The sequence below is a fragment of the Streptomyces sp. NPDC097617 genome, assembly GCF_044761485.1.
Lineage (GTDB): Bacteria > Actinomycetota > Actinomycetes > Streptomycetales > Streptomycetaceae > Streptomyces.
Genome location: NZ_JBIWCL010000009.1, coordinates 55722 through 111097, shown reverse-complemented (window position 1 = coordinate 111097; position 55376 = coordinate 55722). Strand labels below are relative to the sequence as shown.

Annotated in this window: 51 protein-coding genes and 3 pseudogenes (1 of these 54 only partly in view); 21 read left to right on the top strand and 33 right to left on the bottom strand. The window is 73.8% G+C overall.

Going from position 1 to position 55376, the window contains the following annotated elements; genetic code table 11:
* On the top strand, nt 1-1136 hold the 3' end of the coding sequence (locus ACIQZO_RS17310; protein WP_403626679.1) for a hypothetical protein. 1351 nt of this gene lie to the left of the window's left edge; 1136 of the gene's 2487 nt are visible here — the last part of the coding sequence; its start codon lies off the left edge, out of view; its stop codon occupies nt 1134-1136.
* Here ACIQZO_RS17310 and ACIQZO_RS17305 read toward each other — a convergent pair.
* The 5 genes from ACIQZO_RS17305 to ACIQZO_RS17285 all read right to left on the bottom strand — a co-directional run bounded on the left by ACIQZO_RS17305 (nt 1078) and on the right by ACIQZO_RS17285 (nt 7335).
* Complete coding sequence (locus ACIQZO_RS17305) at nt 1078-3546, bottom strand: right-handed parallel beta-helix repeat-containing protein (RefSeq protein WP_403626677.1); 2469 nt, start codon at nt 3544-3546, stop codon at nt 1078-1080. The genes ACIQZO_RS17310 and ACIQZO_RS17305 overlap by 59 nt on opposite strands.
* A gap of 137 nt (nt 3547-3683) precedes the next feature.
* Nucleotides 3684-4325, bottom strand: a complete 642-nt coding sequence (locus tag ACIQZO_RS17300; protein ID WP_403626674.1) for a hypothetical protein — start codon at nt 4323-4325, stop codon at nt 3684-3686.
* A gap of 207 nt (nt 4326-4532) precedes the next feature.
* Nucleotides 4533-5357 carry an MOSC domain-containing protein gene (locus tag ACIQZO_RS17295; RefSeq protein WP_403626671.1) on the bottom strand — a complete coding sequence of 275 codons (825 nt, stop codon included), beginning with the start codon at nt 5355-5357 and terminating at the stop codon, nt 4533-4535.
* 46 nt (nt 5358-5403) lie between these two features.
* A complete protein-coding gene (locus ACIQZO_RS17290) occupies nt 5404-5910 on the bottom strand; it encodes a DUF6643 family protein (RefSeq protein ID WP_383196976.1) in 507 nt (168 codons plus the stop codon).
* A gap of 246 nt (nt 5911-6156) precedes the next feature.
* Nucleotides 6157-7335, bottom strand: coding sequence for a glycosyltransferase (locus ACIQZO_RS17285; RefSeq protein WP_403626668.1), 1179 nt, complete (start codon nt 7333-7335; stop codon nt 6157-6159).
* A gap of 580 nt (nt 7336-7915) precedes the next feature.
* Here ACIQZO_RS17285 and ACIQZO_RS17280 point away from each other — a divergent pair.
* The 4 genes from ACIQZO_RS17280 (at nt 7916) to ACIQZO_RS17265 (ending at nt 11116) form a co-directional block, all read left to right on the top strand.
* Nucleotides 7916-8707: a glutamate racemase gene (locus tag ACIQZO_RS17280; protein WP_403626665.1), complete on the top strand. Its 792-nt coding sequence runs from the start codon at nt 7916-7918 to the stop codon at nt 8705-8707.
* Nucleotides 8708-8964: 257 nt separating this feature from the next.
* Nucleotides 8965-9261 (top strand): hypothetical protein, encoded by a 297-nt coding sequence (locus ACIQZO_RS17275; RefSeq protein WP_403626662.1) that lies wholly within the window; start codon nt 8965-8967, stop codon nt 9259-9261.
* A gap of 350 nt (nt 9262-9611) precedes the next feature.
* Complete coding sequence (locus tag ACIQZO_RS17270) at nt 9612-9881, top strand: hypothetical protein (protein WP_403627047.1); 270 nt, start codon at nt 9612-9614, stop codon at nt 9879-9881.
* A 194-nt stretch (nt 9882-10075) separates the two neighbouring features.
* A complete protein-coding gene (locus ACIQZO_RS17265; protein WP_403626659.1) occupies nt 10076-11116 on the top strand; it encodes an endonuclease/exonuclease/phosphatase family protein in 1041 nt (346 codons plus the stop codon).
* On the opposite strand, the pseudogene ACIQZO_RS17260 reads toward ACIQZO_RS17265, so the two are convergent.
* The 4 genes and pseudogenes from ACIQZO_RS17260 to ACIQZO_RS17245 form a co-directional block, all read right to left on the bottom strand.
* Nucleotides 11077-11420: pseudogene (locus ACIQZO_RS17260) on the bottom strand (Tn3 family transposase); the annotation flags it as partial. The gene ACIQZO_RS17265 and the pseudogene ACIQZO_RS17260 sit on opposite strands and share 40 nt — an antisense overlap.
* Before the next feature lie 346 nt (nt 11421-11766).
* Entirely contained in the window at nt 11767-12039 is a 273-nt protein-coding gene (locus ACIQZO_RS17255; protein WP_403626656.1) for a hypothetical protein, read from the bottom strand.
* Nucleotides 12040-12344: 305 nt separating this feature from the next.
* On the bottom strand, nt 12345-13268 hold the full coding sequence (locus tag ACIQZO_RS17250; RefSeq protein WP_403627024.1) for an ADP-ribosylglycohydrolase family protein: 924 nt from the start codon (nt 13266-13268) through the stop codon (nt 12345-12347).
* Nucleotides 13268-13858 (bottom strand): TetR/AcrR family transcriptional regulator, encoded by a 591-nt coding sequence (locus ACIQZO_RS17245; RefSeq protein WP_403626654.1) that lies wholly within the window; start codon nt 13856-13858, stop codon nt 13268-13270. Before ACIQZO_RS17245 ends, ACIQZO_RS17250 begins: the two co-directional genes overlap by 1 nt.
* 129 nt (nt 13859-13987) lie before the next feature.
* Here ACIQZO_RS17245 and ACIQZO_RS17240 point away from each other — a divergent pair, with 129 nt between their 5' ends.
* From ACIQZO_RS17240 to ACIQZO_RS17215, 6 genes are all read left to right on the top strand, one after another.
* Nucleotides 13988-15079 carry an FAD-dependent oxidoreductase gene (locus ACIQZO_RS17240; RefSeq protein WP_403626651.1) on the top strand — a complete coding sequence of 364 codons (1092 nt, stop codon included), beginning with the start codon at nt 13988-13990 and terminating at the stop codon, nt 15077-15079.
* Between the two features lie 140 nt (nt 15080-15219).
* The gene (locus ACIQZO_RS17235; RefSeq protein ID WP_403626648.1) at nt 15220-15735 is read left to right on the top strand and encodes a hypothetical protein; all 516 of its coding nucleotides are present in this window, start codon (nt 15220-15222) and stop codon (nt 15733-15735) included.
* Between the two features lie 69 nt (nt 15736-15804).
* Nucleotides 15805-17421, top strand: a complete 1617-nt coding sequence (gene lnt / locus ACIQZO_RS17230; RefSeq protein WP_403626645.1) for an apolipoprotein N-acyltransferase — start codon at nt 15805-15807, stop codon at nt 17419-17421.
* Between the two features lie 36 nt (nt 17422-17457).
* The gene (locus ACIQZO_RS17225; RefSeq protein ID WP_403626642.1) at nt 17458-17943 is read left to right on the top strand and encodes an NUDIX hydrolase; all 486 of its coding nucleotides are present in this window, start codon (nt 17458-17460) and stop codon (nt 17941-17943) included.
* Nucleotides 17944-18088: 145 nt separating this feature from the next.
* Entirely contained in the window at nt 18089-19288 is a 1200-nt protein-coding gene (locus tag ACIQZO_RS17220) for an acyltransferase family protein (RefSeq protein WP_403626639.1), read from the top strand.
* 24 nt (nt 19289-19312) lie between these two features.
* Nucleotides 19313-19696: a VOC family protein gene (locus ACIQZO_RS17215; protein ID WP_403626636.1), complete on the top strand. Its 384-nt coding sequence runs from the start codon at nt 19313-19315 to the stop codon at nt 19694-19696.
* Between the two features lie 99 nt (nt 19697-19795).
* Here ACIQZO_RS17215 and ACIQZO_RS17210 read toward each other — a convergent pair whose 3' ends face one another.
* Both ACIQZO_RS17210 and ACIQZO_RS17205 read right to left on the bottom strand, forming a co-directional pair.
* Complete coding sequence (locus tag ACIQZO_RS17210) at nt 19796-20566, bottom strand: trypsin-like serine peptidase (RefSeq protein ID WP_403626633.1); 771 nt, start codon at nt 20564-20566, stop codon at nt 19796-19798.
* A gap of 207 nt (nt 20567-20773) precedes the next feature.
* Nucleotides 20774-22285 carry a hypothetical protein gene (locus ACIQZO_RS17205; RefSeq protein ID WP_403626629.1) on the bottom strand — a complete coding sequence of 504 codons (1512 nt, stop codon included), beginning with the start codon at nt 22283-22285 and terminating at the stop codon, nt 20774-20776.
* Nucleotides 22286-22445: 160 nt separating this feature from the next.
* Between ACIQZO_RS17205 and ACIQZO_RS17200 the strand changes: the two genes are divergently transcribed.
* Nucleotides 22446-23735 carry an ATP-binding protein gene (locus ACIQZO_RS17200; RefSeq protein WP_403626626.1) on the top strand — a complete coding sequence of 430 codons (1290 nt, stop codon included), beginning with the start codon at nt 22446-22448 and terminating at the stop codon, nt 23733-23735.
* Nucleotides 23736-23898: 163 nt separating this feature from the next.
* Entirely contained in the window at nt 23899-24237 is a 339-nt protein-coding gene (locus ACIQZO_RS17195; RefSeq protein ID WP_403626623.1) for a DUF6191 domain-containing protein, read from the top strand.
* Here ACIQZO_RS17195 and ACIQZO_RS17190 read toward each other — a convergent pair.
* The 5 genes from ACIQZO_RS17190 to ACIQZO_RS17170 form a co-directional block, all read right to left on the bottom strand.
* Nucleotides 24215-24847, bottom strand: coding sequence for a hypothetical protein (locus ACIQZO_RS17190; RefSeq protein WP_403626620.1), 633 nt, complete (start codon nt 24845-24847; stop codon nt 24215-24217). The two genes, ACIQZO_RS17195 and ACIQZO_RS17190, sit on opposite strands and share 23 nt — an antisense overlap.
* Entirely contained in the window at nt 24844-26454 is a 1611-nt protein-coding gene (locus ACIQZO_RS17185) for a serine/threonine-protein kinase (protein WP_403626617.1), read from the bottom strand. The genes ACIQZO_RS17190 and ACIQZO_RS17185 overlap by 4 nt, the downstream gene beginning before the upstream one ends.
* Nucleotides 26455-26599: 145 nt before the next feature.
* Entirely contained in the window at nt 26600-27853 is a 1254-nt protein-coding gene (locus tag ACIQZO_RS17180) for a Tm-1-like ATP-binding domain-containing protein (protein ID WP_403627021.1), read from the bottom strand.
* Between the two features lie 48 nt (nt 27854-27901).
* Nucleotides 27902-28381: an NUDIX domain-containing protein gene (locus ACIQZO_RS17175; protein ID WP_403626615.1), complete on the bottom strand. Its 480-nt coding sequence runs from the start codon at nt 28379-28381 to the stop codon at nt 27902-27904.
* A 98-nt stretch (nt 28382-28479) separates the two neighbouring features.
* Nucleotides 28480-29502 carry a cation diffusion facilitator family transporter gene (locus ACIQZO_RS17170; protein WP_403626612.1) on the bottom strand — a complete coding sequence of 341 codons (1023 nt, stop codon included), beginning with the start codon at nt 29500-29502 and terminating at the stop codon, nt 28480-28482.
* Nucleotides 29503-29681: 179 nt separating this feature from the next.
* Between ACIQZO_RS17170 and ACIQZO_RS17165 the strand changes: the two genes are divergently transcribed.
* Genes ACIQZO_RS17165 through ACIQZO_RS17155 form a run of 3 tightly spaced genes read left to right on the top strand, consistent with a single transcriptional unit; the run spans nt 29682 to nt 33789 of the window.
* Nucleotides 29682-32060: an FHA domain-containing protein gene (locus tag ACIQZO_RS17165; RefSeq protein ID WP_403626609.1), complete on the top strand. Its 2379-nt coding sequence runs from the start codon at nt 29682-29684 to the stop codon at nt 32058-32060.
* Between the two features lie 5 nt (nt 32061-32065).
* On the top strand, nt 32066-32782 hold the full coding sequence (locus ACIQZO_RS17160) for a hypothetical protein (RefSeq protein WP_403626606.1): 717 nt from the start codon (nt 32066-32068) through the stop codon (nt 32780-32782).
* The gene (locus ACIQZO_RS17155; RefSeq protein ID WP_403627018.1) at nt 32779-33789 is read left to right on the top strand and encodes a serine/threonine-protein kinase; all 1011 of its coding nucleotides are present in this window, start codon (nt 32779-32781) and stop codon (nt 33787-33789) included. Before ACIQZO_RS17160 ends, ACIQZO_RS17155 begins: the two co-directional genes overlap by 4 nt.
* A 61-nt stretch (nt 33790-33850) precedes the next feature.
* On the opposite strand, the gene ACIQZO_RS17150 is transcribed toward ACIQZO_RS17155, so the two are convergent.
* Nucleotides 33851-35149 (bottom strand): streptophobe family protein, encoded by a 1299-nt coding sequence (locus ACIQZO_RS17150; protein ID WP_403626603.1) that lies wholly within the window; start codon nt 35147-35149, stop codon nt 33851-33853.
* A 93-nt stretch (nt 35150-35242) separates the two neighbouring features.
* Here ACIQZO_RS17150 and ACIQZO_RS17145 point away from each other — a divergent pair.
* Nucleotides 35243-36526: pseudogene (locus ACIQZO_RS17145) on the top strand (DUF6777 domain-containing protein); the annotation flags it as partial.
* 304 nt (nt 36527-36830) lie between these two features.
* On the opposite strand, the gene ACIQZO_RS17140 reads toward ACIQZO_RS17145, so the two are convergent.
* A complete protein-coding gene (locus ACIQZO_RS17140; RefSeq protein ID WP_403626601.1) occupies nt 36831-37070 on the bottom strand; it encodes a hypothetical protein in 240 nt (79 codons plus the stop codon).
* Between the two features lie 514 nt (nt 37071-37584).
* Between ACIQZO_RS17140 and ACIQZO_RS17135 the strand changes: the two are divergent.
* Together ACIQZO_RS17135 and ACIQZO_RS17130 are read left to right on the top strand one after the other, a co-directional pair.
* Nucleotides 37585-37698, top strand: a pseudogene (locus ACIQZO_RS17135) (DNA-binding response regulator); the annotation flags it as partial.
* Between the two features lie 140 nt (nt 37699-37838).
* The gene (locus ACIQZO_RS17130; protein ID WP_403626598.1) at nt 37839-39908 is read left to right on the top strand and encodes a SpoIIE family protein phosphatase; all 2070 of its coding nucleotides are present in this window, start codon (nt 37839-37841) and stop codon (nt 39906-39908) included.
* A 34-nt stretch (nt 39909-39942) separates the two neighbouring features.
* On the opposite strand, the gene ACIQZO_RS17125 is transcribed toward ACIQZO_RS17130, so the two are convergent.
* From ACIQZO_RS17125 to ACIQZO_RS17115, 3 genes are all read right to left on the bottom strand, one after another.
* Complete coding sequence (locus ACIQZO_RS17125) at nt 39943-41904, bottom strand: ABC transporter permease (RefSeq protein WP_403626596.1); 1962 nt, start codon at nt 41902-41904, stop codon at nt 39943-39945.
* A 152-nt stretch (nt 41905-42056) separates the two neighbouring features.
* The gene (gene modA, locus ACIQZO_RS17120) at nt 42057-42848 is read right to left on the bottom strand and encodes a molybdate ABC transporter substrate-binding protein (protein WP_403626594.1); all 792 of its coding nucleotides are present in this window, start codon (nt 42846-42848) and stop codon (nt 42057-42059) included.
* 169 nt (nt 42849-43017) lie between these two features.
* Nucleotides 43018-43413, bottom strand: a complete 396-nt coding sequence (locus ACIQZO_RS17115; protein ID WP_403626591.1) for a molybdopterin-binding protein — start codon at nt 43411-43413, stop codon at nt 43018-43020.
* A 134-nt stretch (nt 43414-43547) separates the two neighbouring features.
* Between ACIQZO_RS17115 and ACIQZO_RS17110 the strand changes: the two genes are divergently transcribed.
* Entirely contained in the window at nt 43548-43934 is a 387-nt protein-coding gene (locus tag ACIQZO_RS17110) for an RNA-binding S4 domain-containing protein (RefSeq protein WP_403626588.1), read from the top strand.
* Nucleotides 43935-43950: 16 nt separating this feature from the next.
* Here ACIQZO_RS17110 and ACIQZO_RS17105 read toward each other — a convergent pair whose 3' ends face one another.
* From ACIQZO_RS17105 to thpR, 5 genes are all read right to left on the bottom strand, one after another.
* Entirely contained in the window at nt 43951-44394 is a 444-nt protein-coding gene (locus tag ACIQZO_RS17105; protein WP_403626585.1) for a PTS-dependent dihydroxyacetone kinase phosphotransferase subunit DhaM, read from the bottom strand.
* Nucleotides 44391-45005, bottom strand: a complete 615-nt coding sequence (dhaL, locus tag ACIQZO_RS17100; RefSeq protein WP_403626582.1) for a dihydroxyacetone kinase subunit DhaL — start codon at nt 45003-45005, stop codon at nt 44391-44393. Before dhaL ends, ACIQZO_RS17105 begins: the two co-directional genes overlap by 4 nt.
* 51 nt (nt 45006-45056) lie before the next feature.
* Nucleotides 45057-46061: a dihydroxyacetone kinase subunit DhaK gene (gene dhaK, locus ACIQZO_RS17095; protein WP_403626580.1), complete on the bottom strand. Its 1005-nt coding sequence runs from the start codon at nt 46059-46061 to the stop codon at nt 45057-45059.
* A gap of 164 nt (nt 46062-46225) precedes the next feature.
* Entirely contained in the window at nt 46226-46666 is a 441-nt protein-coding gene (locus ACIQZO_RS17090) for a hypothetical protein (protein WP_403626577.1), read from the bottom strand.
* A 61-nt stretch (nt 46667-46727) separates the two neighbouring features.
* Nucleotides 46728-47312 (bottom strand): RNA 2',3'-cyclic phosphodiesterase, encoded by a 585-nt coding sequence (thpR, locus tag ACIQZO_RS17085; RefSeq protein ID WP_403626574.1) that lies wholly within the window; start codon nt 47310-47312, stop codon nt 46728-46730.
* A 101-nt stretch (nt 47313-47413) separates the two neighbouring features.
* Here thpR and ACIQZO_RS17080 point away from each other — a divergent pair, with 101 nt between their 5' ends.
* Entirely contained in the window at nt 47414-47767 is a 354-nt protein-coding gene (locus ACIQZO_RS17080; RefSeq protein ID WP_403626571.1) for a VOC family protein, read from the top strand.
* A 37-nt stretch (nt 47768-47804) separates the two neighbouring features.
* On the opposite strand, the gene ACIQZO_RS17075 is transcribed toward ACIQZO_RS17080, so the two are convergent.
* From ACIQZO_RS17075 to ACIQZO_RS17045, 7 genes are all read right to left on the bottom strand, one after another.
* A complete protein-coding gene (locus ACIQZO_RS17075) occupies nt 47805-49052 on the bottom strand; it encodes a VWA-like domain-containing protein (RefSeq protein WP_403626568.1) in 1248 nt (415 codons plus the stop codon).
* Nucleotides 49049-50380: an AAA family ATPase gene (locus ACIQZO_RS17070; protein ID WP_403626566.1), complete on the bottom strand. Its 1332-nt coding sequence runs from the start codon at nt 50378-50380 to the stop codon at nt 49049-49051. Before ACIQZO_RS17070 ends, ACIQZO_RS17075 begins: the two co-directional genes overlap by 4 nt.
* A 70-nt stretch (nt 50381-50450) precedes the next feature.
* Nucleotides 50451-51914 (bottom strand): hypothetical protein, encoded by a 1464-nt coding sequence (locus tag ACIQZO_RS17065; protein ID WP_403626562.1) that lies wholly within the window; start codon nt 51912-51914, stop codon nt 50451-50453.
* Nucleotides 51915-51966: 52 nt separating this feature from the next.
* Nucleotides 51967-53358: an MFS transporter gene (locus ACIQZO_RS17060; protein WP_403626560.1), complete on the bottom strand. Its 1392-nt coding sequence runs from the start codon at nt 53356-53358 to the stop codon at nt 51967-51969.
* Between the two features lie 101 nt (nt 53359-53459).
* Nucleotides 53460-53792 carry an ArsR/SmtB family transcription factor gene (locus tag ACIQZO_RS17055; RefSeq protein WP_403627015.1) on the bottom strand — a complete coding sequence of 111 codons (333 nt, stop codon included), beginning with the start codon at nt 53790-53792 and terminating at the stop codon, nt 53460-53462.
* A 248-nt stretch (nt 53793-54040) separates the two neighbouring features.
* The gene (locus ACIQZO_RS17050; protein WP_403626557.1) at nt 54041-54880 is read right to left on the bottom strand and encodes a CbtA family protein; all 840 of its coding nucleotides are present in this window, start codon (nt 54878-54880) and stop codon (nt 54041-54043) included.
* A 12-nt stretch (nt 54881-54892) separates the two neighbouring features.
* Complete coding sequence (locus ACIQZO_RS17045) at nt 54893-55120, bottom strand: CbtB-domain containing protein (RefSeq protein ID WP_266671178.1); 228 nt, start codon at nt 55118-55120, stop codon at nt 54893-54895.
* Nucleotides 55121-55376: the final 256 nt, after the last annotated feature.

Below are 55376 nucleotides of genomic sequence, written 5' to 3'. Positions count from 1 at the left end.
CACCGGGAATGCCGGGCGCCCCGCTGCCGGGGCCGCCCGTGCTGCTGTCCTGGCAGGCCGCCGTACTGCCCCCGCTGCTCCTCGTACTGGCGCTGCTCGCGGCCTGGTTCGCGGTGGGCGGAGCCCGGGCGCGGGGCCGGCTCGCCGCCGTCGTGGCCGCCGAATACCCGGGCGAGACACCGGACCTGGCCCGCAGCCGCCGGATCGCCGGGGCACGGACCGCGGCCGCCCTCACCGACTCCGCGCCCTGGTTCGTGGCGGCCGTCTCCGGGATCACCCTGGTGCTCGGCGCGGGTGCGCTGGCCGGGGCCTGGATCGGCGGCGAGGTCCCGGGCGAGGCGGCCCGCGGGACCGTGCTCGAATCCGCCGCCCGGGCCGCCCAGGACGCCGGGTCCTGGCTCATCGGCCTCGGTATCGCCGCCTTCGTCGCCTGGGGCCGGCGCGCCTACCGGGACCCCGCGGCCCGCCGGACCATAGGGATCCTGTGGGACGTCGGCACTTTCTGGCCGCGCGCCGCGCACCCCTTCGCGCCGCCCTGCTACGCCGAGCGGGCCGTGCCCGACCTGACCTGGCGGATGGCCGGCTGGACGGCCCGCACCGGCGGCCGCCTCGTCATCTCCGGCCACTCCCAGGGCAGCGTGCTCGCCGCCGCGGCCGTCTGGCAGCTACCGCCGCCCGCCCGCCGCCGGGTCGCCCTGCTCACCTACGGATCCCCGCTCGGCCGCCTCTACGGCCGTTGGTTCCCCGCCTACTTCGGCCCCGGGCAGCTCGCAGCCCTGCACCACGAGGTCGACTGCTGGCGCAACCTCTGGCGGGCCACCGACCCCATCGGCGGACCGGCGCTGCCCGACGCGGGCCAGGACGTGGACCGCGGCCCGCTGGCCGACCCGATCGCCTACGGACGCAGCGCCCGCCACCCGCTGCCCGCCCCGATCCTGGGCCACTGCGACTACCAGGCCGACCCGGCCTTCGCCGCCGAACGCGACGCCCTGCTCGCCCGGTTGGACCCGGGGGCCGCACGGGCCGACGGGCCCCACCCGGCGGCGGCCGGGGAGGTACCGGGTCAGCGGATCGTGGTCAGCAAGGAGCGGGCAGGGCCGGCAGCGCCGGAAGATCCGCCGGGAACAGCAGGGTGAGCTCGTCCGTACTGGGCGCCGAGAGCTGGGCCACCCGCCCCGCGTGCCGCTCCACCATCGACTCGAAGGTCTGCCGGGCCGTGCGTCCGTTGCCGAAGGCCGGGCCCTTGGGCAGCTCCGTGAAGTACGTCAGCAGCGCCTGCGACGTACCCTCCCCGAGGCGGTACTCGTGCTCCTCGGTCTGCTGCTCCACGATCCGCAGCAGCTCCTCCGGGCCGTAGTCCCCGAAGGTGATCGTCCGGGAGAACCGTGAGGCCACGCCCGGATTCACCGTCAGGAAGCGCTCCATCTCGGCCGTGTATCCGGCGACGATCACGACCACCGCGTCCCGGTGGTCCTCCATCAGCTTCACCAGCGTGTCGATCGCCTCGCGCCCGAAGTCCCGGCCCGAGTCCTCCGGCGCCAGCGCGTACGCCTCGTCGATGAACAGCACCCCGCCGCGGGCCCGGTCGAAGGCCTCCTGCGTACGGATCGCCGTGGAACCGATGTGCTCGCCGACCAGGTCCACCCGGGACACTTCGACCAGGTGCCCTCGCTCCAGCACCCCGAGGGAGGCCAGGATCTCCCCGTACAGCCGGGCCACGGTGGTCTTGCCGGTGCCGGGGGAGCCGGTGAAGACCAGGTGCCGGCGCACCGAGGCTGCCTTCAGGCCCGCCTGCTGCCGCCGGCGGCCCACCTCGATCATGTCGGTGAGCGCCCGCACCTCGCGTTTGACGCTGTCCAGGCCCACCAGCGCGTCGAGCTGGCCCAGCATCTCGCCGGACTCCCGCGCGGCGGCGGCCGGGCCGTCCTCTGCACCGTCCGCGGGCGCCGGGACGGAAGGCGGCGCCGCCTGGGCGGCCCGCACCGGGGCGCTCCGCTCCCCGGTGACCGTACGGATGCCCGGCTGCGCGGCCCCGGTGGGTCCGCCGCCCGCGGCGGCCCGGGCCGCCGCCCGGGTACCGGACTCGTCGCCGGTGCACTCCTGGACGGTCGGCCCGTCCTCCGCGAACTCGTAGCCCCCGCGGGCGCAGCGCTCGGTGTGACAGCGGGTGAGCGTGGTGCGGCAGCCGTCCATGACGTGGAAGCCGAAACCGGAACTTCCCGTGACCCGGCAGGCCGTGAAGGTGCCCCGGCCGCCCGCCGACACATAGAAGCCGGCCTCGGCCGGGGAGGTGACGGTGACCCGCTCCAGGGTGGGATCGGCGCCCTTGGTGACGATGACACCCGTCTGTACGGCGTCGATCGTGCAGCCGGCGAGCGTGCCGCCGCTGCCGTGGTCGCGGAACCAGGCCCCGGTCGCCGCCTCGCGGATCCGGCAGTCGTCGAGCTGGGCGGTGGCCCCGTCGCTCACCGAGACGGCCGTGTTGCGCACTTGGGACAGGTCACTGTCGACCACGTCGACGCGCGAACCGCGGTCCAGCACGAACAGCGCGTCCGGCACGTCGTGCACCCGGCAGGAGTCGAGGGAGACGGTGGCCCCGTCGCTGATCCACACCGCTGGATAATCGCCCGTACTGTCGTGGATCTCGCAGGACTCGGCGTCCACCCGGGTGCCCGGGTCCCACACGGACAGTCCGTTGCGGCCGAACCGGCGTACCGTGGTGCGGCTGAGGGTGAGCACCGAACGGGACCGCAGATCGACCGCGTTCTCCGGGATGTCGTGGATGTCGCAGCCGGCCAGGGTGAGCACCGCGTCGGTGTCGAGCGTGACCCCGTCGGCCGAGGTGCGGTGGACCGAGCAGTCGGTGAGCCGGGCCGTGGCGCGCGCGGCGATCTGCACCCCGGCGCCCTTGACCTCGTAGACCTCGCAGCCCAGCGCCTCCAGACCGGATCCGTCCCCGGTGACCCCGATGCCGGCGCCCGTCGCGTGGTGGATCCGGCAGCGCTCGAGCCGCGGGCGGCCGCCGCCGCGCACCGAGACGCCGTTCTGCCCGGCGGCCACGACCTCGCACTCCTCGAACACCCCGCCGCCGCCGTCCAGGACGGCGATGCCGACGCCGGCCGGATTCTCCACCGTGCAGCGCCGTACCAGCGGCCGGGCCCCGGCGCCGCGCACCTCGATGCCCGCGGCGGAGTGGGTGCTCACGCGCAGGTCGGTGAGCTCGGGGCAGCCGTCCTCCACCAGCAGGGCGGGGGCCGCCCGGTCCTGGCCCTCCAGATACAGGTCCTGGATCACGGCCGAGGCGCGCACGGTCAGTGCGACCCCGTCGAGCGGGGCGATCCGGACCGACCCCGCCCCGCCCTCGGGTCCGCGCAGGGTGACGGCATGGTGCAGTACCAGGTTCTCGCGGTAGGTGCCGGGGGCGATGGACAGCACGTCCCCGTCGCCCGCGGCGGCGAGCGCGGCGGTCAGTGTCGGATACTCACCGGAGCGGCGCCGCCACCGCGTAGACCCGCCGTGCGTCACCTGGACCGTGCCCTGAACCATGGTGCTGTCGTGCCCCCACCCTCGTGCTCGCGCTGCCGATACGACCGAAGCCACTGAAGTCTGATGTCACCGAAGTAACTGGAGAGACCGATCCGGCGGCTCCACCGTAGCGCGCGCGGAGCCGATGGGCCGCCAGGTCAACTGCCCGCACCCGCGCGACCCCAGTCCGGGCCTGCCGCGGCCCAGGCCCGGTCCAGACGTATGTACCGCCGATGCATGAGGCGTCGTACGACCAGCCGCCGGACCGTCTCTCCCAGCGCGGCCACGCAGATTGCCGCGGCCAGGCCCGCCATCCCCGCGTGGAACACCGCCGAGGACGGGTCCAGCGGCTGGCCCACCAGCCGGCCGCGCGCGTCGGTCCACACCCGGAACCGGTCGCCGGGACGCGGCGGTTCCTCCGCGGCCGGCACCGTGCCCTGGTGGTTGCTGCCGTCCGGCGCGGTCCACGCCGCCACGATCTGCGTCCGGTGCGGGGCCGTCCGCTGCGCCGACGGCTCCGGCGCCGCGGCCGAGTCCGCGGCTGCCTCCGACTCCGCGTCCGCCTGCGCGTCGGCGGCCGGCCGGACCACCACCGCCGGTACGAGATGACGCTCCTGCCGCTGCTCCTGCGCGGCCTGCTGCAGCGTGCCGTCCACCTGAAGGCCCGCGACCCAGCCGACGGCCGGAGCCACCACCAGGACACACACCAGCGCGGCGAACGCCACCCACGCCTCGAAAAGATCGGTCGGTCGGCGCAGCGGATTGCGCCGCCAACGCCACACACCCATTGCTGTCCGCACGGTCCGGCTCCCCCAACCTGTGCCAGTCTCCGCCTGTCTGCGCCTTCGTCCTGACTGATCCAACGGCTTGGTCATGCCGGTTGGTTCCAGCCCGGGCGCCGAGCCCCTCGAAGGTGTCAATCCGGTCGGCCGGTCGACGGTCCAAAACTGCCCGCCGCACCCGCCCCGCGTACCCGCTCCGCCCGCCACGAGGCGGTCCCGGTCGCGTCATGCGAGGACGCGGACCTCGTCGCCGACGCGCAGCCTGCCCAGCCGCACCGGCACCAGGAGCCGCCCGAACGCGAGCGACCGGCCGATCCGCCGGTGCCGGGCCAGGGTCTTCAGCGGTTCCTTGCCCCGCTCGGCCGTGCTCTGGTCGGTGGTGGTGACGACACACCGCCCGCACTCCCGCACCCCGCGGAAGACGGCGTCGCCGATCCCGATGCGCAGCCAGTCGTCCTCGGCCCATGCCTCGGCCCCGGAAACCACCACATTGGGGCGGAAACGGTTCATCGGCAACGGACCCTCCTCGGGATGGTCCCCCTGCGCGATCAGGGAGTTGAGCGCGTCCAGCGAGGCGAGCGTGGCGGTCAGCAGGGGATAGCCGTCGGCCAGGCTCACCGTCTCGCCCGGCAGGGCGTAATCCGGATCGACCGGACGGCGTACGGCCGGATCATCCATGTGCACTAGGCGTACCGGCACCCCGAGGTACGCGCTGAACCAGTCGGCCGCGGCGCCCGCCGCGACCACGGTCTCGACCTTCTTCCCGAACAGTACGACCGGCTCCAGCGGACCCGGCTCCGGTACCTCCACGAACAGCTCCGCCATTCCCGGCGCGGTCACAGCGATCCGGCCACCGCCCACCGGACGGGCCGCGGCCAGGGCCATGCGCGGATGGCGGCGTTGGGTCATGACCGTGCCCTCGGGGTCGATCAGCGCCCAGCGTCGGTCCTCGGCCAGACCCCAGGGCTCCACCGCCACCTCGTCGGGAGCGGTCCCCGCGACCGATTTGACGGGATGGATGTGGAGCGCCTGCACGCGCAAGTTCGACATGGGGGCATCCTGCCAGCCCTCCGTCGCCCCGCCTCCTGGAGCCCCGTCAGTAGCCGCGTCCCTGGTAGGGGCGGCCGTACGGGTCCTCGTACGAGGCGGCCGGCACCGGTGCGGGCACCTGCATCGGACGCGGCGCGGCCGGGCGCATGGCCTCGTACCCGGTGGCCATGGCAGCCGGGCGGGGCTGCTGCGGCTGGGGCTGCGGAACGTACCCGCCGCGGGCCGCCATCGGCTGCTGCTGCGGGATGTACGGGGCCGGCGCGTGCTGGAGCGGCATCGGTTGCGGGGCCGACTGCTGCTGGTACGGGTATCCGTACCCCGAGCTCTGCTGCTGGGGCTGGGCCGGGGGCAGCGCGGGCATCGACGAGGCGAGAGCCGGGAGGTATCCGCCGCTCGAGTATCCGGCACTCGGGGACTCGTAGGCGGCCGGGACGCGGATCGGGGCGATCTGCGGGGTGCCGCGTTCGGCGACGAGGGAGTCGTAGATGGGGGTGTCCGGGAAGGAGGGCGCGGAGTAGTAACCGCCGCCATAAGTGGAGCGGGGGGAGGTCATGGGACCTAAGTTAAGCCCACGACTTCACCGGGTCCATAGCGAGGTGTCGTCAACACCGCCCTGACCTGCATATTCGCAGGTCAGGGCCACACCTTTCACTTGACGTTCACGTGCACGATTCGCCACTTCCATCCCACCTTGCTCCTACTCGTACTCACCGGTTGGGTGTTGCACCGACTTAGTGCTGACGCGGTGTCACAACGCGGTGACCTCGGATGACGCTGCCGCGGGCAGCAGTTCGTCGTTTCAGGCGTCGCTGGGACGGGCATAGGTGCGGCCCTTCCAGGACGCTCCGCGACCCCGGTAGTGCTGCACGGCCGAATCGACCGTCATCAGGAGGTACAGCAGCGCCGTGAACGGAAGGAGCGCGGCGAGCGCGGCCGGCTGGCCGTAGTACCGGAGCATCGGCAGGTAGGTGCCCGCCATCAGCAGCCACGCCAGGCCGCCCGGCCAGGCGACGGCCGGGTGTCCGGTCGCGAGACCCGCCAGCAGCGCCGCCGGGGGCACCAGGTAGACGAGCGTCAAACCGGCGACCGTTCCGGCCAGCAGCAGTGGCCGGTGGCGCAGTTGGGCGTAGGCGCTGCGCGCGACCATCTGCCACAGGTCCGCGAGCGCGGGGTACGGGCGCACGCTGTCCACCCGCTCCGCGAGCCCCAGCCAGATCCGGCCGCCGGAGCGCTGCACCGCGCGGGCGAGCGAGACGTCGTCGATGACCGCCTGGCGGATGGAATCGGGGACCCCCGCCCGCACGGCGGCCCCGGTGCGCAGCAGTACGCAGCCGCCGGCGGCCGCCGCGGTCCGGGCGGAGGGCCGGTTGATCCGGCGGAAGGGGTAGAGCTGGGCGAAGAAGTAGACGAAGGCCGGGACGACGAGCCGCTCCCAGAGGCCGGCCACCCGCAGGCGGGCCATCTGGGAGACGAGGTCGAGGTCGGCGGAGGTCGCGGCGGCGACCAATTCGCGCAGACTGTCGGGTTCGTGTGCGATGTCGGCATCGGTGAGCAGGAGGAAATCGGGTTCGGCGGGGTGCGCGGTGCGGGCGATCGCGATGCCGTGCCGGAGCGCCCAGAGCTTGCCCGTCCAGCCGGGTGCGGGGTCTCCGGGGGAGACGACGGTGAGCGGGAGGCCGGGGTGCTCCCCTGCGAGCCGGCGCGCGAGTTCGCCCGTGCCGTCCGTGCTCCCGTCGTCGACGAGGACCACCTCGGCCTCGCCGGGATAGTCCTGGGCGAGCAGCGAAGGCAGGCTCCGCGGCAGCACCTCGGCCTCGTCCCGGGCGGGGACGACGATCGCGACGGAGGGCCAGTGGGCGGGGGCCGTACGGGGCGGGAGGCGGACGTCGGTCCGCCAGAACATGCCCTGGGCGAGGGTGAGCCAGAGCCAGGCGGCAAGGGAGGCATAGGCCGCGCAGGCGGCGGTGAGGAGGCCCATACCGGCAGTGTGCCGGGCCCGGCCGAACGTGTCCCGCATCCGACACCCCCAGGTGCGGCGAGCCTGTGCCCCCCGGCAGGGGTGCGGGACCTCGGGGGCTCGGCGCGACGGCGTCCCGGTGTGAGCGGGGCCATCGTGGGGCCGGGCCGTGGAACTCCCGCACCCCCGGGGGTGCCGCATGCCCCGCGGATCCGTCGCGGGGTGCGGTCGCCCCTGTGGTCCCGAATGCGGCGGGCGGCCTGGGGCCGGGGCGGCCGCCCGGCGGGGCCCGGAGGCGGCGGCGTTTGTTCCGGGCGCGGCGAAGGCGGGGCGTGGTATGCCTCCGGCCTGGAGTTCGGTCCGCTTCGCGGTCCCGGTGCAGGTGGGTCCTGGGCCGGGTCGCACCCGCCTCGTCGGCTGGAGTGCGTTGGTGCCCCGATCCCGGCGCGGCGGCCCGGTGGCGTGCGTACGGTGGCGCTCCGGCCAGGGTGCGGCGGTCTCGGGGTCGTGGCGCGGTCCGGGGTGCGGCACCTCTCGCGGGTCGGGTTCGGGTGTTGTGGAGGAAGGGGCCCGTCGGGGTGGGGTCGACTAAGGTGGGCGGGTGAAGATCGCGCTCATGGACTCCGGAATCGGCCTCCTCGCGGCGGCCGCGGCGGTGCGGCGGCTGCGGCCGGACGCCGACCTGGTCGTGTCCTCCGACCCCGACGGAATGCCCTGGGGTCCGCGGACCCCCGCCGACCTCACCCGGCGGGCGCTCGCCGTCGCCCGGGCCGCCGCCGCGCACCGTCCGGACGCGCTGATCGTCGCCTGCAACACCGCGACCGTGCACGCCCTCGACGCCGTGCGGGCGGAGTTGGAGCCGGTGATCCCGGTCATCGGGACCGTGCCGGCGATCAAGCCCGCCGCGGCCGCCGGCGGCCGGGTGGCGATCTGGGCCACCCCCGCCACCACCGGCAGCACCTACCAGCGCGGGCTGATCCGCGACTTCGCCACCGGGGCCCGGGTCACCGAGGTGCCCTGCCCCGGCCTCGCCGATGCGGTGGAGGCGGCCGACGCCGCCGCCGTGACGGCCGCCGTCGCCGCGGCTGCCGCGCTGACCCCGCGCGATGTCACCGACGTCGTGCTCGGCTGCACGCACTACGAGCTGGTCGAGAGCGCCATCCGGGCCGCCCTCGCCGCGCGCACCCAGGAAGCGGAGCTCGTCTACCACGGTTCGGCCGAGCCCGTCGCGGTGCAGGCGCTGCGCCGCCTCGGCCTGCGGCCCGAGCCCGATCTGCCCCGCACGGGCGGCCTGGCCGTGCTCCGCAGCGGACGCCCGGGGACCCTGCCCGCCGCCGCGCTCGCGTACGCCGAGGGCCGGCTGCTCGCGGGCCAGGGCGCGCCCGTCGGCTGACGGCCCCAGCCCACCCGCCGCCCGACCGCACCCGAACACGACGAGAGCGCCCCCGGCTCACCCACGGCGGGCCGCGACGCGACCGCCCGGTCGGTTCTCGGCATGGCGGAGCGCGGTGTCCGCTCGTCCGTCGTGCGGCTGCCCCGGACGGTGCACGGCCAAGACGACCACCACGGCTTGATTGCCGGCCTGATCGGAATCGACCGCGACAAGGGCGTCGCCGGTTACGTCGGGACGGGTCCAGCCGCTGGCCCGCGGTGCACGTACTGGACGCCGCGCACCTGTTCCGCCTGGCAGTGGAGCGGGCCCCGGCCGGATCGGTGCTGCACGCGGTCGGCGACGAGGGCGTGCCGATTCACGAGATCGCTGAGGTGATCGGCCGCCACCTGAACCTGCCGACGGCTTCCGTCCCGGCCGAGGAATTCGGCTTCCTGGGCGGGATCCTCGCGGTCGACCAGCCGGCGTCCAGCACGCTGACCCGCGAGCTGCTCGGCTGGCGGCCGGTCCGGCCGGGGCTCATCGAGGACCTGGACAAGGGCCACTACTTCGGCTGAGCCGGCACCTCGCCGGTGCCGGCACGGGCATCGGCGAGGCATCAGGACGATCTTCTTCATGAAAGGAACGGCAGTGATCCCGTACGGACCGGACGACCCGCCTGCCACCGGGCGCCGCGTCCAGGGCTTTCGACTCACCCAGCAGGGACGCGAACGGCCTGACGGTGTTGCAGCGCAGCGCAGCGCAGCTCGGTCTCGGGGTGTGGTCGAGATACGCGTCAAACGGCCTTGGTAGTGGTGCGCTCGCGTATTCAACTGTCCTCAGTTCCCCGTGGAGTCCGGCCTGCTGGTGACCGTGCGTGGTCGCCAGTCGCGTATCGGCTCCACGTTCCGCCGGTCTCGTTGAGTGGGTGAGTGGTGGTCTTGTCGTGGTGGCCGAGGGCGTCGGCGACGACGGGAGCGGGCATCTCAAGGAGTTGCTGTCGGATGGCGGCGCCGCAGGCGGCAGCCACTGGGACGCCGATCTCGTCGAGGAGTATGGGCAGGTGGTCGGGGCGGGAGGGCCGGCCCGCCCGGCGGCCTGGGTGGATCCAGGGGGATGCCTGGTTGGCGGTGCTCATGTTGTCGCGGTCGGCGATGTAGTCCAGCAGCAGGGAAGCGGCCGGCTCGGGGACTGGTGAGGACGGTTCCCCGAGCCGGAGAAGTACTGCGGGGGTGTCGGGCGCGCGTACACGCCCCCAAATGGGTCTGACCGCTGATGAACGGGTGATCTTGAGTGAACGGGTGGTCTTGACTCGTGTCGCTGATGGACTGTCCGTTGTGGGCTGATATTTGGGAGGTTAGTCAGACATCGGCTCGGAATCAGGAGAAGCTCATGGCACGAAGACTCACGGCGCTGCTCGTTGCCGCCGGACTACTCGCCGCCCCGCTGGGCCTGGCTTCTCCCGCTGAGGCCGGTAACCCGGACAGGCACCTCGACGTGGCGACGTACAACGTCTACCAAGGCACCGACCTCACTCCTCTGCTCGCGGCACCCAACCTGCCGGAGCTCGTCCGCCGAGCCGGAATCGCCTACGGCCAGGTGGTCGCCACCGACTTTCCGCTCCGTGCCCGGGCGATTTCCCGTCTGATCAAGAAGGAGCGGCCCGAGGTCATCGGCCTGCAGGAGGTTGCCCTGTGGAAGACGGGCCCGCTGGGCGGCGGGCTCACCACCACCTACGACTTCCTGGACCTCACGCTCAGCGCGCTGCGCGACGCGGGCCTCAGCTATCGGGCGATCGCCGTCGACACCACGTTCAGCGGTGTGCTGCCGATCAGCGGCACCACGCAGGCGAGTTTCACGGATCGGGACGTGATCCTGGTACGCGACGGGGTCCAGGTGACGAACCCCCAGTCGCACCTCTACACGGCGAAGCTCGTCGTCCCGACACCGTCCGGCATCACCTTCACCATCCCGCGCGGCTGGTCCGCGGTGGACGTGAAGCTCGCGGGCAAGTCGGTACGGGTGGCGAATACGCACCTGGAGCCCGCGGTGCCCCCCATTCGCAACGCCCAGGGGCAGGAACTGAAGGCCGCACTGGCGCAGTCGCCGTACCCCGTGACCGTGGTCGGCGACTTCAACTCCCTGCCGACGGACGCGACCGGCCCGTACGGTGCGTTCACGGGCGGCGGTTATGTGGACGCCTGGCACAGGGTCCACCCCACAAGGGACGGTTTCACCGCAGCCCAGGACGCCGACCTCACCAATGCGCCGTCCAAGCTGGATCACCGCATCGATTACGTCTTCTACCAGCCTGGCCGGCTGTCGGCGGCAACCGCCCACGTGATCGGGGGCAGACTGCGCGACCGCACACCAACAGGACTGTGGCCGTCCGATCACGCCGGCCTGGCGGTGCGCCTGGGAGTGTCCAGATAAACGTTGAGGTTCTTGTGCTTGAGCGGGGACAGCCGGGCCACGCCCTCGCCACGGATCTCATGACCCTCCGCGCGAAGCTGGACGACGACGGCGGCGTCGATGTAGCGGGTCGTCCAGAGCACCACGGCGCCTTCTTGCCGTGGCAGATGTCGCGGGCGAGCTTGTGCCGGGACTCCTGGACGGTGAGCTGCTTGTGCACCTGCCGCCGATAGGTGTCGTCCACGGGGTCTACCACCGCCAGGAGGTGGAGGGTCTTGGCAGTCCGCCCGTACGCGGCGAACGCCTGTCCCAGCGGGGTGGGGGCCCTCGCGGCCGAACATCCGCAGCATGTCCCCCTCTCGGCGGCCGTCTCGGCGCTTGCCACGAGGAGCGCGTGCGCGCACTTCGTGCACTCATGGATGACCCCCGGGCATTTTTCGACCTGGTGGCCGGTGCACTCGGGGCTGACGTGGCGCAGGTATTCCTCGCGTACGGCCTCGCGGTCCGCTGGCAATGGAGTCGCCCTTGCCGGTGCCCCCACCGTCGGGGGTCCGGGTCGCGGCTCCCTTGATGGCGCGGCTGGACAGGAGTCGGTGCCCCCAAGCTGGACGCTGCCCGCACCCCTGGACCGTGCAGCCATCCCGTCGGCGTACTGGCGGGGGTGGTGCGGGTCAGCGCCGAGGCTTGGCCGTGACGATACGGATCCACTGCCCGAGGGCGTCAGCCCCGGCGGCTTCCCGCGTGGGATGCCGGTGCGGGTTGGAGGAGGGCGTCAGCCGGGTGGCCCAGCCCTGCCAACCCTTGCGTCGGCCGGCCTGGTACGTGGGCTCGACGTGCCCGAGATTACTGCCGTCAGCGGCCACCACGTCCCGGCTGCTGGTCTCGCGGTCCGTGCTGACCAGCGTGGCTCCCGCGGCTACAGCGTTGGCCTGCTTCGCTGACATGCGGCGTGGCCGCCGCACAGCCACCTGTGAGAGCGCGCGGGGCTCTGCAGGACGGTTACGTGACGAGCCTGCGACGGGTGCGGCGTCCGGCGCAACCGTGGGGTCGGCAGTTCGGCAGGCTCGGCCGGTTCGATACGCTCCGCCGCCCTCTCCCGGAGGTGGCGATTCGGTACGTGATGTTGAGGCCGGTGCGACCAGGTCCTTCAGTCGCTTCACCTCAGCGGCCTGCCGACGCCTGTGGGCCTTCTGTCGTGCATCGATCTCGCCGATGCGGCGCTGTTCCGTCCCGCACCGGGGGAATGCTTTCAGCGCGAGCCGGCCGCCGCGAGCTGCTGAGCCAGCGCGGCCAGGTCGTCCGCGTCCAGAACCCGGTCCCCGAAGCCCGGCAGCGGCACGTGGAGCGGCGCCGTCCAGTGCTCCGGGACCGCCTGCCGGCCGTACCGGGCCCCGGCCAGGGTCCCGGTCACCGCCGCCACGGTGTCGGTGTCCCCGCCGAGGTCCACGGCGGCCCGTACCGCCTGCGCGAAGGTGCCGGTGGTTCGCAGCGCCCACACGGCCGAGCCCAGGCAGGGCCATACCGCCCCGTTGAACTCGGTGGCCAGCTCCGGATGCCAGTCGGGGGCCAGCACGCGTCCGTACCGCTCGCGGTGGTCCGGGTGCACCGCGGCGAGCGTTGCGGGGAGGGCGGCCAGCGGATCGGCCCCCTCCAGGGCGGTACGGACGAGCTCGTGCAGGATCGCGGTCCCCTCCCAGGCCGCCCGGTCGCCGTGTGTGAGCGCCGCGATCCGCCGGGCCGCGTCCATGGTCCCCCGCTGTCCTGCGGGAGCGAAGTAGACCGCCGAGGTGGCGGCGCGCATCAGGGAACCGTTGCCCGCGGCCCGCGCGTTGACCTGGAAGTGCAGGGCCGCGGCGAGGTCCCAGGGCTCACCGTTGGTCAGCACGTCCTCGGTCTGCAGCCCGATGTCCTTGGGCTGCCCCGCCGCCCAGCGCTGGAACCGGCCGAAGAGGTCGGGGAGTTCGAGGCCGCCGCACTCCAGCAGGGAATCGGCGACCAGGACGGCCATCTGCGTGTCGTCCGTCGCCTCGCCGGGGTCCCAGCCGCCGCCCGCGGCCATCTCCGCGCCGCGCGCGGTCAGTTCCCCCGCGGCGCCGAACTCGTACGGCGCGCCCAGCGCGTCGCCCGCCGCCGAGCCGACGACGGCCCCCACGGCCCGGTCCAGTGCGCTGATCACCGGGTGGCCCCCTCGCACACGGCGGCCAGCAGGTCGCGCGCGAATCGGTCCGGATCGTCCAGGCCGGCCGCCGCCAGGGTGGCCGGTGCGCCGGTCAGCAGGTGGGGGACGGCGCCGTGCAGGGCGAGGGTCAGGGCGCGGGCCCGTTCCGGATCGGCCGGCAGTCCGGCCCCGCGCAGCAGGTGCGTGTACGCAGCGAAGTCGCAGGCCGCGACCGGGTCGAGCAGTGCGGCCAGCCAGGGCCGCCGCGCCGCCTCGGCCTGGAGCTCCAGATAGGCCAGTACGCGGGGGCGCCCGGGTCCGGCCACATCGCGCAGCAGCCCGGCGAGCAGGGCCGCGAGCTGGCCGGCGTCGGAGGGCCCCGGTCCCGCCCCCGCGAGGGCTGCGGCCAGCGCCCGGTACTGCTCCGCGCAGCGTTCGGCGGCGCCCCGCAGCAGGGCGTCGCGGGTCGGGAAGTAGTTCTTGGCGGTGCCCGTCGGCACGACGGCGGCCGCGTCGACGGCCCGGTGCGTCAGCCCGCGCCCGCCCGCTTCCGCCAGTACGGCGATGGCCGCGTCCCGCAGGCGGTCCCTCCGGTCCTGGTTCACCTCGCCAGCATAACTACACCCGTGGTACCACGGATGTAGTACCACGGCTGTGGTGATTGCTCGAGCCGGGCCGACGGAGCCGGGCCGGAGCGGGCCGGGGCGTTGCGACGCGGACGAAAGGTGAAGGTGATGAGCGACACCGGAACAGGGCAGGGCCGCGCTACAGGTACGGCCGTGGTCGTCGGTGCGGGAGTCGGCGGACTCGCCACCGCCGTCGGGCTGCGCCGCGCGGGTTGGGAGGTGACCGTCCTCGAACGGCGGACCGCGCCCGAACGCTACGGAACCGCCTTCGGCATCCACCCCACCGCTCAGTCCGCGCTCGACCGCCTCGGCCTCGGCGATGCGCTCCGGGCGTCGGCGGTCCCTTACCGCGGAGCCCGGATCCGCCGCCCCGACGGCAGGGTCCTGACCGCTCTCCCGCTCGAACGGATCGAGCGCCGGGCGGGCCGACCGGAACTGCTCGTCTCCCGGCCCCACCTGATCGACGCGCTGCTCGCCGGGCTCGACCGGCTCGGCGGCGTGCGGATCGCGTACGGGGAGCGCCTCGCCGACCCGGCCGGGGCCGCCGCCGACCCGGCCGCGCTCGCCGCCGACCTGGTCGTCGGCGCCGACGGCATCAACAGCGTCGTCCGCGGCGCGCACTTCGGCGGCGCGAGCCGCCCCCGCCCGATCGGCGCGGCGGCCTGGATCGGTACCGCCGGATTCGAGACCGGTCTCTACGGCGAGACCTGGGGCGCCGGCCGCTTCTTCGGCATGACCCCGGTCGAGGCCGGCCGCACCAACTGGTACGCCACCGTCCCCGGGGCCACCACCGCCCAGCAGGTGCGGGAAGCCTTCGCCGACTGGCACGACCCCATTCCGCGCGTGCTGGACGAGAGCGACCCCGCGACCTGGATCAGGTACGAGATGCGCCACCTGTACCCCGCTCTCCCCACCTTTGTCGCGGACGGCCGGATCGCGCTCGTCGGCGACGCCGCCCACGCCATGACGCCCCACCTCGGCCAGGGCGCCTGCACGGCCCTCCGCGACGCCGAGGCCCTGACCCGCGCCGTCGCCGCGGCCGGACCGGCCGGGCTGCCCGGCGCCCTGCGCGCGTACGACACCGAGCGCCGCCGCAGCGCCCAGCGCGTCGCCTTCGGCTCCCGGAACCTGCACCGCTTCATGACCGGCCGCCGTCCGGCCCTGCGCGACGCGCTCGTCCGCCTTCTGCCGAAGAGCTAGAGGGACCGGAGGACTGAAAAGAACAAGAGCCGGAGGAAGAGCCGGCCGACGGGCTGGTGACCGAGGTCCCGCGGGGCCGCGCCGGGCCGCCCGGGCGCGAGACAGTGGCGGGCAAGCGGAACGTGAGTACGCTGCTACTCATGACGGGTCACCCTCCGGGTCCGCTCTGGGCGGGCCGCGCCACCAACCGTGCGCAGTGGCTGCTCGCAGCCGTCGGTGCGGCCTGTCTGGCGCTCGGCATCGAACTGGCCGTCGACTACGCCTGGACCGCCGGCATCGTCCCCCTCCTCATGTCCGTGATCGGCTGCCTCGCCGTCGGGCTGCTCATCCTCTACGGCACCCTGGCCTTCGTGCACGTCGCCGTCACCGTCGACTCCGAGGCCCTGGAAGTGCGCTGCGGCCACATAGGGCTGCCCCGCCGCCGGATCCGGCTCACCGATGTCACCTCCGCCGAGTTCGTCCCCACCATCACCCCGCAGCAATGGGGAGGCTGGGGCCACCGCTGGCGCCCCGAGAAGGGCACCGCGATCATCGTCCGGCGCGGTGAGGGCGTGGCCCTCACCCTGGGCGACGGCAAGCGGTTCACCGTCACCGTCGACGACGCCGAGAACGCCGTCCGAGTCATCCGCACCCACCTGCGCACCCTCGCCCGCTAGGGGGTTGTCCCGTCGGGCGGGGCCGGGCGCTTACCGGTCCGCGAGGCCCGGGGACGTACACTCCGCCAGATGAGCAGCAGTGTCACCCGCGCGACCGGGAACGAGCCCCCGCAGTCCGCCGACGGACCCCGGGCCGACGCGCCCGCCACCACCTCGCCCGCCGCCGGGCGGAGGGGCTACGGGCTCCTGCGCGCCGTACTCGCCGCCCTCTCCGGCGTGCTGCTCCACCTCAGCTTCCCGCCCCGCCCCCTGTGGTGGCTGGCGCCCTTCGCCCTCGCCCTGCTCGCCGGCTGCCTGCACGGCCGCCGCGCCCGGGCGGGCTTCGGCCTCGGGCTCCTCTGCGGCCTCGGCTTCCTGCTGCCGCTCCTCGTATGGACCGGTGAGGAGGTCGGCCCGGTGCCGTGGCTGGCACTGAGCACCCTCGAAGCCCTCCTCATCGGCCTCACCGGTCTCGGTATCGCCCTCGTCAGCCGGCTCCCGGCCTGGCCGGTGTTCGCCGCCGCCGTCTGGGTCGCGGGCGAGGCCCTGCGGGCCCGGGCCCCCTTCGGCGGCTTCCCCTGGGGCAAGCTCGCCTTCGGACAGGCCGACGGTGTCTTCACCCCGCTCGTCGCCCTCGGCGGTACCCCGCTGCTCTCCTTCGGCGTAGCGCTGTGCGGATTCGGTGTGTACGAAGCCCTGCGCATCGCCCGCAGCCACCCCGGCCGCACCACCGCCGCGCTGACCGCCCTCACCATCGCCGCCCCGGTCGGCGCGGGGCTCGCCGCCCGCCCGCTGGTCTCCGACGCGGCCGAGGACGGCACCGTCGTGGCCGCCGTCATCCAGGGCAACGTTCCCCGCCTCGGCCTCGACTTCAACTCCCAGCGCCGGGCCGTCCTCGACAACCACGCCAAGCGCACCGTGCAGCTCGCCGAGGACGTCAGGGCCGGGCGCGTCCCGAAGCCCGACTTCGTGGTCTGGCCGGAGAACTCCTCCGACCTCGACCCGTACGCCGAGGCCGACGCCCACGACGTCATCGACCAGGCGGTCAAGGCGATCGGTGTGCCCGTCGCCATCGGCGCGGTGGTGGCGCCGGAGACCGGCCCGCTGCGCAACACGATGATCCTGTGGGACCCCGTCAAGGGCCCCACCGTCACCTACGACAAGCGCAAGATCCAGCCCTTCGGCGAGCGCATCCCGATGCGTTCCGTCGTCCGGCTCTTCAGCGCGGACGTGGACCGGGTGCGCCGCGACTTCGGCCCCGGCAAGGACCCCGGTGTCTTCGACATGGCCGGCAGCGGTGTCGGCATGGTCACCTGCTTCGAGGCCGCCTTCGACGACGCCGTCCGCTCCACCGTCCAGGACGGCGCGCAGGTGATCGCCGTACCGAGCAACAACGCCACCTTCGGCCGGACGCAGATGACCTACCAGCAGCTGGCCATGGACCGGATCCGCGCCGTCGAGCACAGCCGGACCGTGCTCGTCCCCGTCACCAGCGGGGTCAGCGCCGTCATCCGCCCCGACGGCACGGTCGTCTCGCAGACGAAGATGTTCACCGCGGACGCGCTCGTCGCCGAGATCCCGCTGCGCTCCGGCCGCACCCCCGCCACCGTACTCGGACCGCTGCCGGAGTACGTGCTGCTCCTGGTGGCCGCCGGTGGCTTCGGCCTGCTCCTGGCCCGGCGGATCGGCTCGCGCCGCGCCGCCTGAGCGGGGACGCGGGGCGCGGCCTCGTAGGGTCGGGGCATGACCACACCCGAATTCATCCGTCAGATCCGCGCCTCCGCCGGGCACCAGCTGCTCCTGCTGCCCGGGGTGACCGCCATCGTCTTCGACGACCTCGGCCGGGTGCTGCTCGGTCGGCGCTCCGACACGGGGCACTGGGCCGTGGTCGGCGGCATCGCCGAGCCGGGGGAGCAGCCCGCCGAGACCGCGGTGCGCGAGGTGTACGAGGAGACGGCGGTGCGCTGTGTCGCCGAGCGGGTGGTGCTCGTCCAGATGACGGAGCGGATGACCTACCCCAACGGCGATGTCTGCCAGTTCCAGGACATCACCTTCCGCTGCCGTGCGACGGGCGGCGAGGCGCGGGCCAACGATCACGAGTCCCTCGAAGTGGCATGGTTCGAGCTGGACGCGCTGCCTCCGCTGGACCCCTTCGGTCTCGACCGCATCCACCGGGCCCTGAGCGACGAGCCGACCTGGTTCGAGGCCCCTGCGGAGCTGCTCGATTAGCCGGTCCACGGGTCTGTGACAAACCGGGCGTACCCCTCCCGGGCCGCCGGACAGGCGCGGTGAGCTGCTTGTACGTGCGCTGTAGGGTTCCGCTGACCCAAGGCGGTAATCGGACAGTCGTACATCCAAGGAGGGTGATCAGGGGATGAGCTCGAGCAGTGCAGGCGGAGAGTCGTGGGTGGGCGGGCACGGCCGCGCACCCGCCGGAGCGGCCCCCGGAGGGCGCCTGGCGGTCCTCGACGGAGTCCGGGTCCTCGCCGCGCTCGGTGTGCTCTTCTACCACTACTTCGCCCTCGCGAGTGCCTGGGGGCAATCCCCGGCGGGGGTCTTCCCGAACGCCCACCGGTTCGCCGTCTACGGCTGGCTCGGCGTCGAGATCTTCTTCCTGGTCAGCGGGTTCGTCATCTGTATGAGCGCCTGGGGCCGCACCGTGGGCGACTTCGCGGTGTCCCGGATCTCCCGGCTCTTCCCCGCCTACTGGGCGGCCGTGTTCTTCACCACCCTCGTGCTGTTCACCTGGCCCGAGGTCCGGCAGATCAATGCTCTCAGCCACGTCATGGTGAACCTGTCCATGCTCCAGGGCGGCATCGGGGTCCCGAACATCGACGACGCCTACTGGACGCTGTTCGTCGAGCTCAAGTTCTACGTGCTGTTCGCGCTCGTGGTCATGCGCGGCGTGACCTACCGCAACTGCGTCCTGTTCTGTGCCGCCTGGACCCTCGCCGGCGTCGTGGCCCCAACCGCCGACAACGGCGTGCTGTCCTTCTTCGCGGCCTCGGCCTCGTCCCCGTACTTCATCGCCGGAATCGGCTTCTACCTGATGCGCCGCTTCCGGCCGAACGCCGTCCTGTGGGCCGTCGTCGGCGTCCAGTTCCTCCTGGCGCAGCACCATGTGCACGCCCGCATGGTCTCCAGCCTGGGCCGGGAGGCCACCCAGCAGACGCCCGCCTGGCCCGCCCACCTGATCATCGCGCTGGGCTTCGCCCTCATGGCGGCGATAGCCCTCGGCGCCCTCGACGGCGTTCAGTGGCGCTGGCTCCCGCACGCCGGAGCGCTCACGTACCCGCTCTACCTGATCCACATGATGGCCGGACTGACCTTCATCCATCACCTGCGCCGCGATGTGGCGCCCGTACCGCTGATCGTCGGGGTGACCGCCACGATGCTGCTCATCGCCTGGCTCATCCACCGGCTCGTGGAACGTCCGCTCGGCCGGCTGCTGCGCGACCGCCTGCGCCGCGGAGTGCAGGACATCCGCGCGGGCACCCCGCTGGGGGCCTCGATCGACCGGCTCCCCGCACCGTCCTCGGCGACCGACGCGCAGCGGATCCCGGCCCGCCGCTAGGACGTGCCTCCTACACTGACGGGCATGGCATGCCGCATCAGTGAGCTCGTCATCGACTGCGCCGACCCCGAAGGGCTCGCAGTGTTCTGGAGCGGGGTACTCGGCTACGCGGAACTGGGTCGGGAGGACGACGGGAGCATCGAGATCGGGCCGCCCGACGCCGGTTTCGGCGGGGCGCAGCCCACCCTGGTCCTCAGCCCCAGCAGCGATCCGAGGTCCGGGAAACTCCGGCTGCACATCGACGTCAACGCCACCGACCGCGATCAGGACGCCGAGCTGGAGCGGCTGCTCGCGCTCGGTGCCCGGCCCGCCGACGTCGGACAGAGCGGCACCGAGGGCTGGTACGTCCTGGTCGATCCGGAGGGCAACGAGTTCTGCCTCCTGCGCAGGCGGCTCCCGCCCCTGTGACCCCGCCCTTGTGACCCCGCCCCTGTGACCTCGCCCCTGTTACCTCCTCGCCCCTGTGACCCCGCTCGGGCGGGCACGGCTCGGGCGGTCGGGGACCGCTCAGGAGCGCGCCTGCCGGTACAGATCCACCGCTTCGTCCCCCAGCACCGCGCTGTACGAGATCTCCGGCACGCTCCCGCCGCCCTCGTACCCGCCGAGCACGCCCGCCAGTGCGCCGCCCACCAGCCAGGGGCTGCCGCTGGTCCCGCCGGTGAGGTCCGGGCAGCCGATGCGGCGCTGGCTCTCGGTGAGCAGGTCGGTGGTGTTCGCGCAGCGCAGCGGGCTCTCCTCGGTGCGCGGGTAGCCGATGACCGTCGCCGTGGCTTCGTCCGGCTGCTCGGCGGCGACCGGGAAGCCGCCCACGAGGTCCTCCACGGCCCCGCTCCGCCCGGCGCCCGCCGGGGCCACCGTCGCGAAGGCGATGTCGTCGTCCGGATCCTGGCCGTCCGTCCAGCCCGGTGCGATGTACACCTCGGTGAGCTTCCAGACGCCGTACGGGGCCTTGCCGTCGCGGTAGCCCGGCGCGAAGACGGTGGTCTCGGGACTCTCCAGGCAGTGCGCGGCGGTGGCGATCACATCGCGGTCTTCGCTGTGCACCACGGCGGCGGTGCAGAAGTGGCCGCCGTCGAGCCCCTCCGTGAAGAGTGCCCCCACCCGGTCCGCGGTGGCGCCGGGCCGGGCCTGAGCGGTGATGCCGAGCGGCGGTACGGCCGCCGCGTCGGGCAGGTCGACGCCGAGCAGCGCGGCCATGGCGGCCACCGCGAGCAGGATCCGGGACGCCCGCCGCGCACGGGTGGGCCGGGCCGTTCGGGGGAGCGTGGACTGGATCATGCTTCCACCCTGCCCGCCGAACCTATGTCCGGAGGCTGGTGTTCCGTATGAATCTGCTGTGAATCCCGTGAACCCGGCGTGAAACCCGGGTCATGCCCGGACAGGCCCGTCTTTGTCGGCTTTCAGCGGTCACCACCCGGCACTCCGGCACCCGGCACTCCGGCACTCCGGCACCCGGCACTCCGGCACCCGGGCACCCGGCCGCCGTTAGGCGCGCCGTTCGTACACCGTCACCCGGCGCCCCCGCACCTGCCGGTCCGCCACCACCTCGAAGTGCTCGCGCAGGACCGCCGCCTTGGCCTTGTCCCGCTCCGCCGACGGCGCCTTCGCCACCTTCGCCGCGTCCGTCACCAGCAGCACCCGCCGCTGCCCGAGCAGCGCCGCCCGGATCAGGGCCGGCTCCGCCTCCTCACCCTTGAGGGTGGCCGAGGCGACCGGGGACGCGGCCAGCGCCACATCGGCCAGGCCACCGAAGGCGCCCGGCGACACCAGCGCCGTGTCCCGCCGCGCGGCCGGGACGAACAGCACCGCGTCCCCGTCCCGCTTCAGCCCGGCCACCTCGCCGGCCACCGCGAGGACGTCGTCGACCCGGCTCGCCGGGGCCCGCTTGCCCAGCTCCATCGGAAGCAGAGCCAGCACCGAGACCCCGACCACGCCCGGCACCAGCAGACCCGCCGCCCTCGGGAACCGGGGCGCGCAGGACCGTACGGCGGCGGCCAGGGCGGCGCCGATCAGCAGAGCCAGCCCGATCATGCTGAACAGGACGTACCGGTCGAGGAACAGCGGCTGCACCAGAGAGAGCCCGATCAGCCCGAGCTGCGGCACCGCCAGCAGCGGCAGCCCGACCGCGGCCACCGAGAGGGCCCTGCGCTGCGGCCGGCCCGGCCGGACCCGCCGGTCCGCCCACGCCCCCAGGCCGCCGAGCGCCAGCAGGATTCCCGGCCCGATCAGCATGTGCCAGGTCAGCGGCGGTATCCACGACACCTGGTCGGACTGGCCCCGGCTGAACAGGATCAACGGCAGCGCCCCCGCCACCGCCGCCGAGCCGTACGCCGCCCAGCGCAGCCACACCCGCCGCCCGGCCCCGACCCACCCCAGGGTCACCGCGTGGGCGGGCAGAACCAGCAGGGACAGCCAGTTCAGCAGGGCGCACGCCAGCACGGTGGTCGCGTACGCCGCCCAGCGCGGCCAGGTCCGCCGCCCGGGCCCGCTCTCCAGGAGCGACAGCAGGAGCAGGGTGGAGAAGCCGGCCCCCGCCGCGACGAGCGCGTACGGACGCCCTTCCTGGAGGTAGAACTGGACCGCCGGCAGCAGCCCGAGGGCCAGCCCGCCGCCGAGCCCCGCCCAGAACCCGGCCAGGCGCCGCCCGATCAGCGCCACGCACGCGGCGGCCGCCGAGACGGCCAGCACCGACGGCAGCCGCAGGGTCGTCGTGCTCGCCCCGAACACCTCGAAGAGGCCGTGCATCAGCAGGTAGTAGAGCCCGTGCACGGAGTCGACGTTCGAGAGCATCGCCCATATCTCGCCCGTCGACCGCCCGGCCACCTGCCAGGTCGCCGCCTCGTCCCGCCACACGCTGTCCTGCCGGGAGAGCCCCCACAGTCCGAGCCCCAGCGTCCACAGGAGGGGGACCAGCCACACGAGCACGCGCCGACGTCGGGAATCAGGTGCATCAGATGAATCGGAAGAATCAGCTGTGGCAGGTATGTGGGAAGGCATGAAGGTGCGCGGATCCTCGGTGCGGGGCGTCGGCGGAAAGCATCAGTCTATGGACGCCACGGACGGTTTCCGGACCGGGTGTTGTGCACCACGGAGCGTGAGCGTCCGGCCTCCTCGCCCCTAGCCTCGCCGCAGGAGCACGAACGAGGGGCGGTACCCGGTGAACTGGCTCATCCACGACTACCGCGAGAGCGATCTCGCAGCGGTGGTCCACCTGATCGACACCACGGCCGAACTCGGCCAGGAGTCCGTCTTCTCGCTCGCCGAGTGCATCAGCGCGCTGACCGACCGCCAGCCCTGTGTGGTCGCCGTCCACCAGGGCGTCCCCATCGGCGCGGCGCTCGCCTGCGTCACCGGGGAACGGGCCTGGGTCATGCGCATCGCGATCGCCGCCGGCTGGCGCGGCCGCGGCCTGGCCAGCGCGCTGCTCGTCGAGCTGGAGCGGCGGCTGATCGCGGCGCGCGTCGGCCGCATCGCCTACGTCCTGCCCGAGGAGGACATGCTCGGCGAGGGCCTCCTCAACGCCGGCTACACCCGGCAGCCCGCTGTCGCCTACTTCGAGAAGACCGAGCCGCTGCACGGACCGGCCGCGGGTCTCCTCGACGACCTCGGCGGCCGCTTCCTGCAGGGCGACCTGTGGGCCGGGGTCGCCGGCATGGAGAAGGAGAAGGACCTCATCGAGCGGCGCGTCGTGCTGCCGCTCGCCGAGCCCGAGCGGGCCGCCTCGCACGGGGTACGGCCGCCGCGAGCCATCACCCTCTTCGGTCCGCCTGGCACCGGCAAGACCACCTTCGCGCGAGCCATCGCCTCCCGGCTCGGCTGGCCGTTCGTGGAGCTGCTGCCCTCCCGCCTCGCCGACGAGGGCAACCTGTCGGCCGCGCTGCGCGACGCCTTCGCCCGGATCGCCGAGCTGGAGCGCGTCCTGGTCTTCATCGACGAGGTCGAGGAGATCGCGCCGGTGCGCACCGAACCCGCGCAGCCCGGCGGGATCCACGCAGTGACGAACGAGCTGCTGAAGCTGATACCCGGCTTCCGGGAGGGCGACGAGCGGCTGCTCGTGTGCGCCACCAACTCCATCCGCTCCCTCGACCCGGCCTTCCTGCGGCCCGGCCGCTTCGACTACCTCATCCCGATCGGCACGCCGGACGCCGGCGCCCGCGCGGCCATCTGGTCCCGCTACACGGCGGGCCGCGCGGACGTGGACGTGAGCGCCCTGGTGGCGGCGACCGAGCTGTTCACGCCGGCCGACATCGAGCACGCGGCGCGGATCGCGGCGCAGGCGTCCTTCGAGCGGGACCTGGAAGCGGTGGGCGGCCGCGGCGCGTCGGTCGCGCAGCTGGGCGCGACCACCGAGGACTATCTGGCAGCCGTTCGGCAGTGCCGGCCGACGGTGACCCCGGCGATGACCGGTGCGTTCGAGGCGGACATCACCGCGCACGCCCGGTTCTGACCGCGGTCGCGGTTCCTGGACTTCCGTCCCCCGGTTGCGGCGGGGGCGGAATGCGAAACGGCCCGCGGCCCCTCCCGGAGCGGCCGCGGGCCTCCCGCGCGGGACGGCCGGATCCCACTCGGCCCAACGGCGGCCGGGGCCGGTCGTCGGCTATCGTCGCCGCATGGGCTTCGTCATCTTCATGACCCTTCCCGGTCTGGCTCTGATGCTCACCGCCGTGGCCTTCCTCGACCTGGCGCTGCTCCGCGCCGGACGGGCCGGGCTGCTGCCCTGGCGCTGGAACGGCCGGCAGGGGCAGGTATCGGCCACCGGCTTCGAGCAGTTGCACGCCAGTTTCTCGCCGGGCAAGCAGAACGAGCTCAAGGAGCGGCAGAGCGCCCTCGTCATGCGCGACGACGAGGAGGACGGGGCGCCGCCGCGCACCCGGGTGGACCTCGACGGCGGGCTCGCCGTGATACGGCTGCCCGCCGCGGCATCCGCTACCGGGAGCAGCGGTACGTGAAGTCCACCGAGGCCGAACGCTTCCCGGGCGAGACCAGCCGGAGCTCCGCCCGCGCCGGGTAGTCGCCGGTGCCCTGGAAGGTCCACAGCAGGTGCAGCCGGGCTTCGCGCTGCCCGCGCGGCACCCGCTCGGTCAACTGCTCGGACTGCGTGCCGTCGCTGCGCACCCACCGGTAGGTGAGGGTGCCCGGACGCCCGTTGGTGCCCACGACGGCCACCACATCGGCCGTCGCGTCGCAGGCCGGGCCCTGGGGATCGGTGCTCACGGCCACGTCCCGGACCTCGATGCCCGGCCCGAGCCGCTGCCACCCGAGGTACGCGAGGACCGCGGCCAGCACGACCGCCGCGAGGGTGTACCTCCGCAGGCCGGCCCACCGGCCCCGCCGGGGCGCGGCGACGGCCACCACCGCGTCGAGGGGGAACGGCGCGGGCATGGCCGCGGTGACCCCCGGCCCGAACCGGAGTACAGACCCCTCGACCCGGTCGGGAGCCACCGCCTCGGGAGGCAGCCTCTTGGTCGTGGCCGGGGGCCCGCTGAACCAGTGGCTGCCGAGGACGGTGGCGCTGTAGTCGTCGCCCTGCTCGCCCTGGGGGGCGCCGGAACCGCTCATCGGGGCACCTCCACACAGCGCAGCAGGTACTGCGAGGCCGACGCGGACTTGTTGCCGGCGGCGGGCTTGGTGGTGACCCGGACGCCTCCGTAGCAGCCGCGGTCGCGGGTGAAGGTGTGGGACCTGACCACCGGCGCGACCGAGCCGGCCTGGACCACGAACGACTCCGTGCCGTCGGGAACGGAGTACGAGCCCTGCGCACCGCCGAGGAACCACTCCACGACGACGGTCACCGAACCGGCGCCCTGGGTGGCGACCGAGATCGTCGCATCTCCCCGGTAGACCCCGGTCTTGAGTGACACGGAGACGTTGGTGACCTTCAGCGTCGGTGTGGGCGTCGGTGTCGGCGTGGGCGGCAGGCTCACCGTCGGCTTCGGGGTGGGGCTCGTCGACCACGACGGTGAGGCCGAAGGCGACGTGGATCCGGACGGCGAGGGGCTCGGGGACGCCGAGGGACTGGGGCTCGGGCTCGGCGAAGGCGAGGCGGAGTCCGTCGGGTTCGGGGTGGGGGAGGCCGATCCGGGCGGGGCTGCGCTCGTCGTGGCGAGGGAACTCAGCGCCGAGGCGCCGCCGGGGGAGGCGCCGATCGCGTCCGTCGTCAGGACCAGTACGGCTCCCACCACCAGTACCACGCCCGCCGCGAGCCAGCCCCGCCGGCCCGGAGCCCAGCCCGAACCGCTGGGCAGCGTGGTCGTGGCCACCGCCGTGGTACCCGCCGCCGGGCCGCCCGCGGAGGGGAACAGCAGCGGCAGCAGGGCGGCCAGCGCCGCCAGCTTGCGCTGACCGCGCTCCTCCCACTCGGGCCCGTACGCGGCCAGCGCCACGCCCTCCAGCTCCGCCACGAACGCCTCGGCATTCTCCGGCCGCTGCTCCGGCGCCTTCGCGAGGCCGCGCCGGATCAGCGGACGTACGGGCTCCGGCGCCTCGGTCTCCGGCACCGGCGCCTCGATGTGCTGGACGGCGAGCTCCGCGAAGTTCTCCCCGTCGTACGGCTTGCGACCGGTGAGGCACTCGAAGAAGGTCGCGGTCGCCGCGTACACGTCGGCCGAGGGCGAGGCCGGCCGGCCCTGCCACTGCTCGGGAGCCATATAGGCGGGGGTTCCGGCCACGCCGGGCGTGCTGCCCCGGTTCGCCGCGATCCCGAAGTCCACCAGCTTCGACGAGCCGTCGGGCGCGACCAGCACGTTCTCCGGCTTGTAGTCCCGGTGCACGACGCCGGCCCGGTGCGCCGCGGCCAGCCCCAGCAGGGACCCCTTGAGGACGACCAGCGCCGCCTCGGCGTCGGCCCGCCCGGACTGCTTCAGCAGCGCGCGCAGGGAGATGCCGTCCACCAGCTCCATGACGATGGCCGCGCCGCCGGACGCCTCCACGTACTCGTACAGCCGGACCACGTACGGGGTCTCGAGTCCGCCCAGGAGGCGGGCCTCGGCCCGGAACTCCCCGACGAACGCGGGGTCCTGGCGCAGCCGGTCGCTGAGGTACTTGACCGCGACGGGCGTGCCCGTGCCGTCGTGGACGGCGAGCACCACGCGACCACTGCCGCCCGAACCGAGCTCCCGGACCTCGGTGTAGCCGGGGACCGACCATGCCGCCCGCGTGTCGTTCATCGTTTCTGCCCCCTGCCTGTCGTGTGGTTCCGGTGTACCGCTCGGACAACCGGTCCGGGACCGGCCGTCCACCGGCCCTCCCCGGACCGGTCGCCACATGGGACGTGGTTTGGTCCGTGGCCGGTTCCCGACCACGGAAGGTGTCTCAGGCCGCGGCCGACATCGCGCCGATCATGGCGTGCAGCCGGTCGGCCGCCGCCCGCCCGAAGGCCGGATCGTTGATGTGCGTGTCGTGGTCGTAGACCCGGGCGGTACTGCCCCGCAACCCTGCGCGCAGCGCCGAGAACAGAGCCCGGTCCGCGCCGGGGTCATGGTACGGGCCGCCCGGTGCGCCGAGAGTGGACAGTCCACGGAGCGGGACGCAGACGGCCGTCGGGCCGCTCGCCGCCCGTAGCTTCGCGGCGACCCGGCGGCCGAGCTCCGCGCACTCGGCCACGGTCGTACGGGTCACCGTGATGGACGGGTTGTGGACGTGGACCCCCCGGTCGAGGATCCGCCGGGGCAGGGTCTCCAGCGGGCCGAACTTCACCATGTCCAGTGCTCCCAGGCTCACCACCTGCGGGACTCCCGCCCGGCCGGCGGCGCTGAGCCGGTCGGGGCCGGCGGTCAGGATGCCCCCGCACAGCTCGTCGGCGAGCTCGCTGAGGGTGAGGTCGAGGACGCCCGCGAAGACCCCCTGGCCGGCCAGCGCCTCCAGGGTGCGGCCGCCGGTGCCGCTGACGTGGAAGACCAGCACCTCGTAGCCGAGTTCCGTCAGCCGCTCGCGCGCCGCGTCCACGCCGGCCGTGGTCACGCCCGCCATGCTCGCCGCGACCAGGGGGCGGCTGCCCGAGCCCAGCCGGGGCGGGCGGCCCTCCGGGGAGATGCGGCCGTAGGCCCGGGCCATCCCGGCGATCGCCTCCACGGCGTTCGCCAGGACCGGACCGGAGACGCTGTTGATCCCCGCGATGTCCACCACGCTGTACATCATCGTGATGTCCGAGGAGCCCACGTAGGGGCTGACGTCCCCGGACGCCATGGACGAAACCATCAGTTTCGGTACGCCCAGCGGCAGGGCGCGCATCGCCCGGGTGGCGATGGAGGTGCCGCCGCTCCCGCCGATGGCCAGCACCCCGTGCAGCCGGCCCTCGGCGTGCAGGCGTAAGAGGGTCGCTTCCGCGCCCCTCGCCATCGTGGTCACGGCCGCACCCCGGTCGGCGGCCGTGCGCAGCTGCGACAGTTCCGTTCCCGCCGCCCGGGCCACCGCGTCCCGCGGTACATCGGCGGTCACCCGGGGTTCGCCCATGATTCCTGTGTCGACCAGTACCACTTCGACGCCGGCGCGCAGCAGCCTCTCGCGCAGCCAGCCGTACTCCACACCCTTGGTGTCCAAGGTTCCCACCAGCACGACGTTCGTCATGTGTGCAATGTCCATGCAGGTAAGGGTGTTGGCAAGTGAAAGTGTGGGTCAAACCTTCAGGAGTACCAACAGCCTCTCGAGGAAAGGGAGTTGGGAAGGGATCAGCATGTTTTGCGCCAGTGGTGGAGCAAACCAGGCCACCCGGTCCAGCTCCGGGAACTCCTGCACGGTCCCGGAGTGCGGCGGCCACTCCATGGTGAAGGTCCCGGGCACCATCAGCGCGGGGTCGAGATCTGCCTCCACCGCCCAGATCGTCACCAGCTTTCCGCTGGTCAGCCGTACCTCGCCGAGCGGCAGGTAATCGCCCTCCGGCGGCGGCAGCCCGATCTCCTCGGTGAACTCCCGGCGGGCCGCGTTCCGCGGGGTCTCCTCCGGTCCGTATTCACCCTTGGGGATGGCCCAGCCGCCCGCTTCCCTGCCGGACCAGAGCGGGCCACCCATATGGCCGAGCAGGACCTCGACACCGGGCTCCGGCTCCGGGCCGGTCCGCCGGAACAGGAGCAGTCCGGCACTGCGTTTGCGCGTCATGGGTACATCCATGCCCCGTACGGCCCGGGGCGACCCGGGCCGGTGATCCCCGGAGTGCCCCGGCGCGTCAGCGGTCCGGGCGCGTAGGTCCGGGCGCGTCAGTGGTCGTGCGGCCCCTGCCGGTGGACCGGACCGTGCGCGTCCGCGCAGTGCGCGTCGGGCGGGCCTCCGCCCCCGCGGCCGACCGTGAGGAGGGAGTCCTGCCTGTGGTCCACCTGGAGGGTGGTGTGGGTGATCCCGTACTCCTTGTCGAGCAGCCGCTCCAGGTCCCGGCGTACGGCGTGGCAGTCGCCCGCCGGCTCCACCAGTACGTGCGCGGAGAGCGCGGCCTGGCCCGAGGTGATCGTCCAGATGTGCAGGTCGTGCACCTCGGTGACGGGCGGGTGTCCGACGAGGCGGTCGCCGACCGCGTCCGGGTCCACATGGGCGGGAGCGGCCTCCAGGAGGATCCGGCCGGACTCGCGGATCAGTCCGTAGCCCGCCTTGAGCATCAGCAGCACCACGACGAGGGTGGCGATCGCGTCCGCCTGCCGGAATCCGGTCGTCAGCACGATCACACCGGCGACGGCGGTCCCGATGAAGGCGAAGAGGTCGTTCAGGATGTGCTGGTAGGCGCCCTCGACGACGAGCGTGGAGCGGTTGGCCCGGGAGATGCACCAGGCCGCGGCCACGTTGACGACGATGCCCACGAGCGCCGTCACCACGACCAGGCCGCCCTCCACCGGCGGCGGGTTCATCAGCCGCCGCACCGCTTCGTACGCCAGCCAGAGGCCGAGCAGGATCAGCGTCAGGCCGTTGGCCTGCGCGGAGAGTATCTCCGCCCGCTTGAGGCCGTACGTGAAGCCGCCGCGGGCGGGCCGCGCCGCCAGCCGCATGGCGATCAGCGCCAGGACGATCGAGACGGCGTCGGTCAGCATGTGGGCCGCGTCGGAGATCAGGGCCAGCGAGTTGGCCATGACGCCGACGACCACCTCGATGGCCATGAACCCGCCGATCAGGGCGAGCGCGATCGCCAGCCAGCGGCGGTCGGCGTCGGCGGACACGCCGTGGCTGTGCCCGCCGGGTCCGTGCCCGTGCCCGTCGTGCCCGTGGTCGTCGTGCGCGTGGTCCTGCCCACTCATGGCGTCCCCCGTCTCGTCGCGGCACCCGTGTGTTCGGTCCCGTCGCGTGAAGTGAAGCGCACCCCGGCGAGATCGGCAAAGGCTGCAACGGGGACCGTTGTCATTACCCATAAGAGGCCTCTGACCTGCGGTGATATCCGACCGGTGCCGGACCTTCCGGATCGTGGGAAAATCTGGTCATGGTCCAGCGCCCCGGAGTGCCGACCGCGCCCCAGCTCGTCCTGGTGACCGACTGGGGCGCCACCGAGATGGACCCCGACCGGATCTACCACGTCGGCCGGGACCCCCTCTGCGAGATCTGCCTCGACGACGCCCGCGTCTCCTGGCACCACGCGATCCTGCGTCCCGACGGCGACCACTGGACGCTGGAGGACGAGGGCAGCACCAACGGAACCTGGGCCGACGGCCACCGCGTCCACGAGTGGAGCGTCGGCGTCGGCACGGAACTGCGCTTCGGCAGCGTCGACGACGGGCCGCGCGCCGCGGTCGTCGAACCGGCGCCGCCCGCACCACCCCCCGACGCCGATGCGGGCGGCCCGTCCCGGGGCACGACCCCGGCGATGACCGGCGCGTTCCGGCAGCCGACGACCGTGCGCCCGCTGCCCGTCCGCACGGCCGTGCGCATCGGCCGCGCCCCCGGCAGCGACCTCGTCGTCGACGACCTCACCGTCTCCCGCCGGCACGCCGAGCTGCACGCCCTCGCCGACGGCACCTACGAGATCGTCGACCTCGGCAGCCACAACGGCACCTACCTCAACGGCGCCGCCGTGCACCGGCCCTCACCCGTGGTCGAGGGCGACATCGTCGGCATCGGCCACTCGGTCTTCTGCCTCGTCGGCGACCAGCTCCAGGAGTTCGTGGACACCGGAGAGGTCTCCCTCGACGTCCAGGACCTCACGGTCGCCGTCGACAACGGCAAGAAGGTCCTGCTCGACGGGATCTCCTTCCCGGTCGGGGTCAAATGCCTGCTCGCCGTCGTGGGCCCCAGTGGAGCCGGCAAATCCACCCTGCTCGGCGCACTGACCGGCCTGCGCCCCGCCGACCGGGGCACCGTGCTCTACGACGGGCGCGACCTCTACCGCGACTACGCCGAATTGCGCAGCCGCATCGGGCTCGTCCCCCAGGACGACATCCTGCACACCCAGCTCACCGTCCGGCGCGCCCTCACCTACGCCGCCGAACTGCGCTTCCCGCAGGACACCGCCCAGGCCGAACGCCAAGCCCGGGTCGACGAGGTGATCGGCGAGCTCGGCCTCGAACAGCGCGCCGACCAGCCCATCCACAGCCTCTCCGGCGGCCAGCGCAAACGCGTCTCCGTCGCCCTGGAACTGCTCACCAAGCCCTCCCTGCTCTTCCTGGACGAGCCCACTTCCGGCCTCGACCCCGGCATGGACCGCTCGGTGATGAACATGCTGCGCGACCTCGCGGACGACGGCCGCACCGTCATCGTCGTCACCCACAGCGTGCTCAACCTGGAAGGCTGCGACCGCCTCCTGGTCCTCGCGCCCGGTGGGCGCATCGCCTACTACGGCCCGCCCGGAGAGGCCCTGGACTACTTCGGCTTCGAGCAGTGGCCCGAAGCCTTCGAGGCATTCGAGAACCAGCGCGACCGCGACTGGGCCGGAGAGTTCCGGGGCTCGCCGATGCACCGCCGCAACGTCGACGTCACCGCCGGTCGGCTCCCGCTCACGGGTCAGGCCGAACGGGCCGCCGGTACGGCGCAGTCTCCGCCGCCGCCCACCGCCCAGAGCTGGGGCTCCCAGCTCTCCACGCTGATCCGCCGCTACACCGCCGTGCTCAGATCCGACCGCACCTTCCTGGTCATCATGATCGGGCTGCCATTCGTCATGGCCGCCATGACCCGCGCGCTGTCCGGCAGCGCCCTCACCCTCGACACCGCGCTGAACGCCCTGTTCATCCTGTGCGTGGGCGGAGTCCTGATGGGCGCCGCCAACGCGGTGCGCGAACTCGTCAAGGAACGCGTCATCTACCAGCGCGAGCGCTCCGTGGGCCTGTCCCGCTCGGCCTACCTGATGTCCAAGGTGGTGGTCCTCGGCGCGATCACCGTCGCCCAGGCCGTGGTCCTCACCGTGGTCGGCCTCGCCGGAGTCAAGACCAACGCCCCGAACGGCCGGGGCCTGTTCATGCCACCCCTCATAGAGATCACCCTCGCCGTCGCCCTGCTGTCCGTCACCGCGATGCTGCTCGGCCTGCTGATCTCCGCCCTGGTGACCAAGGAGGAGGTCACCATGCCGCTCCTGGTCCTCCTGACGATCGTCCAGGTGGTCTTCTGCGGCTCCCTGCTGAAACTCACCGGCGTGCCCGTCATCGAACAACTGGCGTGGTTCGTGCCGGCCCGGTGGGCCATGGCGGCGATGGCGGCCACCATCGACCTCGGCGCGATCATGCCCGGCACGATCACCGAGGACCCGCTGTTCGACCACAAGCCCCACCTGTGGCTCCTGGAGATGGGCGTGCTCGTCGGCCTGTCCGTGCTGTTCGGCGTGCTGGTCGCGCGGCTGCTGCGGCGCCATGAGCCGACCATCATGCGGAAGTAGACTTCATGAGCAGCTCGATGGGACGCCCAGGAGGCGAGGTGGAGGACTTCAACCCCACCCATGTGGTGCCGCAGGAGGGCCTGGCCGCCTGGGAGGGGCCCGACGCCAGCCGGCCGACGGTGCCGCTCGACGCCTTCCTGCCCGTGCAGCTGCTGTCGCGGCGCGGGGAGTGGGGAGAGGTCCTGTGCGCCAACGGCTGGTCCGCCTGGGTGGACGGGCGGCTGCTGGTCGCCGTGCCGCACCCGCCGCCGACGGCCGGGGGGAAGCCCCCGGTCCGCTCCGAGGACCCGAGGCCGCTGCTCACACGCGCCGCCGAGACCCTCGAACGCTACCGGCGGGCCGTGGACGAGCTCGCGTCGGGGCGCATCGACGCCGACGCCTTCCGCCGCTCCCTGCGCGGGCTGCGGGCCGGAGTGGTCATCGAAGGCGAGTCGGTGTGGCTCTACGACGGGAAGTCGGGACGGTGGCTGTACGACGACGGGGACCGGATGACGACCTTCGCGGTCGGCGCCGGGCCGGGCGGTACGCCCGCCCCCGCGGCAGCAGCACCGCCCCCGCCGCCCGCCGACACGGATCCGGGCGGAGCGGCCCCCGTACGGCGGGAGCCGACCCCGACCGACGCCGTCGGGATCCCGCGCGAAGGGGCGGGGGAACGGTCCGACCGGTCGGTGGCCCATGACCCGACGCGGATCGTCGACACCCGCGACCCCGGAGGCGGCTGACCGTGGACGAGCAGCGGGCGGAGCCCGCCGACGGGTCCCCCCTCGACCTGCGCGGGAAGCAGATCGCCGGGTACCTGGTGGAGAGCGTGATCGGGCGCGGCGGGATGGCCGTCGTCTACGAGGCGCGGGACCTGCGGCTCGACCGCAGGGTGGCGCTGAAGCTGCTGGCCCCCGAACTGGCCCGGAACGACACCTTCAGACAGCGGTTCGCCCATGAGTCGAAGGTGGCCGCGACCATCGAGCACCCGCACATCGTGCCCGTCTTCGAAGCGGGCGAGGCGGACGGACTCCTCTACATCGCCATGCGCCTCGTCGAGGGGCCGGACCTGCGGGTGATGCTGGACCGGACGGGCCCGCTGCCGGTGGCCACGGTTGCACGCATCGCCGGCCAGGTGGCGTCCGCGCTGGACGCGGCCCACGCCCACGACCTGGTCCACCGGGACGTGAAACCGGGCAACATCCTGATCGCCCCTGGCACCGACCGCGACCACCCGGAGCACGCCTACCTCACGGACTTCGGGCTGACGAAGAAGTCGCTGTCGCTGACCGGGTTCACGACCGACGGGCAGTTCGTCGGGACCGTGACCTACGTGGCGCCGGAACAGATCTCGGGCAAGCCCGTCGATGGCCGGTGCGACGTCTACAGCCTCGGGTGCGTCGTCTACGAGGCCCTCGCCGGGGAACCGCCGTTCCAGCGGGACGACGACATCGCCCTGCTGTGGGCCCACCAGTACGACCCGCCGCCGCCCCTGAGCGCGCGGCGGCCCGGGCTGCCGGAGGCCGTGGACGAGGTACTCGCGAAGGCGCTGGCCAAGTCGCCGGAGGACCGGTGGAACAGCTGTCTGGAGTTCACCGGCGCCCTGCGGCGGGCGGGGACGGGAAACGGGACGGGAGCCGCACCGCCGGTGACGGGGCCGGCGGACGAGGCGGCGCACGCGGACCGGGCCGCGCGGGACGCGCTGCGCGACCCGCCGCCGGTGCCGCGATGGGCGCTGCCGGTCTTCTGAACACCGGGCCGGTCTTGTGAACACCGCTGTTCGGGGCCTCGGCCCCGAGCCCGCTCGCGCCCTACTGCTCAGGGGTGGTGCGGGTCGCGGCGGCCGGTTCGTCGACCCGGCCGCCGCGGTGCAGCGGACGGGCCAGGAGTGCGCCCAGGAAGCCCGCCACGGCGCCCCAGAGCAGACCGAGCCCGACGTTGCGCCACAGCACGGGCTCCAGCCGGACCTGGCCGCCGAGGCCGTCCACGTCTCCGATGCCCAGCAGGGAGAGCCCGAACTGCGCCTGGATGCGGCCCAGCAGGCAGACGGCCAGGGTCGCGAGGGCCAGGGCCACGCCCAGGTGGAGCGCGTGCTGCCAGGCGCGGACATGGGCGGGGGAGCGTACGGCGGCGAGTACGCCCGTGCCGAGCAGCAGGACGGCGGCCACCGCCACCAGCCACCACGCCCGGGAGTCCTGCTCGGCGAGCGAGGCCACATCGACCCGGGACAGGTCGGGGCCGCGCAGCACCTCGTCCAGCAGCTGCGGCATGGGCAGCCCGAAGGGCCCCTCGACCATGCCCTCCCAGGCGCCGCCGAAGCCCAGGGTGAGCGCGAGCCAGGCCAGATTGGGCAGCCCGAGCAGGATCACGGCCAGGGTCCGGTCGGCATGGCCCTGGGTGGCGGCCACGACCACGCCGACCCCGATGCCGAGGACGACGTAGGCGAGGAGCAGCAGCATCGTGGCGAAGGCGGCCGGGCGCAGCGCCGAGTGGAAGCGGACCAGTCGGGCCGGGAGCGGGGCGCGGCGCGAGACCAGCAGGGCGATGAGCAACAGGCCCAGGATCCACAGCAGTCCGTACAGGAGGGTGGGGGGCAGGTCGACCCGGAAGCCCACCGTCGGCGCGGAGTCCAGGAGTTCGGTGATCGTCCCGAGGGGGGAGTCGCCGGTGGAGAGGCCGAAGGTCGCGCGGGCGAGGAAGGTGACCCCGGTCAGCGCGAGGAGCCACAGCAGGACCAGGGGGAGGGCCCGGCCGATGAGTTCGCGGGGCCGGGCCACCGCCCGGTTGTGCAGGGGGCGCAGGAAGAGGTAGCCGGTCGTCAGGGCGCCGGCCAGGCTGACGGAAAGGGGGACCACCGACAGGCTCGCGTCCGCCCCCGCCAGCGAACCGGCGCCGCCCGACACCTCCAGCACACCGCCCGCCGCCATCACCACGACCGCGGCGGTCACGTGCGGGAAGGCGCCGCCCGGCAGATCTCCCGCGCCCGCGCACAGCAGCCCGGCGGCGGCGACCACAGCCATGATCACGAATCCCGCAACGACGGCGACGAGAGCGTCGCGCCATGCCCGCGGGGAGCCCCCCGACGATGACGAACCCGGCGTCTGACTCACCCTGCCACCGTGACACCCCCGGCTTGCGGGCACCACCCGGACGGCGCACACAATGGTCCCCAGGGAACTCACTCCTCCTGGGAAGAAGAGCCCGTGACCACACAACCATCCGGCCGTCCGCCGTCTTCGGAACGCCCCACCGGGCCCCCTTCCGGCCCGCTCTCGGGCGGGCAGCAGGGGCCCCCGCCGCCACCGCCCCCGGCGCCGCCGGGCGGGCCGGGAGGCCAGGGGCAGGGCGGCCCGGCCAAGGGCCCCTGGTGGCGCTCCGTGCCACGGCTCGTCACCGCGCTCGTCGCGGTGGTGGCGGTCGTGGCGCTGGCCGTGGTCCTCACCCGCCCCAGCGGGACGTCCAACGCCGGTGGTGAGGTGTTCCTCCAGCCGGTGGCCGCCTCCGGACCCGACCCCTTCACCGAGTCCACCGCGGTGAAGGAGGCCCCGCCGCCCGAGCCGACCACGCAGAGCCGGCCGCCCTCCCCCCAGGGGACGGGCACGGCACAGGTCAGCCCGAGTGCCAGCGCGCCGGTGGGCACCAGGAGTGTCAGCGGCTCCGCGCCGGGCGTGTACACCGGCACCAGGGACACCGTCAGCTGTGACGTCGAGAAGCTGATCGGATCACTGAACGCGGACCCCTCCAAGAACGCGGCCTTCGGCTCGGCGCTCGGCCTCCAGCCGGCCGCCGTTCCCGGTTACCTCCGCTCGCTCACCTCCGTACAGCTGCGGATGGACACGCGCGTGACGGTCCACGGCTACCGCGACGGCAAGCTGGTGCCCTACCAGGCCGTGCTCCAGGCCGGGACCGCCGTGCTGGTGGACGACCGGGGAGTGCCGCGGGTGCGCTGCGCGTGCGGGAACCCGCTCGGTCCGCCGGTGGCGCTGAAGGCCAACCCGAAGCGCTTCGGCCAGACCTGGCCCTCCTACCAGCCGGCGAAGGTGGTGGCCGTCGCCCCGGCGGTGACCGTCATCAACAAGATCGTGATCTACGACCCCCACAACCGCCAGTGGTACGAGCGCCCCAAGGGCGGCGACCACCAGGGCAAGCCGCGGCCCGACAAGCCGATACCGCCGCCGCCGGTCCCGACTCCGCCGTTCACGCCGACCCCGAAGCCGTCGGTGACGACCCCGACGCCGTCGGGCACGTCCCCCAGGCCGTCCGGGACCTCCCCGAAGCCGACCCCGTCGGTCACGTCCCCGACCCCGACGCCGTCCGTCACGTCCCCGAAGCCCTCGGGAACGTCCCCGAGCCCGTCCGTGACGACGCCGACCCCTACCCCGTCGCCTTCGGTGACAACGCCGAAGGCGACGCCGACGCCCACGAAGCCGAGCCCGACCCCGGCCCCGACCACGCCGACCCCGTCCGGGTCACCCAAGGAGTCACCGACCAAGGAGTCACCGGCGGCGAAGACCGAACCCGCGACCACCGCGCCGCCCCCGACGACCGGGGCGCCCGCGACCACCGCGGTGCCGCCCGTGACCACGGCTCCGCCCCCTCCGAAGCCGACCACGGCCGCCCCCGAGGCCCCGAAACCGCCTCCGCCGCCGGTAGCGACGGAACCGGCCCGGACGGCCCCGGCCCCCGAGCCTGAAGGCCCCGCGGCGAGCTGATCCGACCGCCCGTCCATGACCTCACCTCCTCCCCGTGCCGGGAAGGAGGTGAGGTGCGTGCCGGTGCGTGCCGGTGCGGTCAGGCGCGGCCGCGGCGGGTGAGCGCGTCGCCCGCCGCGGCCACCCCGAGGCCGAGGGCGATCATGACGACGTAGCTGTAGATCTCGTACCCGTCGGGGGCGAGGAAGCGGACGAAGCCCATGAAATGGATCCAGCCGAGCCACTCGTGCAGCAGGCCGCTCGCGCCGCCGACGATGAGAACGAAGGAGAGCAGCCCCGTCAGGGCCGCCACCGGGGACTTGGGAGTGCTGGAGGTCATGCTCCGACGCTAGGCGGCGGGCGCGGGTCCCCGGATCCGCCTTTGGGCTTCCGGCCGTCCGACTTACGTATGCGGCCCGAGGCGGGCCCGCCCGCTCCCCGGCGGGCCCGCGTAGCTTTCCGGGACATGCGCCGCATCCACCGCACCCGCCGGGACTGGTCCGCCGACCTGGGCCTGTTCCTCTTCGCCGCGTGCTTCGCCGCCGTCACCTCGCAGTCCATCCCGGTGCCGCAGGACCTGGGCGCCGGGTGGCGGGCCGCCGACCAGGTGGTCGGCGGCCTCGGGTGCGCGGCGGTCCTGCTGCGACGGCGGTGGCCGGTCCAGCTGGCCGTGGTGCTGCTCCTGGCCGGGAGCGTGGCGCACTACCTGACCGGACCGGCGATGGTGGCGGTGTTCACCGTGGCCGCGACCCGGCCGTGGAAGGCCACGGCATGGGTGGCGGCGCTGGCCTTCGGCCCGCTGCCCGTCTTCCTGTGGCAGCTGCCGGAGATGTCCGAGGAGCGGGCCGGGGCGGCCCACGGTGAAGACCCACGTGTCCCGGATCCTGACCCGGCTCGACCTCAACAACCGGGTCCAGATCGCCCTGTTGGTCCACGACGCGGGCCCGGCGGAGAGCGGGACGGTGTAGCGGGTGTGCTGCCGATCGGGCCGCGCCGATCGGCTGGACACCTCCCGGTCCGCGGGCGCGCGCTCCCGCGCCCGCCGCGGCCGGGCCACCGCCGGCCGCTCCGCAGGGACACCGGCGGGGGAGAGTGAGACCCTGTCTGCATGGGCCGTAGGGCGGAGGAACCCGCCGTCGACTGGCCGGCGCGGCCGGACACCAGCCTCGCGCTCAACCGCATGGGCACATTCGACTGGGACCTCGACAACGGGCGGATGCATCTCGATCCCACCGCCCTGGAGGTGCTCGACCTGCCCCCGGACGAGTTCGACGGGACCCCCGCCGGGTTGCGGCGGTGCTTCGTGCCCGGCGAGGAAGCCCGGCTCGACACCAGGGTCGCGCAGGCGATCAAGGACGGCCGGAGCCACTACGGGGCCTACGTCCGCAGCCGCCGGCGCGACGGCACCCCGGCCTGGACCCATATCCAGGGGCACATCCTGCGGGACCCGGGCGGCCGCCCGTACCGCGTGATCGGGATCCTGCGCGACGCCGCCCACGACCCCGGCGAGCCCGGCGCGGGCGGGGAGGAGAGCGAGGGGCGCCGCCGGATGACCAACGTCGTCGAGCGGACCACCGCCATCCTCGCCCACGCCCGCACCGTCAACGACGTGACCGACATCCTCAAGGACCCGCAGGCCCTCGGGCACCTCGGCGCGGTCAGCGTGATGCTGGGCGTCGTCGACGGCGGCCGCATCCACCTGGTCGCGGAGGGGCAGCTGGGCTCGTACGTGCCCGAGATCGAGTACACCCGGATCGACGCGAACCTGCCGATGAGCGAGGCCGTACGGACCCTGCAGCCCGTCTTCCTCGTGTCGCGCGAGGAGTTCCAGCTGCGCTACCCGGAGCTGTGGCCGTACATCGAGCCGCTGTCCGTCCGCAGCGGTGTCTACCTGCCGCTGATCGCCCAGGGCCGGGCCGTCGGGGCACTCGGTCTGCTCTATACGCGCGACGGCGATTTCACCGCCGAGGAGCGGAACCTGCTGATGGCGCTCGGCAGCGGCGTCGCGCAGAGCCTCCAGCGCGCCATGCTCTTCGAGCAGGAGCACGACCTGGCCGAGGGGCTCCAGCGGGCCATGCTGCCCCGCCGGATCCCGGAGGTGCCGGGCGCGTTGATCGCCGTACGGTACCGCTCCGCGCGGATGGGGCGGGACATCGGCGGCGACTGGTACGACGTGGTCCCGCTCGGCGACGGCCGGGTCGGGGTGATGATCGGCGACGTCGAGGGACACGACACGGACGCGGCCGCCGTCATGGGGCAGCTGCGCATCGTGATGCGCGCCTATGTCGTGGAGGGGCACACGCCGGGGGCGGCGATGGCCCGGGCCTCGGCCTTCCTGCGTGAACTGGAGACGGAACGCTTCGCCACCTGCACCTACGCCGAGGTCGACCTCAGCACCGGGATGGCCCGGCTGGTCCGCGCCGGGCACCTCGACCCGGTCGTGCGGCGCGGTGACGGGAGCGTCCACCGGGTGCAGGTGGCCGGCGGGCTGCCGCTCGGGCTGCCGCCGCGCGAGCAGACCGGCACGGGCTCCGGCTACCCGGTCACCACCCTCGAACTGCACCCAGGGGACACCCTGCTGCTGTGCACCGACGGCCTGATCGAGCGCCCCGGCGCGGAACCGGACTCCGGCATGCGGGAACTCGTCGCGGCGGTCCACAGCGGCCCGGTCGACGTGGAGGAACTCGCAGACGTGCTGTGCGACCTGGTCGGGGACTCGGGCGGCGGGGACGACATGGCCCTGCTCGTACTGCGTCGCCGGGGCACTCCCACCGCCCGCGGCGGCGGCCCGCTGCACCAGCGTCTGGAACCGGGGGACACCAAGGCCCCGGCGCTGGCCCGGCACCTGATCCGGGCGGCCGTCGCCGCCTGGGGCGCGCGGCACCGGGCCGACGAGATCGAACTGGCGGCGGACGAGCTGATGACCAACGCCCTGGTCCACACGGAGGGCGGCGGGCACCTCAGCATGCGGCTCACGGCGCACGGGCGGATCCGCATCGAGGTCGAGGACACCAGCAGCGCCCTGCCGAGGCGCCGCGAGGCGGGTGACTGGGCGGTGTCGGGCCGCGGACTGCTGCTGGTGGAGCGGCTCGCGGACGAGTGGGGTGTGGAGCCCCGGGGCGGCGGGAAGTGCGTGTGGTGCGAGTTCGAGCTGGCCGCCCCGGAGGACAGCGGCTGACTGCCGGCCCGCGCCTGCCCCGGGTCCGCGGACCTCAGAGGCGGACCAGCGTGACCTCGGTGGCCTTCACGCTCGTCCACACCGCGACGCCCTCCACGATGCCCAGCTCGGCCGCCGCCTCGGGGGTGATCTCGGCGACCAGGTCGGGCACCTCGGGCGAGGCGATCAGCACGCGCAGCCGGCTGCCGACCGCGGTGATCTCCCGTACGGTACCGGGCCAGATGTTGCGGGGGCTGCCGCCCGGGCGGTCCCGGTGCACCGACACCGCCTCCGGCGCGATGATCGCCAGCGCCTTCGTCCCCTTCGGCAGGGCCTCGGCGACCACCAGACGACCGCGCGCCGCGAGGGTGAGCCCGTCCGCCGTGGTGATTCCGGGCCAGGCGTTGCGGCCGAGCATGCGGGCCACCCACGGGGAGCGCGGGTTGCGGGTCACCTCTGCGGGCGGTGCGTCCTGGAGGGCGTGGCCGTGGTCGAGTACGAGGACCCGGTCGGCGAGGGAGACGGCTTCGACGGGGTCGTGGGTGACGATCAGGCAGACCCCGCCGAAGCCGGCGAGGTGGGTGCGCAGGGTGTGGCGGACGCGGGCGCGGGTGGTCTGGTCGAGCGCGGCCAGCGGCTCGTCCAGCAGGAGCAGCCGGGGGCGGGCGGCCAGCGCCCGGGCGAGGGCGACGCGTTGGGCCTGGCCGCCGGAGAGCTGGGCGGGCTTGCGGTCGGCGAGGTGGCCGACGCCGAGCCGGTCCAGCCAGTCCAGTGCCTCGCGGAGGGCCTCGGCGCGCGGCACTCCGCGGGCGCGCAGCCCGTACGCGGTGTTGGCCACGGCGGTCAGGTGCGGGAACAGCGCCCCGTCCTGTGGGACCCAGGCCACCTGCCGCTCGTGCGGGGGCAGGGCGGTGACGTCGGTTTCGCCGAGCCGCAGTGCGGCGTGGGCGCGCGGGGTGAGGCCGAGGAGGGCGCGCAGCAGGGTGGTCTTGCCGGCGCCGTTCTCGCCGACGACGGCGATGGTGGTGCCGGGTTCGGCGTCGAGGACGAGCTCGTTGAAACCGGTGACGACGGCGTGCAGGGGCCAGAGGCCGCCGCTGGACGGCGGCGTGGCACGGCCGGTGCGGTTGCCCGGCTCAGGGGCGAGCGGATCCTCCGGGACCGTCGGCGCCGCCACGGCCTCGCGGGCCACCGGGGTGCCCGTCCAGCGTCCGCGCAGGGCGACCAGTACGCCCATGGCGATCGCGAGGAGCAGCAGCGAGACGGAGGTGGCGGCCTCGGGCTCGTCCTGCAGCAGCAGGTACACCTGGAGCGGCAGGGTCTGGGTGGAGCCGGGCAGGTTCCCGGCGAAGGTGATCGTCGCGCCGAACTCGCCCAGGGCGCGGGCCCAGGTCAGCGCCGCTCCGGCGACGAGGCCGGGAGTCACCATGGGCAGGGTCACGGTGAAGAAGACCCGGACCGGCGAGGCGCCGAGCGAGGCGGCGGTCTCCTCGTAGCTCTGCTTGAGCCCGCCGAGCGCTCCCTCGAGGCTGATCACCAGGAACGGCATGGCGACGAACGTGGCCGCGACGACCGCGCCCGAGGTGTGGAACGGCAGGGTGATCCCGAAGTTCCCTTCCAGGAAGGGGCCCAGCAGCCCGCGCCGGCCGAAGCCGAGGAGCAGGGCGACACCGCCGACGGTCGGCGGCAGCACCATCGGGAGCAGTACGAGGGAGCGGACCAGGGCCTTGCCCCTGAACTCGACGCGGGCCAGCAGCCAGGCGAGCGGCACACCGAGGAGCAGCGAGAGGGCGAGGGCCCACAGGGACACGAACAGTGACAGCTTCAGGGCCTCGACCACGCCGGGGCTGGTCAGGTGGGCGCCGAGTTCGCTCCACTGCGTGCGCACGAGGATGCCGATCAGCGGCAGCAGCAGGAACGCGACGGCGAGCAGCGCGGGAAGCACCAGGGTCAGCGGGGGCCGGGTGCGGTTGCGCGTGTACGGGCGCTTGCCGGCCCGGGTGCGGAGTCTGTTCATGAGGGTTCCTGGCTGCGGGGTCGGCTGCGGGGGAAGCGTATGCGGTGCTCGTGGGCTGTGGGCGCGCGTGTCCGAAAACACGGAAAGGGGCTGCCTGTCCCCCCGGTTCAAGCAGCCCCAAGACCGTGTCCGGCCGGGGCCGGTGGCGGTGGTTACACCTTCTGGAAGCCCGCGTCCTGAAGGATCTTCTGCGCCTCGGGGGTGCTCAGCCAGGTCACGAACGCGGCCGCGTCCTCGGCGTTCTTGGAGGACTTCAGCGTGGCGGCCGGGTAGGAGGCCACGGCGTTCTGGTCGTCCGGGATGTCCACGGTGACGACCTTGTCGCCCGACTTGGCGGAGTCGGTCTTGTAGACGAGGCCGGCGTCGGCCTCGCCCAGCTCGACCTTGCTCAGCACGGCGCGGACGTTGGGCTCCTGGGAGACCGGCTTCACCTCGACCTTCTGGGCGTCGAGGATCTGCTTGCTGTAGCGGCCGACCGGGACCTCGGGCGCGGCGAGCACGACCTTGATCTTGGTGTCGGCGAGGTCCTTGAGCTCGTCGATCTTGAACGGGTTGGCCTTGGTGGCCGCGATGACCAGGCGGTTCTTGGCGATGACCGTGGCGTCGCCGGTCTCGGCCTTCAGCCCATCCATGGTCTTGGTGTCGGCGGTGACCAGCGCGTCGGCCGGGGCGCCCTGCTTGACCTGGGCCGCCAGCTCCTGCGAACCGGCGAAGGAGAAGGTGATCTTCGTGCCGGGGTGGGTCTTCTCGTACTCCGCACCCGCGGTCTTGAAGACGTCGGTCAGGGAGGAGGCGGCGAGGACCGTGAGGTTCACGGCCTTCGGGGTCGTACTGGCGTCGGCGGCGGGCTTGTCGTCGCTCTTGCCGCAGGCGGCCAGCGGCACGAGCAGCGCGGCGGTCAGCGCGGTGGCGGCGGTACGGCGACGGATCACGATCGGGGACATGAGCAGGTGCTCCTCGGTCGGGTCGGCGGCCGGCCCGGTGCCGGACCGCGTGGTGGTGACCCGCGCCGGTGACGGGCGGAGCGGGTGGGGACGTTCGGTGACGCCGAGCGGGTGGTGCGAGTGGACCGCGGCGGGCAGCGGTGGACGGCGGGCGACGGCGCGCGCCGGATCAGGTGCGGTCGATGTGCACGCCGGTGGACTTCACGCGGGCGGTGGCCTGCATGCCGACCTCCAGCCCGAGCTCCTCGACGGCCTCACGGGTGAGCAGGGAGACCAGGCGGTGGGGACCCGCCTGGATCTCGACCTGGGCGGCCACGTCGCCGAGCTTGACGGCCGTGACGATGCCGGGAAAGGCATTGCGCGCCGAGGTGTAGGGTTCCCCGTCCTCGATGTGGGCGCCCTGGCCCACCTCGACGGAGAAGGCTGCCAGATCGCGTCCGTTGATCAGACGTCGGCCGCCTTCGTCGCGATGGGTCACGACCCGGCCGGCGTCGGCCCAGCGGCGCGCCGTGTCCGGGCTGACGCCCACCAGGCGAGCTGCTTGTCCGATGGTGTAGGACTGCATGGGCGACAACGTAGGGGTACGTGTGCCGCATTTGCAATTCTATTGGGCTGATCTCCATGGCAGATGCCACATTCATTGGCGCATCTGCCGAAACTCATTCCGCTCTGCGGTGACCACCTCGCTAAAGTCGGGGCATGGCTGATGAGGTAACGGAATCGGGCACGGTGCGCGTCGACGCGTGGATCTGGTCCGTGCGCCTGACCAAGACCCGCTCGACCGCGGCGACCGCCTGCCGGGCGGGCCACGTGAAGGTCAACGGGGAGCGCGCCAAGCCGGCGCAGCCCGTGCGCGCGGGCGACGAGGTACGGCTCTTCCACGCGGGGCGCGAGCGGATCGTCGTCGTCAAGCGGCCCGTGTCCAAGCGGGTGGGCGCCCCCGTCGCCGCCGAATGCCTGATCGACAACAGCCCGCCCCCGCCGACCCCCGTGGAGGCCGCCGTGGTCGGTATCCGCGAGCGGGGTGCGGGCCGCCCGACGAAGCGCGAACGGCGCGAGATCGAATCCCTGCGCGGGCGCCCGTAGCGCCCCGGCCGCGGGTTCAGGCCTTGCGGTAGGTGTACGCCTCGACGGCGGCTGCCGCGACCGCCGCCAGGGGGGCTCCCGCGGAGGCGGTGACCACCGCCGCCACCGCGCCCTCCACGAACGGCGCATCCAACAGCGCGGATCCCGGCGGGAGTTCGTCCTCCATCAGCAGGGCCTTCACCGTCAGCACCGAGCTCCCCAGGTCGACCAGCAGGGCCACCCCGGCACCCCGGTCCACCTCCCGGGCGGCCGCGACGATCCGCTCCGCGCTCGTACCGAGTCCGCCGAGGGCCGTACCTCCCGCCGCCACCAACGGGGCCACGGGCCCGCCCGCCGCCAGCTCGCGCGCCAGCTCGGCCACCGCCTCCGCGACCCGCGCGCTGTGCGACACCAGCACGATGCCCACCAGGGCCGGGCCGGACCCGGGATCGGCGCCGGGCTCCCGCTGCCCGGCCGTCACCGCGCGCCCGCCGGCTCCGCCACGTCCGCGAGGGCCCCCAGCAGCAACCCCGACGAGGTCGCCCCGGGATCCTGGTGGCCGACGCTCCGCTCGCCCAGGTAGCTGGCCCGTCCCTTGCGCGCCCGCATCGGCACCGTCGCCAGCGCCCCGTTCTCCGCCGCGGCCGCGGCCGCCCGGTACGAGGTGCCCAGCGCGGCCACCCCCGGCACCAGCGCGTCCAGCATCGTCTTGTCGCCCGGCGCCGCCCCGCCCAGCTGCGCCACCGCGGCGACCCCCGCGCTCAGCGCCTCGCGCAGCTCCGCGTCGGAGACCTCGGCCGACTCCCCGAGCGCCTTGCCCGAACGCCGCAGCAGCGTCCCGTACAGCGGCCCCGAGGCCCCGCCGACCGTGGAGATCAGCGTCCTGCCGGCCAGCTGGAGCACCGCGCCCGGCGCCGCCGAAGTGGGCTCCACCTCCAGGGCGGCGACCACGGCCGTGAAGCCGCGCAGCAGGTTGCTCCCGTGGTCGGCGTCCCCGATGGGCGAGTCGAGCTCCGTCAGCCGGTCCGCCTCGCGCTCCACGACGACCGCGACGGCCGCCATCCAGCGTCGGAAGAAGTCTGCGTCACGCACTGGTTCTCCTCGCCTCGCACCTGCCCGGCCGGTCCCACCGACACCATACGTTCAGCGGCCCCAGCGCAGCGCCGCCGTCTGCACGGGCGCGTCCCACAGCCGCAGCAGTTCCTCGTCGGCCCGGCACAGCGTCACCGAACACCCCGCCATGTCCAGCGAGGTGACGTAGTTGCCGACGAGCGCCCGAGCCACCGGCACGCCCCGCTCGGCCAGCAGCCGTGCCACCTCCGCGTGGAACCCGTACAACTCCAGCAGCGGCGTCGCCCCCATCCCGTTGACCAGCGCCAGCACCGGCCCGTCGGCCGGACCGACCTGCGCCAGCTCCTCCAGTACCGCGCCCACCGCGACCTCGGCGATCTCCCGCGCCGACATCATCGGACGCCGCTCCCGGCCCGGTTCACCGTGGATGCCGATGCCCAACTCCAGCTCCCCGTCCGGCAGGTCGAAGGTCGGGCTGCCCTTCGCGGGAGTGGTGCAGGCGCTCAGCGCCACCCCGAAGCTCCGGGAGGACTCGTCGACCTGCCGGGCGAGGGCGGCGACCCGGTCCAGCGGCGCCCCCTCCTCCGCGGCCGCCCCGGCGATCTTCTCGACGAAGAGGGTGGCCCCCGTGCCGCGCCGCCCGGCCGTGTACAGGCTGTCGGTCACCGCGACGTCGTCGTCGACCAGCACGCGCTCGACCCGCAGACCGTCCTCCTCGGCGAGCTCCGCGGCCATCTCGAAGTTCAGCACGTCCCCGGTGTAGTTCTTGACGACGAAGAGCACACCCTGGCCGGAGTCCACGGCCGCCGCCGCCCGCACCATCTGGTCGGGCACCGGCGAGGTGAACACCTCACCGGGACACGCGGCCGACAGCATCCCGTACCCCACGAACCCGGCGTGCAGCGGCTCGTGCCCGGACCCGCCCCCGGACACCACGCCGACCCGCCCGCCCGCCCGCGCGTCCCGCCGTACGACGACCCGACGCTCCACGTCGACGTCCAGGTCGGGATGGGCGGCCGCCATCCCCCTCAAGGCGTCGGTGACCACGCTCTGCGCACTGTTGATCAGCATCCTCATGCCACTCCATCCGGTCGTTCGACGGGTGTTCGGCTCGGGCTGGACCACCGGCGGACCCTCGTGCGGGTCCGCCGGTCGCCACGATACGAGGCCGGGCGACCCGCGCCGAGGAAGCCGTGGCCCCGGCACCCGCTCGCCGAGACCGGGGGCAGCGGCCCGACCGGTCAGCCGGGTTCCTCCGTGAGGCGCAGCGTCCAGTGGGCACCGCAGCCGAGCCGCCCCTCCGGACGGCCCGGGTGCGCGTCCTCGCAGGTGCAGTGCATGGGTTCGACGCGCTCACCGGCCCGGGGGGCCGCCCGCATGTGCCGGACGACGTCCGGGAAGGGGCGCAGGCGCGTGCCCCGGAACGCGTCCCCCGCCACGCGGACCTCCAGGACCGCCCCGCACCGCGGGCAGCTGCCGCGCAGCGCCGCCCCGCCCGGGCCGTCCTCCACCAGAGTGAAGAGCGCCGCTGCGAGGGCCGCGTACTCGGGGGCGCCGATCTCCTCGTAGGGCAACTCGACCGGTTGCTCACCGGGTTGCCCCTCGGGTTGCTCCTCCGCCGGCTCCTCCGGTGGCTCTTCCGGCTCCTCCGGTTGCTCCTCGGGTCGGGGTGCCTCGGCCATGGGACTCCTCCGCTCCATCGCTGTCCGCAGGACCCGCCAGCGTAGCGGCGGCGCGGCTCCCTCAGCCCTCGCCGCCCAGGGGCCAGGCCTGGATGTCGCGGTAGTGGATGGGGGCGGGACCGCGGCCGGTGTTGCTCCCGACGAGGTGGAGGCGCCGGGTGTCCCACGGGCGGCCGGCGAAGGCGGCCAGTCCGGCTGCCGCCTCCACCGCGCTGGTGGTGTCGTGGCGGCGCGAGCGCGCCAGGGTCAGGTGGGGGCGCAGCGGCCGGCCGTGGAAGGGGATGCCGCAGTCGGTGACCGCTGCGCGTACGTCGGCGGCGAGCAGGTGCAGCCCTTCGAGGTCCCCGTCGATTCCCGTCCACAGGACCCGCTCGTCGAAGTGCCCGCCGCCGCACAGCGCGAGCCGCAGCGGCCTCCTGCTCACCGCGAGCTCCGCGAGCGGCGGCCGCAGGAGTTCGACGGCGGTGACCGGGAGCTCGCCGAGGAAGGCCAGGGTGATGTGCCAGTCCTCGATGCGGTTCCAGCGCATGCGCGGGTACGCGGTGTAGGCGGGCCGCAGTTCCTGCTCCAGCTCTTCCTTCGCGTCGTCGGGCGGGGCAAGCGCTATGAACACGCGGACGGTCGCTGCCTGGGTCTCTTCACTCACGAGGGTCTTCGTATCCTGTCGGGGCGCCTTCCGTCATCTTCCGCTCCGTGGGCCCCCGGCCACCCTGTTGCCCGAGGCCCCCGCCGGTCTAAGCTCCGCGGATGACCTTGGAATGGGAACAGGTAATCGTAGACTCGACCGATCCGGCGGCCCTGGGGCAGTGGTGGGCCACGGCTCTCGGCTGGGTCGTGGTCCACTCCTCCGACGACGAGTTCGAGATCCGTCCGGCGCCGGATCGCATGCCGGGGCTGGACTTCGTCCGGATCGATGAGATCAGGAAGAGCAAGAGCCGCCTGCATCTCGACTTCAGGCCGGACGACCAGGAGGCCGAGGTGGCTCGTCTGGTGGCCCATGGCGCCCAGCGGGTCGACATCGGCCAGGGCGATCAGCCGTGGGTCGTACTGGCGGATCCCGAAGGCAACGAGTTCTGCATCCTCGGGCAGCGGCGTCCGTAAAGCGCGCACGGGCGCCGCGCGCGACCCGCTCCGGCAGTCACCGGCCGGAGCCGATGGTGACCACGCGGGCCCACGCCGGGGGCGAGTCCGGAACATAGTCGGGATCGTTCTCGATCCACCGGCCCGCCCCCGGGCGGGGGAAGAGGCCCACCACCGTCCGGCACGGCGGCCGCGCGGCCGGCCAGGCCGTCTGGCCGTCGGTCAGGACCACGATCACGTCCGGCCGGGGCCCCGTACCGAGGGCCTTCGCGAATCCCGTACGCAGGTCCGTGCCCCCGCCGCCCAACAGCGGGATGCCCTCACCGCTGCACAGCGGGTGCACGATCCGGGCCGCGGCGTCGCACGGCACCACACTGACCATGTCGCTGCGGCCGCCCACGGCGCGGGCGATCGCGGTGACCTCCAGCAGGGCACCGCCCAGCTCGGAGTCGCTGACCGAACCCGAGGTGTCGATGACCACGCAGACGCGCGGGGGTCTGCGCCGCAGGCTCGGCAGTACGGCGCCGGGGACCGCGGCCGAGCGCCGCGAGGGCCGGGCGTAGCTGTAGTCCTCGCCCGCGCCCGCCCCGGAGGCCGCCGAACGGACCGCAGCTCCCAGCAAGTCCCGCCAGGGCTGCGGCGGGTGGAAGGCCTCCTCCGCCCAGCGCCGCCACCCGGCGGGGGTGCTCCCGGGACGGCCGTTGATCCCCTGCGCCACCCGGAACCGCACCGCGTCCTGCTCCTGCGCGCTGAGACCGTGCGCGCCGTCCGGCCCCAGGTCCCACTCGCGCTCCAGTCCGTCGGCGCCGCTGCCGCAGTCCAGCCAGACCAGGTCCTGCGTCAGCGGTCCGAGCCCGAACTGCCGCAGGTAGTCCTCCATGAGTTCGCCCGGGCGCAGACCCAGGTACTCCGGAGTCAGTACCCCCACGGGCTCCACCAGCCCCTCGCCGTACACGTCGTCATTGATCTCGCAGTCCGCGGCGATGTTCATCCGCAGCCGTTCGCCCGGACCGCTCAGCCCGCGCTCCCGGGCCACCCGGTCACCGCGCCCGTGGTGGTCGCGCAGCAGGTGGGACACCTCGTGGACCCAGACCCCGGCGAGCTCCTCCACCGGGGTGCGGTCCACGAACCCCGGCGAGACGTAGCACCGCCAGTGCCGGTCGACGGCCATCGTCGGCACCCGCCGCGATTCCACGGTGTGCAGGGCGAAGAGCGCGGTCGCCAGGTAGGGCCGGACCCGGGCGGCGTGCAGCCGGGCCGCGAAGAGCTTCTCGACGTCCAGTGCGCCCGTCGCGGTTGCGTTCATCGGCCGGCCCCGACGGGGTCCCCGGTACGGGCCGCCGCCCGGGCCGCCGCCCGGTCCGCCGCCCGGGCCGCCGCCCGGTCCGCAGACCGGTCCGCCCGCCGGGACAGGGTCACCACGCCGGCGAGCCGCTCGATCGACTCCGGAACGTCCCAGTCCTCCTGGCGCAGCGCGGCGAGCGTCGTAGCCGGTACGACCACCAGGTCGGGGGCTCCGGTCTCCAGGGCGCGGACCAGGAGCGCCCACGCCGCGTCCCAGCGGGACTTGTCCGGTCGCTTGCGGACCGCTGCCACGACACCGTCGAGCGCGGCCTGGCGCCGGTCTCCCCGCTCGGGCAGCTCGGCGCCCGCCGGATCGGCGAGCAGGTCCTCGGGGTCCGGGAGGTCCATCCGGTCCAGTACGGCCAGCAGTTCGAGCCCCGGACCGTCCCCGACGGCGCCCCTGACCAGCATGGAGAGCACTTCCCTGGAGGAGCCGGCCGCGTGGGCGAAAGCGAGCAGCCGCACCGTCATGTCCCAGCTGCGGGGCGACGGCCATGCGCCTCCCCGGCGGGCCTCACTGCTGGGCAGCCGGTGTACGAGCACGGGGCGGGTGGTGAGGAGCCCGCACACCGCACCGCGGGCGTGGTCCACGGCCGCCGCCAGCTTTGCGGAGTCCAGGTGCGGCAGGGTCGCCCGGGGCCAGGTCCCGCCGAGCCCGCGGACGACGACATCGTGGTCGTGGGTCCACTGGAGGTGGACGAACCGGTTGGCCAGCGGAGGGCTCAGCTCCCAGCCGTCGGCCGCCGAGCCCCGCGGGTTGGCGGCGGCCACGATCCTCACCCCGGGCGGCAGTTGCAGCGAGCCGATCCGCCGCTCGAGCACGAGCCGGAGCAGGGCGGCCTGAACGGCCGGCGGAGCGGTGGAGAGCTCGTCGAGGAACAGCAGCCCCCGCCCGGCCCGGACGAGTCGCACGGCCCAGTCCGGCGGGGCCATGGGGACGCCCTGTTCGGCGGGATCGTCCCCGACGATGGGCAGACCGGAGAAGTCGGACGGCTCGTGCACGCTGGCGATCACCGTGGTCAGGGGCAGGTCCAGGGCTTCGGCGAGTTGGGTCAGCGCCGCGGTCTTGCCGATGCCGGGTTCGCCCCACAGGAGTACGGGCAGGTCGGCGGACACGGCGAGGGTCAGCGCCTCCAGCTGGTCGTCGGGGCGCGGCTCGGTGGTGGTGTCGCGCAGCAGGGCCAGCAGCGCGTCGGCCACGGAGAGCCGGGAGGGGTGGCCGTGCACCGGACCGGTGCAGGCGTCGGCAGCGGCGGTGGCGGGGGCGGGGGGCGACGGGTACGAGGGCATGCGTGATCACCTGTGGGTTCGTGAGGAAGTCGGGTGGTGGGGCGGGGCCGCAGGACGCGGGTCCCCCGGGTCAGCGGGCGTGCGCCTGGCGCGGGTGGGGCCGGTGTTCGCGGGGGCGTACGTCGCCCGGGCGGATCCGGCCGGGTCCGGGACCGGCCAGGCCAGACCGGAACAGCCCGTAGGTGATCCGCCGTTGCGCGGCCGCTTCCAGTTCGTCGCGCAGCGCGCCGGCGCGCAGCAGCGCTCCGGGGCCCAGCAGGCCTTCGACCACGGCCAGCGCACCGGCGATGTCGCCGTGGTCCAGGCGTTCGCGGACCCCGGTGAGGCAGTCCGGCTGCCGGTGCGCCGTGTCGATGGCCTGCAGGCAGGGCAGCGGGGTTCCGGTCAGCGCGGCCAGCAGTTCCTCCCGGCGGACCTCGGCCGGGTCGTGGTCCAGTGCGGCCAGTACCCCGTCGACCAGGCCGATGCGGTGCCGGGCGCCGCGGCACTCGACGAGGCGGGGCTCTCGCGCGCCGTCCGCGGTCGCGGCCGCTCGCCCCGGCGCACGGTCGGGTGAGGGCGCGTGATCCGGTGCCAACGCCGAGGCGACCAGCGGGTGCAGCAGCTCGGCCTCGATCGATCCGGTGCGGATCAGTTCCAGGTCGGGCAGGGTCCACACCGCCGCGTCGGGCAGCACCGGCAGAGCGGCGGTGTCGCCGGCGCGCGCGGTGCCGAGCCGCAGGGCGGGCGGCCCCGGGCCGTCCGCCACCACGTCCAGCAGCAGCCGCTGCCCGGCCCCCGTCCGTACGGCGACGGTGCCGGTGGTCCGGCCCTCGGCGCGGAGCAGGATCCCGGCCTCTGCGGCCCACCGGTCGGTGGCGCACCGGTGTTCCGGCGGGAGGGCGGCGAGGAGTTCGGGGTCCGGCGCGGCAAGGCCGTCGACGGGCCGTCGACCGGCCCCGGAGCGGACCCTCAACTCGCCGCTCCTGCGGGCGTCCCACAGGTGGCGGTGCAGGTCGAGGCGGAAGCGGCGGTCGGGCCGGGCCGGGCGGCGCGGGTCACCCCACGAGCCGTCCGCGGGGCGGGAGCCGTCCCACAGGGCGAGGCTGATCCGCTGCCCGCCGTCCGCCCACGCGGGCGGAGTCCGGGCCACGAGGTACACGGGGCGGGTGCGGGGGGAGCCCGGCCGAGCGTCCGTGATCTCCCGCGCGTCCGTGGCGTGCGGCGCCGCTGTGTCGTACCGGGCCAGGGGGACGGTCAGCCCGGGACGCAGCTGTCCGTCGGGAGCGATGCGCGGCATGTGCCAGCGCAGCAGGTCGGGCGCGAGATGGCGGAGATCGGCCCGGATCCGGGCCGCGAGGTCGTGGCCGCGCGAGCGTGCCAGGAAGCGCAGGTCGAGATCGACGTCGACGCCCGCGGCGGCGCAGGCCCCGGCCCAGTCCCCGGCGCTGCGGCGGACGGTCGCGGTCTCGATCATGGACGGGGGCACGGCGTACCGGCGTACGCGGAGCCAGAGGGCGAGGCGGGAATCCTCGTGCACGGTGTGGGTGAGCATCAGCACTCACCTTGCGTGGACGGGACCCCCGATCTGTGAGCAGAAGAGGTGGTCATCGCGATGACCGTATCGACCTTGAGGCCGAGCGGCCAGGGGTTTTTCCGGGCCACCGGTGGTGGTGCCGGTCGATGACGTAGTGGTGCCCGTGCTGCCAGCCGCCCGAGGCCCGGCGGGCGTCGGCGAGGTGCGGGTGACCGGGCGGCAGGTCCGGATGCAGGTGTTCCAGCCGGTACGGGTCACGGGCCGGCCAGATCATCGCCGCGGCTGTGGCGGCGCTCAGGGCGAGGACCCCCAGGACCAGGACGGTCAGCGGCAGCCCCACTCCCGCCGCGAGCCATCCGGCCAGCGGGTAGGTGAGCAGCCAGCAGCCGTGGGAGAGGGAGAAGCGGGCGGCGAACGCGGCGGGCAGGTCCGCGTCGGCGGTGGACCGGCGCACCACCCGGCCCCCCGGGGTCAGGACCGCCGAGCAGGCGGCGCCGATGGCGGCCCAGACCGCCAGGAGCGCGGGCCAGGACCATGCGCGCGGGCCGGTCGCGATGAGCGCCGCCGCGGCCGCCAGGATCACCGGGAGGGCGAAGCCGGCGCGGAGCATCACCGCGCGGTCGGTCGAGCGTTGCAGGAGGCGGGGCAGGAGGAGCGCGGTCAGCATGGACCCGGCGCCGTACGCACCGAGGGCGAGCGGGACGGCGCCGGCCGGCCGGTCGAGGTGGCCGCGTACCAGGGCGACGGTGTCGACGAAGACGACGGCTCCGGCGGCGGATACCGCGAGGTCGAGCGCGAGCAGGGCGCGCAGCCGGGGCGTGGCCCACAGGAGGCGGGTACCGAAGACGGCCCTGGCATGGACTTTGCCGGTCCGCTCGGCGGGTGAGGGGGCGGGCGCGGGCAGCGCGGTGGCGACCACGAGCGCGGCGGAGGCGAGGAATCCGAGGGCCGTGACGGCGAACAGCCAGTCGTAGGAGACCAGGCTCAGCAGGGCGGCGGCCAGGACCGGGCTGAACAGGCTCTCCAGGTCGTAGGCGATCCGGGTCATCGACAGGGCCCGGGTGTAGTCGCGGTCGGCGGGCAGGATCTCGGGAATGGTGGCCTGGAAGGTCGGGGTGAAGGCCGCCGACGCCGCTTGGAGGAGGAAGATCAGGAGGTGGATCTGCCAGATCTCGGTGACGAAGGGCAGGGCGGCGGCCGCACCGGCGCGGGTCAGGTCCATGGCCGCCATGAGGGTGCGGCGGCGAATCCGGCTGGCCAGGGCGCCGATCACTGGGGCGATGGTGACGTAGGCGATCATTTTGATCGCGAGGGCGGTGCCCAGTACCGCGGAGGCGCTGTCGCCGGCGAGTTCGTAGGCGAGCAGAGCCAGGGCGACGGTGGCGAGCCCGGTCCCGACCAGCGCGACGACCTGGGCGGTGAACAGGCGGCGGTAGGCGCCGTTGCGCAGTACGGACAGCACGGTCCCCGTCCCGGTCGGCGGATCGATGACAGCATGTCGACTTCAGCGTAGTCAACATGTGCGCACCTGTGCACCTGTTTGTGTCGGGCCCGGCGCTGCCGTCAGTCGTGCGGCGGAAGGGAGCCGAGCTGGTGGTCGGCGACGTTGAGCGCCTCGTCCACCAGTCGCCGCAAGTGCCCGTGCCCCAGGGCATAGACGACGCGGCGCCCGTCCTTGCGGGTGGTGACGAGCCCGGCCAGGCGGAGCTTGGCGAGGTGCTGGCTGACGGAGGTCCGGGCGGCTCCGCACGCCTCGGTGAGGGTGGTGACATCCGCCTCGCCCCGGCCGAGACGTTCCACGAGTGCCAGGCGGGTGCGGTCGGCGAGCAGGGCGAGTACGGACGCGGCGACCTCCAGCCGGTCGCTCAGGCCGGTCGGGTTGCTCGGGTCGCTCAGGTCGGTCGGCTCGCTCCGGTCACGCGGCTCGCTCGGCTCGCTCGGCTCGCTCGGGTCCGGCTCCGCCTGCGCACCGTGTGCACCTGCCGGATGCGTGCCTGTGCTCATGCCCTCATCGTAGGGCGCCCGGAGTTCGCGGCGGGCGCCCGCTCGCGCGCCGGTGCGCACCGCATGCGCCGTAACGTGCGCGGGCCCCGCCACCCCCGTAAGGGGTCGGCGGGGCCCGCGCACCGGCGTGGCGATCGGCGTCAGCCGAGCGCGGGCGCCTCCTGCTGAGCCGGAGCATCCGCTTCCGCGTCCTCGTTGCGCGCGGCCAGGAGCCGCTGGGCGAGGACGCCGAACACGATGGCGAACACCGTCCACAGCACCAGCTGGACGGCCAGCGAGGCGACCCGGAACTCCCACAGCAGGGCGGCGGGGAAACCGGCCTGGACCGCGTCGTTGTTGTCCGGCAGGATCACGAACGCCACGGCGGCGGCGACGATGAAGCCGGCGCCCGCAGTCAGCGTCGCGTTCCAGTTGCCCACGCGCGGTGCCAGCCGACGCCCCAGGATGATCGCGCCCACGCCGAGCAGCACGCTGAGCAGGATCATCAGGAAGAACAGCGTGGTGCGCTGCCCGATCGTGTCCGGGTTGCCCACCGCCGGCGGCGTGGCCGGGTACTTCAGGAACGGCACCAGGTAGACCAGCGCGAACGCGCCCGCCCCGGTGAGCGCCGCAGTGGCCCGCGGGCTGAACCGGCCCACGCGCCCGAGGGCGAACGAGAACGCGAGCGAGGCGATGCCGCCCAGCGCGACCCCGTAGACCAGGACACCGGTGGCCAGACCGACCGTCGACTGAACCGGTCGGCCGACCAGTTCTTCTTCCTCCTCCTCGGCGGCCTCGCCCGACGCGGCGTCACCGCCGTGCCCGGCGTGGGCGCTCGGGGCGCTCGCGGCGTCCTTGGCGGCCTGGGCCTCCTCCACGGCGATGGAACCCCGTACCGGGGGCTCACCCACCACGTAGGCGACGGTGAAGGCGAACAGTCCGGCGATCAGGCCCGCGAGCATGCCGCGGACCAGCAGTCCTCTGACAGTAGAGGCGTACATGTGCGTGGCCTCTCAGTGGCAGGGGAAGCCGAGCAGATGACGACCGTCGTGGACCCACTCGTGCACGCCCTCGCCGGCGAACACGGCCGTGGCGCCCTGCTCGGCGCCGACGAAGTACAGGGCGACGAGCATCAGGAGACCGACGAAGAGCGCCCAGGGCAGCACCGCGCGCACGGGCAGCGGAGCCGACAGGGAGCCGGCGGGGGTGGATATGGCAGCGGAAGCGATCGCCTCGGCCATGATGGAACCTCCTCGGGGAACAACGCGTCCCATACGGTGGTGCAGGACGACGGTCCTCGGGTCTGACTCGCCGCGCCGCCACCCAGGGGATGCCGCCGCAGCACACAGTGGCGCGACCATGCCGGATTCACACCGGGCTTCCGTCTCGCCGTCGTCGCTATGTGGAAATGTCGCCGTGACGCTACCGTGCGCCGGGCCTGCGGCCAAGACCGTGAGTTCCTGATCACACGCCTACGCTGCGGTAACGCCGATCAGG

Excerpts from the sequence above, each read along its gene's own strand:
- ACIQZO_RS17125 (WP_403626596.1), bottom strand. The coding sequence starts at position 41,904 with ATGAACAGACTCCGCACCCGGGCCGGCAAGCGCCCGTACACGCGCAAC.
- ACIQZO_RS17225 (WP_403626642.1), top strand. The coding sequence starts at position 17,458 with ATGACCACACCCGAATTCATCCGTCAGATCCGCGCCTCCGCCGGGCAC.
- dhaK (WP_403626580.1), bottom strand. The coding sequence starts at position 46,061 with ATGAGGATGCTGATCAACAGTGCGCAGAGCGTGGTCACCGACGCCTTG.
- ACIQZO_RS17215 (WP_403626636.1), top strand. The coding sequence starts at position 19,313 with ATGGCATGCCGCATCAGTGAGCTCGTCATCGACTGCGCCGACCCCGAA.
- ACIQZO_RS17115 (WP_403626591.1), bottom strand. The coding sequence starts at position 43,413 with ATGCAGTCCTACACCATCGGACAAGCAGCTCGCCTGGTGGGCGTCAGC.
- ACIQZO_RS17080 (WP_403626571.1), top strand. The coding sequence starts at position 47,414 with ATGACCTTGGAATGGGAACAGGTAATCGTAGACTCGACCGATCCGGCG.
- ACIQZO_RS17090 (WP_403626577.1), bottom strand. The coding sequence starts at position 46,666 with ATGGCCGAGGCACCCCGACCCGAGGAGCAACCGGAGGAGCCGGAAGAG.
- lnt (WP_403626645.1), top strand. The coding sequence starts at position 15,805 with ATGAGCAGCAGTGTCACCCGCGCGACCGGGAACGAGCCCCCGCAGTCC.
- ACIQZO_RS17240 (WP_403626651.1), top strand. The coding sequence starts at position 13,988 with ATGAGCGACACCGGAACAGGGCAGGGCCGCGCTACAGGTACGGCCGTG.
- ACIQZO_RS17305 (WP_403626677.1), bottom strand. The coding sequence starts at position 3,546 with ATGGTTCAGGGCACGGTCCAGGTGACGCACGGCGGGTCTACGCGGTGG.
- ACIQZO_RS17265 (WP_403626659.1), top strand. The coding sequence starts at position 10,076 with ATGGCACGAAGACTCACGGCGCTGCTCGTTGCCGCCGGACTACTCGCC.
- ACIQZO_RS17165 (WP_403626609.1), top strand. The coding sequence starts at position 29,682 with ATGGTCCAGCGCCCCGGAGTGCCGACCGCGCCCCAGCTCGTCCTGGTG.
- ACIQZO_RS17255 (WP_403626656.1), bottom strand. The coding sequence starts at position 12,039 with ATGTCAGCGAAGCAGGCCAACGCTGTAGCCGCGGGAGCCACGCTGGTC.
- ACIQZO_RS17295 (WP_403626671.1), bottom strand. The coding sequence starts at position 5,357 with ATGTCGAACTTGCGCGTGCAGGCGCTCCACATCCATCCCGTCAAATCG.
- ACIQZO_RS17130 (WP_403626598.1), top strand. The coding sequence starts at position 37,839 with ATGGGCCGTAGGGCGGAGGAACCCGCCGTCGACTGGCCGGCGCGGCCG.
- ACIQZO_RS17075 (WP_403626568.1), bottom strand. The coding sequence starts at position 49,052 with ATGAACGCAACCGCGACGGGCGCACTGGACGTCGAGAAGCTCTTCGCG.
- ACIQZO_RS17160 (WP_403626606.1), top strand. The coding sequence starts at position 32,066 with ATGAGCAGCTCGATGGGACGCCCAGGAGGCGAGGTGGAGGACTTCAAC.
- modA (WP_403626594.1), bottom strand. The coding sequence starts at position 42,848 with ATGTCCCCGATCGTGATCCGTCGCCGTACCGCCGCCACCGCGCTGACC.
- ACIQZO_RS17210 (WP_403626633.1), bottom strand. The coding sequence starts at position 20,566 with ATGATCCAGTCCACGCTCCCCCGAACGGCCCGGCCCACCCGTGCGCGG.
- ACIQZO_RS17050 (WP_403626557.1), bottom strand. The coding sequence starts at position 54,880 with ATGTACGCCTCTACTGTCAGAGGACTGCTGGTCCGCGGCATGCTCGCG.
- ACIQZO_RS17205 (WP_403626629.1), bottom strand. The coding sequence starts at position 22,285 with ATGCCTTCCCACATACCTGCCACAGCTGATTCTTCCGATTCATCTGAT.
- ACIQZO_RS17220 (WP_403626639.1), top strand. The coding sequence starts at position 18,089 with ATGAGCTCGAGCAGTGCAGGCGGAGAGTCGTGGGTGGGCGGGCACGGC.
- ACIQZO_RS17235 (WP_403626648.1), top strand. The coding sequence starts at position 15,220 with ATGACGGGTCACCCTCCGGGTCCGCTCTGGGCGGGCCGCGCCACCAAC.
- ACIQZO_RS17185 (WP_403626617.1), bottom strand. The coding sequence starts at position 26,454 with ATGAACGACACGCGGGCGGCATGGTCGGTCCCCGGCTACACCGAGGTC.
- ACIQZO_RS17290 (WP_383196976.1), bottom strand. The coding sequence starts at position 5,910 with ATGACCTCCCCCCGCTCCACTTATGGCGGCGGTTACTACTCCGCGCCC.
- ACIQZO_RS17170 (WP_403626612.1), bottom strand. The coding sequence starts at position 29,502 with ATGAGTGGGCAGGACCACGCGCACGACGACCACGGGCACGACGGGCAC.
- ACIQZO_RS17285 (WP_403626668.1), bottom strand. The coding sequence starts at position 7,335 with ATGGGCCTCCTCACCGCCGCCTGCGCGGCCTATGCCTCCCTTGCCGCC.
- ACIQZO_RS17140 (WP_403626601.1), bottom strand. The coding sequence starts at position 37,070 with ATGACCTCCAGCACTCCCAAGTCCCCGGTGGCGGCCCTGACGGGGCTG.
- ACIQZO_RS17045 (WP_266671178.1), bottom strand. The coding sequence starts at position 55,120 with ATGGCCGAGGCGATCGCTTCCGCTGCCATATCCACCCCCGCCGGCTCC.
- ACIQZO_RS17110 (WP_403626588.1), top strand. The coding sequence starts at position 43,548 with ATGGCTGATGAGGTAACGGAATCGGGCACGGTGCGCGTCGACGCGTGG.
- ACIQZO_RS17175 (WP_403626615.1), bottom strand. The coding sequence starts at position 28,381 with ATGACGCGCAAACGCAGTGCCGGACTGCTCCTGTTCCGGCGGACCGGC.
- ACIQZO_RS17195 (WP_403626623.1), top strand. The coding sequence starts at position 23,899 with ATGGGCTTCGTCATCTTCATGACCCTTCCCGGTCTGGCTCTGATGCTC.
- ACIQZO_RS17180 (WP_403627021.1), bottom strand. The coding sequence starts at position 27,853 with ATGACGAACGTCGTGCTGGTGGGAACCTTGGACACCAAGGGTGTGGAG.
- ACIQZO_RS17190 (WP_403626620.1), bottom strand. The coding sequence starts at position 24,847 with ATGAGCGGTTCCGGCGCCCCCCAGGGCGAGCAGGGCGACGACTACAGC.
- ACIQZO_RS17065 (WP_403626562.1), bottom strand. The coding sequence starts at position 51,914 with ATGCTCACCCACACCGTGCACGAGGATTCCCGCCTCGCCCTCTGGCTC.
- ACIQZO_RS17070 (WP_403626566.1), bottom strand. The coding sequence starts at position 50,380 with ATGCCCTCGTACCCGTCGCCCCCCGCCCCCGCCACCGCCGCTGCCGAC.